General features: G+C 72.3%; 49 protein-coding genes, 1 pseudogene and 1 riboswitch (1 of these 51 only partly in view). Of the genes and pseudogenes, 22 read left to right on the top strand and 28 right to left on the bottom strand.

Annotation, left to right across the window (positions count from 1 at the left end; genetic code table 11):
- Window positions 1-64: riboswitch (cobalamin riboswitch) on the top strand; it begins 79 nt to the left of the window's first position.
- A gap of 99 nt (window positions 65-163) precedes the next feature.
- Genes AB0G52_RS32220 through cobI form a run of 7 tightly spaced genes read left to right on the top strand, consistent with a single transcriptional unit; the run spans window position 164 to window position 10981 of the window.
- Complete coding sequence (locus AB0G52_RS32220) at window positions 164-1123, top strand: cobalamin biosynthesis protein (protein WP_132886029.1); 960 nt, start codon at window positions 164-166, stop codon at window positions 1121-1123.
- Window positions 1120-2631 carry a cobyric acid synthase gene (locus tag AB0G52_RS32215; RefSeq protein ID WP_361341211.1) on the top strand — a complete coding sequence of 504 codons (1512 nt, stop codon included), beginning with the start codon at window positions 1120-1122 and terminating at the stop codon, window positions 2629-2631. Before AB0G52_RS32220 ends, AB0G52_RS32215 begins: the two co-directional genes overlap by 4 nt.
- The gene (gene cobN, locus AB0G52_RS32210; protein ID WP_361341208.1) at window positions 2628-6290 is read left to right on the top strand and encodes a cobaltochelatase subunit CobN; all 3663 of its coding nucleotides are present in this window, start codon (window positions 2628-2630) and stop codon (window positions 6288-6290) included. Before AB0G52_RS32215 ends, cobN begins: the two co-directional genes overlap by 4 nt.
- A complete protein-coding gene (locus tag AB0G52_RS32205) occupies window positions 6287-8287 on the top strand; it encodes a putative cobaltochelatase (protein WP_361341205.1) in 2001 nt (666 codons plus the stop codon). Before cobN ends, AB0G52_RS32205 begins: the two co-directional genes overlap by 4 nt.
- A complete protein-coding gene (gene cobO / locus AB0G52_RS32200; RefSeq protein WP_361341202.1) occupies window positions 8287-8886 on the top strand; it encodes a cob(I)yrinic acid a,c-diamide adenosyltransferase in 600 nt (199 codons plus the stop codon). Before AB0G52_RS32205 ends, cobO begins: the two co-directional genes overlap by 1 nt.
- Window positions 8886-10253, top strand: coding sequence for a cobyrinate a,c-diamide synthase (locus AB0G52_RS32195; protein WP_361341199.1), 1368 nt, complete (start codon window positions 8886-8888; stop codon window positions 10251-10253). Before cobO ends, AB0G52_RS32195 begins: the two co-directional genes overlap by 1 nt.
- Window positions 10250-10981 carry a precorrin-2 C(20)-methyltransferase gene (gene cobI / locus AB0G52_RS32190; RefSeq protein ID WP_361341196.1) on the top strand — a complete coding sequence of 244 codons (732 nt, stop codon included), beginning with the start codon at window positions 10250-10252 and terminating at the stop codon, window positions 10979-10981. The genes AB0G52_RS32195 and cobI overlap by 4 nt, the downstream gene beginning before the upstream one ends.
- Window positions 10982-10992: 11 nt before the next feature.
- Here cobI and AB0G52_RS32185 read toward each other — a convergent pair whose 3' ends face one another.
- Window positions 10993-11724: a ZIP family metal transporter gene (locus AB0G52_RS32185; RefSeq protein ID WP_132886035.1), complete on the bottom strand. Its 732-nt coding sequence runs from the start codon at window positions 11722-11724 to the stop codon at window positions 10993-10995.
- Window positions 11725-11808: 84 nt separating this feature from the next.
- Between AB0G52_RS32185 and cobM the strand changes: the two genes are divergently transcribed.
- From cobM to cobC, 6 genes are read left to right on the top strand one after another with little or no spacing between them, the layout of a single operon-like run.
- On the top strand, window positions 11809-12645 hold the full coding sequence (gene cobM, locus AB0G52_RS32180) for a precorrin-4 C(11)-methyltransferase (RefSeq protein ID WP_132886036.1): 837 nt from the start codon (window positions 11809-11811) through the stop codon (window positions 12643-12645).
- Window positions 12642-14117, top strand: coding sequence for a precorrin-6y C5,15-methyltransferase (decarboxylating) subunit CbiE (gene cbiE / locus AB0G52_RS32175; RefSeq protein WP_361341192.1), 1476 nt, complete (start codon window positions 12642-12644; stop codon window positions 14115-14117). The genes cobM and cbiE overlap by 4 nt, the downstream gene beginning before the upstream one ends.
- On the top strand, window positions 14114-15817 hold the full coding sequence (gene cobJ, locus AB0G52_RS32170) for a precorrin-3B C(17)-methyltransferase (protein ID WP_361341189.1): 1704 nt from the start codon (window positions 14114-14116) through the stop codon (window positions 15815-15817). The genes cbiE and cobJ overlap by 4 nt, the downstream gene beginning before the upstream one ends.
- On the top strand, window positions 15814-16398 hold the full coding sequence (locus AB0G52_RS32165; protein WP_132886039.1) for a precorrin-8X methylmutase: 585 nt from the start codon (window positions 15814-15816) through the stop codon (window positions 16396-16398). Before cobJ ends, AB0G52_RS32165 begins: the two co-directional genes overlap by 4 nt.
- Window positions 16395-17321, top strand: a complete 927-nt coding sequence (locus AB0G52_RS32160) for a sirohydrochlorin chelatase (protein ID WP_132886040.1) — start codon at window positions 16395-16397, stop codon at window positions 17319-17321. Before AB0G52_RS32165 ends, AB0G52_RS32160 begins: the two co-directional genes overlap by 4 nt.
- On the top strand, window positions 17311-18387 hold the full coding sequence (gene cobC, locus AB0G52_RS32155) for an Rv2231c family pyridoxal phosphate-dependent protein CobC (RefSeq protein WP_132886981.1): 1077 nt from the start codon (window positions 17311-17313) through the stop codon (window positions 18385-18387). The genes AB0G52_RS32160 and cobC overlap by 11 nt, the downstream gene beginning before the upstream one ends.
- Window positions 18388-18447: 60 nt before the next feature.
- On the opposite strand, the gene AB0G52_RS32150 is transcribed toward cobC, so the two are convergent.
- From AB0G52_RS32150 to AB0G52_RS32130, 5 genes are all read right to left on the bottom strand, one after another.
- Window positions 18448-19362, bottom strand: a complete 915-nt coding sequence (locus AB0G52_RS32150) for an SCO1860 family LAETG-anchored protein (RefSeq protein WP_361341185.1) — start codon at window positions 19360-19362, stop codon at window positions 18448-18450.
- A gap of 142 nt (window positions 19363-19504) precedes the next feature.
- A complete protein-coding gene (locus tag AB0G52_RS32145) occupies window positions 19505-20596 on the bottom strand; it encodes an amidohydrolase family protein (RefSeq protein WP_361341182.1) in 1092 nt (363 codons plus the stop codon).
- Between the two features lie 10 nt (window positions 20597-20606).
- Entirely contained in the window at window positions 20607-21392 is a 786-nt protein-coding gene (locus AB0G52_RS32140; RefSeq protein ID WP_132886042.1) for an amino acid ABC transporter ATP-binding protein, read from the bottom strand.
- Window positions 21389-22222: an amino acid ABC transporter permease gene (locus AB0G52_RS32135; protein WP_361341178.1), complete on the bottom strand. Its 834-nt coding sequence runs from the start codon at window positions 22220-22222 to the stop codon at window positions 21389-21391. Before AB0G52_RS32135 ends, AB0G52_RS32140 begins: the two co-directional genes overlap by 4 nt.
- Window positions 22219-23073, bottom strand: a complete 855-nt coding sequence (locus AB0G52_RS32130) for an ABC transporter substrate-binding protein (protein WP_361341175.1) — start codon at window positions 23071-23073, stop codon at window positions 22219-22221. Before AB0G52_RS32130 ends, AB0G52_RS32135 begins: the two co-directional genes overlap by 4 nt.
- 217 nt (window positions 23074-23290) lie before the next feature.
- Between AB0G52_RS32130 and AB0G52_RS32125 the strand changes: the two genes are divergently transcribed.
- From AB0G52_RS32125 to thpD, 5 genes are all read left to right on the top strand, one after another.
- Window positions 23291-24400 carry an aminotransferase class V-fold PLP-dependent enzyme gene (locus AB0G52_RS32125; RefSeq protein WP_361341289.1) on the top strand — a complete coding sequence of 370 codons (1110 nt, stop codon included), beginning with the start codon at window positions 23291-23293 and terminating at the stop codon, window positions 24398-24400.
- A 239-nt stretch (window positions 24401-24639) separates the two neighbouring features.
- Window positions 24640-25155: a diaminobutyrate acetyltransferase gene (gene ectA / locus AB0G52_RS32120; RefSeq protein WP_361341172.1), complete on the top strand. Its 516-nt coding sequence runs from the start codon at window positions 24640-24642 to the stop codon at window positions 25153-25155.
- Between the two features lie 11 nt (window positions 25156-25166).
- On the top strand, window positions 25167-26438 hold the full coding sequence (gene ectB, locus AB0G52_RS32115; protein ID WP_132886046.1) for a diaminobutyrate--2-oxoglutarate transaminase: 1272 nt from the start codon (window positions 25167-25169) through the stop codon (window positions 26436-26438).
- 31 nt (window positions 26439-26469) lie between these two features.
- A complete protein-coding gene (locus AB0G52_RS32110) occupies window positions 26470-26868 on the top strand; it encodes an ectoine synthase (protein WP_361341169.1) in 399 nt (132 codons plus the stop codon).
- Between the two features lie 2 nt (window positions 26869-26870).
- Window positions 26871-27770, top strand: a complete 900-nt coding sequence (gene thpD, locus AB0G52_RS32105) for an ectoine hydroxylase (RefSeq protein ID WP_132886048.1) — start codon at window positions 26871-26873, stop codon at window positions 27768-27770.
- A 171-nt stretch (window positions 27771-27941) separates the two neighbouring features.
- Here the strand turns inward: thpD and AB0G52_RS32100 are convergent, their stop codons facing one another.
- The 5 genes from AB0G52_RS32100 to AB0G52_RS32080 form a co-directional block, all read right to left on the bottom strand.
- Window positions 27942-29003, bottom strand: a complete 1062-nt coding sequence (locus AB0G52_RS32100) for an aminotransferase class V-fold PLP-dependent enzyme (RefSeq protein ID WP_361341165.1) — start codon at window positions 29001-29003, stop codon at window positions 27942-27944.
- Window positions 29004-29100: 97 nt separating this feature from the next.
- Window positions 29101-29817, bottom strand: coding sequence for a DsbA family oxidoreductase (locus AB0G52_RS32095; RefSeq protein ID WP_132886050.1), 717 nt, complete (start codon window positions 29815-29817; stop codon window positions 29101-29103).
- 59 nt (window positions 29818-29876) lie between these two features.
- Window positions 29877-30380, bottom strand: a complete 504-nt coding sequence (locus AB0G52_RS32090) for a GNAT family N-acetyltransferase (RefSeq protein WP_361341161.1) — start codon at window positions 30378-30380, stop codon at window positions 29877-29879.
- A gap of 42 nt (window positions 30381-30422) precedes the next feature.
- Window positions 30423-31031 carry a DUF1349 domain-containing protein gene (locus AB0G52_RS32085; protein WP_132886052.1) on the bottom strand — a complete coding sequence of 203 codons (609 nt, stop codon included), beginning with the start codon at window positions 31029-31031 and terminating at the stop codon, window positions 30423-30425.
- A gap of 69 nt (window positions 31032-31100) precedes the next feature.
- Entirely contained in the window at window positions 31101-32630 is a 1530-nt protein-coding gene (locus AB0G52_RS32080) for an aldehyde dehydrogenase (NADP(+)) (protein WP_132886053.1), read from the bottom strand.
- A 146-nt stretch (window positions 32631-32776) separates the two neighbouring features.
- On the opposite strand from AB0G52_RS32080, the gene AB0G52_RS32075 reads away from it, so the two are divergent.
- Together AB0G52_RS32075 and AB0G52_RS32070 are read left to right on the top strand one after the other, a co-directional pair.
- Window positions 32777-33550: an IclR family transcriptional regulator gene (locus AB0G52_RS32075; RefSeq protein ID WP_132886054.1), complete on the top strand. Its 774-nt coding sequence runs from the start codon at window positions 32777-32779 to the stop codon at window positions 33548-33550.
- Window positions 33551-33631: 81 nt separating this feature from the next.
- Window positions 33632-35086 (top strand): penicillin-binding transpeptidase domain-containing protein, encoded by a 1455-nt coding sequence (locus AB0G52_RS32070; RefSeq protein WP_132886055.1) that lies wholly within the window; start codon window positions 33632-33634, stop codon window positions 35084-35086.
- Between the two features lie 81 nt (window positions 35087-35167).
- Here the strand turns inward: AB0G52_RS32070 and AB0G52_RS32065 are convergent, their stop codons facing one another.
- The 15 genes and pseudogenes from AB0G52_RS32065 to AB0G52_RS31995 form a co-directional block, all read right to left on the bottom strand.
- A complete protein-coding gene (locus AB0G52_RS32065; protein ID WP_361341156.1) occupies window positions 35168-36619 on the bottom strand; it encodes an NCS2 family permease in 1452 nt (483 codons plus the stop codon).
- 247 nt (window positions 36620-36866) lie between these two features.
- Complete coding sequence (locus AB0G52_RS32060; protein WP_132886057.1) at window positions 36867-37664, bottom strand: HAD family acid phosphatase; 798 nt, start codon at window positions 37662-37664, stop codon at window positions 36867-36869.
- 99 nt (window positions 37665-37763) lie between these two features.
- Window positions 37764-38876, bottom strand: a complete 1113-nt coding sequence (locus AB0G52_RS32055; RefSeq protein ID WP_361341153.1) for a pectate lyase — start codon at window positions 38874-38876, stop codon at window positions 37764-37766.
- A gap of 22 nt (window positions 38877-38898) precedes the next feature.
- Window positions 38899-39930, bottom strand: coding sequence for a pectinesterase family protein (locus AB0G52_RS32050; RefSeq protein WP_361341150.1), 1032 nt, complete (start codon window positions 39928-39930; stop codon window positions 38899-38901).
- 1 nt (window position 39931) lies between these two features.
- Window positions 39932-41050 carry a pectinesterase family protein gene (locus AB0G52_RS32045; RefSeq protein WP_361341147.1) on the bottom strand — a complete coding sequence of 373 codons (1119 nt, stop codon included), beginning with the start codon at window positions 41048-41050 and terminating at the stop codon, window positions 39932-39934.
- Between the two features lie 112 nt (window positions 41051-41162).
- Window positions 41163-42443: a polysaccharide lyase family 1 protein gene (locus AB0G52_RS32040; RefSeq protein ID WP_361341144.1), complete on the bottom strand. Its 1281-nt coding sequence runs from the start codon at window positions 42441-42443 to the stop codon at window positions 41163-41165.
- A 53-nt stretch (window positions 42444-42496) separates the two neighbouring features.
- A complete protein-coding gene (locus AB0G52_RS32035; protein WP_361341141.1) occupies window positions 42497-43267 on the bottom strand; it encodes a rhamnogalacturonan acetylesterase in 771 nt (256 codons plus the stop codon).
- A gap of 81 nt (window positions 43268-43348) precedes the next feature.
- The gene (locus AB0G52_RS32030) at window positions 43349-44686 is read right to left on the bottom strand and encodes a sugar ABC transporter substrate-binding protein (RefSeq protein ID WP_132886063.1); all 1338 of its coding nucleotides are present in this window, start codon (window positions 44684-44686) and stop codon (window positions 43349-43351) included.
- Window positions 44687-44815: 129 nt separating this feature from the next.
- Window positions 44816-45034: pseudogene (locus AB0G52_RS32025) on the bottom strand (glycoside hydrolase); the annotation flags it as partial.
- 256 nt (window positions 45035-45290) lie between these two features.
- Window positions 45291-46430, bottom strand: a complete 1140-nt coding sequence (locus AB0G52_RS32020) for a Gfo/Idh/MocA family oxidoreductase (protein ID WP_361341137.1) — start codon at window positions 46428-46430, stop codon at window positions 45291-45293.
- A 70-nt stretch (window positions 46431-46500) separates the two neighbouring features.
- Window positions 46501-47385 carry a carbohydrate ABC transporter permease gene (locus AB0G52_RS32015; protein WP_132886065.1) on the bottom strand — a complete coding sequence of 295 codons (885 nt, stop codon included), beginning with the start codon at window positions 47383-47385 and terminating at the stop codon, window positions 46501-46503.
- The gene (locus AB0G52_RS32010; protein WP_361341134.1) at window positions 47382-48317 is read right to left on the bottom strand and encodes a sugar ABC transporter permease; all 936 of its coding nucleotides are present in this window, start codon (window positions 48315-48317) and stop codon (window positions 47382-47384) included. The genes AB0G52_RS32015 and AB0G52_RS32010 overlap by 4 nt, the downstream gene beginning before the upstream one ends.
- A gap of 108 nt (window positions 48318-48425) precedes the next feature.
- Window positions 48426-50156, bottom strand: coding sequence for an L-arabinonate dehydratase (araD, locus tag AB0G52_RS32005; protein WP_132886067.1), 1731 nt, complete (start codon window positions 50154-50156; stop codon window positions 48426-48428).
- Window positions 50144-51055, bottom strand: coding sequence for a dihydrodipicolinate synthase family protein (locus AB0G52_RS32000; protein ID WP_132886068.1), 912 nt, complete (start codon window positions 51053-51055; stop codon window positions 50144-50146). The genes araD and AB0G52_RS32000 overlap by 13 nt, the downstream gene beginning before the upstream one ends.
- Complete coding sequence (locus AB0G52_RS31995) at window positions 51052-51708, bottom strand: GntR family transcriptional regulator (RefSeq protein ID WP_132886069.1); 657 nt, start codon at window positions 51706-51708, stop codon at window positions 51052-51054. The genes AB0G52_RS32000 and AB0G52_RS31995 overlap by 4 nt, the downstream gene beginning before the upstream one ends.
- Before the next feature lie 231 nt (window positions 51709-51939).
- Here AB0G52_RS31995 and AB0G52_RS31990 point away from each other — a divergent pair, with 231 nt between their 5' ends.
- Window positions 51940-53172, top strand: a complete 1233-nt coding sequence (locus AB0G52_RS31990) for an MFS transporter (protein ID WP_361341129.1) — start codon at window positions 51940-51942, stop codon at window positions 53170-53172.
- Here AB0G52_RS31990 and AB0G52_RS31985 read toward each other — a convergent pair.
- Window positions 53115-54272, bottom strand: a complete 1158-nt coding sequence (locus AB0G52_RS31985) for a hypothetical protein (protein ID WP_361341287.1) — start codon at window positions 54270-54272, stop codon at window positions 53115-53117. The two genes, AB0G52_RS31990 and AB0G52_RS31985, sit on opposite strands and share 58 nt — an antisense overlap.
- Before the next feature lie 47 nt (window positions 54273-54319).
- Entirely contained in the window at window positions 54320-55261 is a 942-nt protein-coding gene (locus AB0G52_RS31980; protein ID WP_361341126.1) for a 5-dehydro-4-deoxyglucarate dehydratase, read from the bottom strand.
- A 247-nt stretch (window positions 55262-55508) separates the two neighbouring features.
- Here AB0G52_RS31980 and AB0G52_RS31975 point away from each other — a divergent pair, with 247 nt between their 5' ends.
- Window positions 55509-56318, top strand: a complete 810-nt coding sequence (locus tag AB0G52_RS31975; protein WP_132886072.1) for an NAD(P)-dependent oxidoreductase — start codon at window positions 55509-55511, stop codon at window positions 56316-56318.
- The last annotated feature ends 91 nt before the right edge of the window (window positions 56319-56409 follow it).

Here is a 56409-nt window from a genome sequence, read left to right as displayed (position 1 = left end):
CGCCACTGTCACCGGGGTAGCCATCCCCGGGAGCCAGGAACTCTCACCGCCGGTCTCGTCGAACCAGGGCGTGGACACCCTGAGTGAGGACATATCGCCATGCGCGGCTGCCGACCGAGGTGCAGTAACCGGCCCGTCCCCGACCCCGCGGCGGGCTGAGCCGATGGGTGCCGATCGCGTCTTCGCGTACGGCGCCGCCGCCGGCCTTCTCGGTGATCTGCTGCTCGGCGATCCGCGCCGGGGGCATCCGGTCGCCGCGTTCGGGCGGGCGGCCGGGGCCGTGGAGCGGGTGCTGTGGCGGGACCACCGCGGCTGGGGCGCGCTGCACACCGCCGTGTGCGCGGGCGGCGCCGTGACGCTGGGTGCCGTGGCCCAGCGGGTGGCACGGCCGTCCACCGCCGCGTCCGTCGCGCTCACCGCCGCCGCCACCTGGGCCGTCGTCGGCGGCACTTCCCTCTCCCGTGAGGCACGGGAGATCGGACGGGCCCTCGCGGCCGGGGACGTCGAGGCCGCCCGGGCCCGGCTGCCACATCTGTGCGGCCGGGATCCGCAGGCCCTGGACGCCGACGGGATCGCGCGGGCGGTCGTGGAGTCCGTCGCCGAGAACACCAGCGACGCGGTGGTCGGCGCGCTGGTGTGGGGGGCGTTGGGCGGAGTGCCGGGGCTGCTCGGGTTCCGGGCCGTCAACACCCTGGACGCGATGGTCGGTCACAAGTCGGCCCGCCACCTGCGCTACGGGTGGGCCTCGGCACGCCTGGACGACGTGGCCGGATGGCCGGGGGCGCGGCTCACCGCCGCACTCGCCGCCGTGGCCGGGAGTGACCCCAGAGGCGCGCTGCGGGCCTGGCGGGCCGACGCGGCGAAGCACCCCAGTCCCAACGCGGGGCCCGTGGAGGCGTCGTTCGCGGGGGCGTTGGGGCTGCGGCTCGGGGGGACGTTGTCGTACGGGGGGCGCATCGAGCACCGGCCGGTGCTGAACGGGGAGGGGCGGAGCGTGGAGACCGGGGACATCGAGCGGGCCGTGCGGCTGTCACGGCGCGTGGGGTGGCTGGCGCTGGGGGCGAGCGCGGCTGCGGCCCTGCTGCGGGGACGGGTCGCGCGGCGCGCGGGGGGTTCCTCGTGAACGGCGGCGGGCTGCTGGTGGCCGGAACCACCTCCGACGCCGGCAAGAGTGTCGTGACCGCCGGTGTCTGCCGGTGGCTCGTACGACAGGGCGTCAAGGTCGCGCCGTTCAAGGCGCAGAACATGTCCCTGAACTCCTTCGTCACCCGCGAGGGCGCCGAGATCGGGCGGGCGCAGGCCATGCAGGCGCAGGCCTGCCGGATCGAGCCGACCGCGCTGATGAACCCCGTGCTGCTCAAGCCCGGCGGTGAGCGGAGCAGTCAGGTGGTGCTGCTCGGGAAGCCGGTCGGTGAGCTGAGCGCGCGGGGGTATCACGGCGGGCGGCAGCAGAAGCTGCTCGGGACCGTGCTCGACTGTCTTGCCGAGTTGCGGGGCACGTATGACGCGGTGATCTGTGAGGGGGCGGGCAGTCCGGCGGAGATCAACCTGCGCCGGACCGACATCGTGAACATGGGGATCGCGCGCAACGCGCGGCTGCCCGTGCTGGTGGTCGGCGACATCGACCGCGGGGGTGTCTTCGCCTCCTTCTTCGGGACCGTCGCGCTGCTCTCGCCCGAGGACCAGGAACTCGTCGCGGGCTTCCTCGTCAACAAGTTCCGGGGCGACGTCTCCCTGCTGGAGCCCGGCCTCGACATGCTGCACGGGCTGACCGGGCGGCGGACGTACGGCGTCCTGCCGTTCCGGCACGGCCTCGGCATCGACGAGGAGGACGGGCTCCGGGTCTCCCTGCGGGGGACCGTCCGCGAGTCGAACACCGCCCCGCCCGTCGGCGAGGACGTGCTCCGGGTCGCCGTCTGCGCGATCCCCCTCATGTCCAACTTCACGGACGTGGACGCGCTGGCCGCCGAACCGGGCGTCCTGGTGCGGTTCGTGGACCGGCCCGAGGAACTGGCCGACGCCGATCTCGTCGTGATCCCGGGGACGCGGGGGACGGTCCGGGCCCTGGAGTGGCTGCGGGAGCGGGGCCTCGCGGACGCGCTGCTGCGCCGGGCCGCCGAGCAACGGCCGGTCCTCGGCATCTGCGGCGGTTTCCAGGTCCTCGGTGAGCACATCGAGGACGAGGTCGAGAGCCGGCGGGGGCACGTGGACGGCCTGGGGATTTTGCCCGTCCGGGTGCGGTTCGCCCGGGAGAAGACCCTGACCCGGCCCGTCGGCGAGGCCCTCGGCGAACCCGTCGAGGGGTACGAGATCCATCACGGCGTCGCCGAAGTGACCGGGGGAACCCCCTTCCTGGACGGCTGCCGGGTCGGGCAGACCTGGGGCACCCACTGGCACGGCTCCCTGGAGTCGGACGGCTTCCGGCGGGCCTTCCTGCGCGAGGTGGCCGCCGCCGCGGGCCGCCGGTTCGTGCCGGCCCCCGACACCTCGTTCGCCGGGCTGCGCGAGGAGCAGCTCGACCGGCTCGGCGACCTGATCGAACAGCACGCGGACACGGACGCGCTCTGGCGGCTCATCGAGTCGGGCGCGCCGCAAGGACTGCCTTTCATCCCACCGGGAGCGCCCGCATGAGCACAGTGTTGTTGTTGTCGACCGCCGACACCGATCTGCTGGCGGCCCGGGCCGCCACCGGTGCGGACTACCGGATCGGCAATCCGACGCGCCTCGACGTCGCGGAGGAGCTGCCCGCGCTGGTCGAGGGCGCGGACATCGCCGTCGTACGGCTGCTCGGCGGGAAGCGGGCCTGGGAGGACGGGCTGGCCGCGCTCAGGGCCGCCGGGATCCCGACCGTGCTGCTGGGCGGCGAGGCGGTGCCGGACGCCGAGCTGATGGCCGAGTCGTCGGTGCCGGCCGGGGTGGTGGCCGAGGCCCTCAGGTACCTGGTCGAGGGCGGCCCCGCCAACCTCACCGAGCTGGCCCGGTTCCTGTCCGACACCGTGCTGCTGACCGGCGAGGGGTTCGTCGAGCCGCAGCGGATGCCCGCGTTCGGCGTGCACGGCGAACGTCCCTTCACCGAGGGCCGGCCGACCGTCGGCGTGCTCTTCTACCGGGCCCATGAACTGAGCGGCAACACCGCCTTCGTGGACACCCTGTGCGACGCGATCGAGGCGCACGGCGCCAACGCCCTCCCGGTGTACTGCGGTTCGCTGCGCGGGGCGGACGCCGGACTGTACGAGCTGCTGGGCCGGGCCGACGCGCTGGTGGCCACCGTCCTCGCCGCGGGCGGCACGCACGCCTCGCAGGCCTCGGCCGGCGGTGACGAGGAGGCCTGGGACGTCGGCGCGCTCGCCGAGCTGGACGTGCCGGTGCTGCAGGGCCTGTGCCTCACCTCCTCGCGCGCCGCCTGGGACGAGTCGGACGCCGCGCTCTCCCCGATGGACGCGGCGATGCAGGTCGCCATCCCGGAGTTCGACGGCCGTCTGATCACCGTGCCGTTCTCCTTCAAGGAGCGGGTCGACGACGGAGCCGACGTCCCGGTCTACGTCGCCGACCCGGAGCGGGCCGGGCGCGTCGCCGGGATCGCCGTCCGGCACGCACGCCTGCGGCACAAGCCGAACGCCGAGAAGAAGGTGGCGCTGGTCTTCACCGCGTACCCGACCAAGCACTCGCGGGTCGGCAACGCGGTCGGCCTGGACACGCCCGCGTCGGCGGTGCGGGTGCTGGACGCGCTCCGGGACGCCGGGTACGGGGTCGACGAACACCCCTCCGAGGGCGACGAGCTGATCCACCGGCTGATCGCGGCCGGCGGCCACGACGTGGAGTGGCTGACCGAGGAGCAGCTGGCCGCCGCGCCCGCACGGGTGCCGCTGGCGGACTACCGGGCGTGGTTCGAGAAGCTCGACCCGCGGCTGCGGGACGCGATGACCGAGGCGTGGGGCGAGCCGCCGGGCAGCCTGTACGTCGACGGCGACGACATCGTGCTCGCGTCCCTGCGGTTCGGGAACGTGGTCGTGATGATCCAGCCGCCGCGCGGCTTCGGGGAGAACCCGATCGCGATCTACCACGACCCGGACATGCCGCCGTCGCACCACTACATGGCGGCCTACCGGTGGCTGGAGAACAGTTTCGGCGCCGACGCGATCGTGCACATGGGCAAGCACGGCACGATGGAGTGGCTGCCCGGCAAGGGCCTCGGGCTGAGCGCCGGCTGCGCGCCGGACGCGGTCCTCGGCGACCTGCCGCTGATCTACCCCTTCATCGTCAACGACCCCGGCGAGGGCACCCAGGCCAAGCGGCGCGGGCACGCCACCGTCGTCGACCACCTGGTGCCGCCGATGGCCCGCGCCGACACCTACGGCGACCTGGCCAAGCTGGAGCAGCTGCTCGACGAGTACGCGCTGGTCAGCGACCTGGACCCGGCCAAGGCACCGGCCGTGCGGGCGCAGATCTGGACGCTGGTGAAGGCGGCCGAGCTCCACCACGACCTGCACGTGGACGAGCAGCCGGACGACGGCGACTTCGACGAGTTCGTCATGCACATCGACGGCTACCTCTGCGAGATCAAGGACGTGCAGATCAGGGACGGTCTGCACATCCTCGGCGGCGGTCCGGTCGGCGAGCCGCGGGTGAACCTGGTGCTGGCCGTGCTGCGGGCCTCGCAGGTGTGGGGCGGTCAGGCCAACGCGCTGCCGGGGCTCAGGGCCTCGTTCGCGGCCCACTTCGGGCTCGTCGAGAAGGAGTTGCTGGCCGAGCCGGGGGCGCCGGTGAAGGTGCCGGTGGAGCTGACGGACCTGGTCGAGGGTCCCTCGCGCACCGCGGCCGACGCGATCGACCTGCTGGAGCAGCTGTGCCGCCGGGTCGCGGAGGGCATGGAGCAGCGGGACTGGGCCCTCGACCGGTGCCGTCCGCTGGTACGGGAGGTGCTGGGCACCGAACTGCCCGACGCGGTCGCGGTGCTGGAGTTCGCGTGCACCGAGGTCGTGCCGAGGCTGGCGCGGACGACGGACGAGATCGGGCACATCCTGCGCGCCCTGGACGGCGGTTACGTCCCGGCGGGCCCGTCCGGCTCCCCCACCCGGGGCCTGGTCAACGTGCTGCCCACCGGCCGGAACTTCTACTCGGTCGACCCCAAGGCCATTCCGTCCCGGCTGAGCTGGGAGGTCGGCCAGTCGCTGGCGGACTCGCTCGTGCAGCGGTACCTGAGCGACACCGGTGCGTACCCGAAGTCGGTCGGCCTGACGGTGTGGGGCACCTCCGCGATGCGCACCCAGGGCGACGACATCGCGGAGATCCTGGCGCTGCTCGGCTGCCGTCCGGTGTGGGACGAGGCGTCGCGGCGGGTGACCGGCTTCGAGGTGATCCCGCTCGGCGAGCTGGGCCGGCCGCGCATCGACGTCACGGTCCGCATCTCGGGCTTCTTCCGGGACGCGTTCCCGCACGTGGTCGGGCTGATCGACGACGCGGTGCGGGCGGTGGCCGAGCTGGACGAGCCCGCCGGGTCCAACTACGTGAAGGCGCACGCCGACGAGGACACCGCCGGGCACGGGGACCGGCGGCGCGCGACCGCCCGGGTCTTCGGCTCCAAGCCGGGCGCGTACGGCGCCGGGCTGCTGCCGCTGATCGACGCCCGCAACTGGCGCTCCGACGCGGACCTCGCCGAGGTCTACGCGGTCTGGGGCGGCTACGCGTACGGGCGCGGGCTCGACGGGCGGGCGGCGCGCGGGGACATGGAGACCGCGTTCCGGCGGATCGCGGTCGCCGCGAAGAACGTCGACACCCGCGAGCACGACCTCGTGGACGCCGACGACTACTTCCAGTACCACGGCGGCATGGTCGCGATGGTCCGCCACCTGACCGGCGCCAGCCCCGAGGCGTACGTCGGTGATTCGGCCACACCGGACCAGGTGCGGACCCGCACGCTGGGCGAGGAGACGCACCGCGTGTTCCGGGCCCGGGTGGTCAACCCCCGCTGGATGGCGGCCATGCGCCGGCACGGTTACAAGGGCGCCTTCGAGATGGCGGCGACCGTCGACTACCTGTTCGGCTACGACGCCACGGCGGGCGTGGTCGACGACTGGATGTACGAGAAGCTCAGCGCGGAGTACGTCTTCGACGCGGAGAACCGGGACTTCATGAAGAAGTCCAACCCGTGGGCGCTGCGCGGGATCACCGAACGGCTCCTGGAGGCCGCCGACCGAGGCCTGTGGGCCGAGCCGGACGCGGACACCCTGGAGCGGCTGCGCGCCACCTATCTGGAGCTGGAAGGCGACTTGGAGGGCGACGAGAAGTGAGTACCCCGTTCCCGTTCACGGCCGTCGTCGGCCAGGACGACCTGCGGCTCGCGCTGCTGCTGAACGCCGTGTCCCCGGCGGTCGGCGGGGTGCTGGTGCGCGGCGAGAAGGGCACCGCCAAGTCGACGGCGGTCCGCGCCCTGTCGGCGCTGCTGCCGCCCGTGGACGTCGTCGCCGGCTGCCGGTTCTCCTGCGACCCGGCCGCGCCCGACCCGTCCTGCCCGGACGGCCCGCACCACCCGCCCGGTGCCTTCGAGTCCCGCCCGGCGCGCATGGTCGAGCTGCCGGTGGGCGCCTCCGAGGACCGGCTGGTGGGCGCACTGGACATCGAGCGGGCGCTGGCCGAGGGCGTGAAGGCCTTCGAGCCGGGCCTGCTGGCCGACGCGCACCGCGGGATCCTCTACGTCGACGAGGTGAACCTCCTCCACGACCACCTGGTCGACCTGCTGCTGGACGCGGCGGCGATGGGGGCGTCGTACGTGGAGCGCGAAGGTGTCTCGGTGCGGCACGCGGCCAGGTTCCTGCTGGTCGGCACCATGAACCCCGAAGAGGGCGAGCTGCGTCCGCAGTTGCTCGACCGGTTCGGGCTCACGGTGGAGGTGGCCGCCTCCCGCGAGCCCGACCTGCGGGTGGAGGTGGTCCGGCGGCGGCTCGCCTACGACGACGACCCGGCCGGTTTCGCGGCGCGCTGGGCCGACGAGGAGGCGGCCGTCAGGCACCGGATCGTGGCGGCACGTGAGTTGCTGCCGTCGGTGCGGCTCGGCGACGGTGCGCTCCGGCAGATCGCGGCGACCTGTGCGGCCTTCGAGGTGGACGGGATGCGCGCCGACATCGTGATGGCGCGGACCGCCACCGCGCTCGCCGCGTGGGCCGGCCGGACCGTGGTGCTGGCCGAGGACGTACGGCAGGCCGCGCTGCTGGCACTGCCGCACCGCAGGCGGCGCAACCCCTTCGACGCGCCGGGCCTCGACGAGGACAGGCTGGACGAGACGCTGGCGGAGTTCTCCGGGCAGGACGAGGACGAGCGCGACGACGACCCGGATCCGGACGGCCCCGGCGGCGGTGGCGGCCGGCCGGCCCCCGAGGACGGCGGCCCGCGGGGCGGCGACACCGGGGCCCGGCCCGAGGCGGGCGAGGACGGCGAGCCGCAGGCCGCGGGGGCGGGTGAGCAGTCCCCCGTCCGGGCCGCCGAGCCCTTTCGCACCAAGGTGCTGAGCGTGCCGGGGATCGGCGAGGGGGCCGCCGGGCGGCGGTCCCGGGCCCGGACCGAGCACGGGCGGACCACGGGTGCCCGCCGGCCGCGGGGCGCCCTGACCAAGCTGCACCTGACGGCGACCGTGCGGGCCGCCGCCCCGCACCAGCGGGCCCGCGGCCGCTCGGGGCCCGGGCTCGTGGTGCGGCGGGACGATCTGCGGCAGGCGGCCAGGGAGGGCCGTGAGGGCAACCTCGTGCTCTTCGTGGTCGACGCGTCCGGGTCGATGGCGGCCCGGCAGCGGATGAGCGCGGTCAAGGGTGCCGTGCTCTCGCTGCTCCTCGACGCCTACCAGCGCCGGGACAAGGTGGGGCTGGTGACCTTCCGGGGCTCGGCGGCCGATGTCGCGCTGCCGCCCACCTCGTCCGTGGACGCGGCGGCGGCCCGGCTGGAGTCGCTGCCCACGGGGGGCCGTACGCCGCTCGCTGCCGGGCTGCTCAAGGCGCACGACGTGCTGCGGGTGGAGCGGTTGCGGGATCCGGCGCGGCGGGCGCTGGTGGTCGTGGTGACCGACGGACGCGCCACCGGCGGGCCCGAGCCGGTCGCGCTCGCGGGGCGGGCGGCCCGGCTGTTCGCGGCCGACGGGATCGCCTCGGTGGTCGTGGACTGCGAGTCGGGGCCGGTGCGGCTGGGGCTCGCCGGGCAGCTCGCCGGTGAACTGGGCGGCACGGCCGTGACGCTCGACGAGTTGCGGGCGGACTCGATCGCCGGACTGGTGAAGGACGTGCAGAGGAGGGCCGCGTAATGCCGCAGGGACAGCCGAGTGTCGTACCGGACGACGGACTGACGACCCGTCAGCGCCGGAACCGGCCGCTGGTGCTCGTGCACACGGGCGTCGGGAAGGGCAAGTCCACCGCCGCCTTCGGGCTCGCGCTGCGGGCCTGGAACCAGGGGTGGCCGATCGGGGTGTTCCAGTTCGTCAAGTCGGCGAAGTGGAAGGTCGGCGAGGAGCGGGCGCTGCGGGTCCTCGGGGACTCCGGGGAGGGCGGGACCGTCGCCTGGCACAAGATGGGCGAGGGCTGGTCCTGGGTCCAGCGCGACGCGCAGATGGACAACGAGGAGAAGGCCCGGGAGGGCTGGGAGCAGGTCAAGCGGGACCTCGCCGCCGAGACGTACCAGCTGTACGTGCTGGACGAGTTCGCGTACCCGATGCACTGGGGGTGGGTGGACACCGACGAGGTGGTCGAGGTGCTGCGGAACCGGCCGGGGACCCAGCATGTCGTGATCACCGGGCGCAACGCCCCGGAGAAGCTGGTCGCCGTCGCCGACCTCGTCACGGACATGTCCAAGGTCAAGCACCCGATGGACGTGGGGCAGAAGGGGCAGAGGGGCATCGAGTGGTGATGTCTTCCGTCCCTCGGCTGGTCGTCGCCGCGCCGTCGTCCGGCAGCGGCAAGACCACCGTCGCCACGGGGCTGATGGCCGCGTTCGCCGCGCGGGGGCTCGCCGTGTCCCCGCACAAGGTCGGGCCGGACTACATCGACCCCGGGTACCACGCGCTCGCGACCGGGCGGGTGGGGCGGAACCTCGACGCGTACCTGTGCGGGCCGGAGCTGGTCGGTCCGCTGTTCGCGCACGGTGCGCGCGGCTGTGATCTGGCCGTCGTCGAGGGCGTGATGGGGCTGTACGACGGGGCGGCGGGGGAAGGGGAGCTGGCGTCCACCGCCCAGGTGGCGAAGCTGCTGCGGGCGCCGGTGGTGCTGGTCGTGGACGCGTCCTCGCAGTCCCGGTCCGTGGCGGCGCTGGTGCACGGGTTCGCGTCGTGGGATCCGCAGGTGCGGGTCGGGGGCGTGATCCTGAACAAGGTGGCGTCGGACCGGCACGAGGAGTTGCTGCGGGAGGCGCTGGAGGCTTCCGGGGTGCCGGTGTTCGGGGCGCTGCGGCGGGTGGCCCAGGTGGAGACGCCGTCGCGGCACCTGGGGCTGGTGCCGGTGGCGGAGCGCCGGGGGGACGCCGTCGCGGCGGTGGCGGCGATGGCCGCGCAGGTCGCCGACGGATGCGACCTGGAGGCGCTGCTGGAGCTGGCGAGGAGTGCGGGAGCGTTGCCGGGTGCGGCCTGGGACGCGGCCGAGGCGCTGGCTTCCTCGCAGCCGGACACCGTGCGCTCGAAGGTGCGCGTCGCCGTCGCCGGCGGGGCCGCGTTCACCTTCTCCTACGCCGAGCACACCGAACTGCTCGCCGCCGCCGGTGCCGACGTCGTGCCGTTCGACCCGCTGCGCGACGAGCGACTCCCCGACGGGACGCGCGGGCTGGTCGTCGGAGGCGGGTTTCCCGAGGTGTACGGAGGTGAGCTGTCCGCCAACGAGCCGCTCAGGAAGGACATCGCCGCCCTCGCCGAGCGCGGCGCTCCGGTCGCCGCCGAGTGCGCCGGGCTGCTCTACCTGTGCCGGGAGCTCGACGGACTGCCGATGTGCGGCGTGCTGGACGCGCGTGCGCGGATGTCGGAGCGGCTCACGCTCGGGTACCGGGACGCCGTCGCCGTGGGCGACAGCGCCCTGGCCGTGGCCGGGACGCGGATGCGGGGTCACGAGTTCCACCGGACCGTGGTCGAGCCGGGGGCCGGTGCGGCGCCCGCGTGGGGGGTGCGCACCCCGCGGCCGCGGGTCGAGGGTTTCGTACAGCAGGGTGTGCACGCGAGTTATCTGCACACGCACTGGGCGTCCACGCCCGGTGTGGCCCGTAGGTTCGTGGAGAGGTGCCGGACGTCATGAGCAGCAGGTTGGTCGGAGTCGGGGTGGGTCCCGGTGATCCCGAACTGGTGACCGTCAAGGGGGTCAACGCCCTGCGTGCGGCCGAGGTCGTCGTCGTACCCGTGATGGACAGCGGGGAGCGGGGGCGCGCCGAGGCGACCGTGCTGCACTACGTCGGCGCGGCGAAGGTCGTCCGGGTCGTCTTCGCGCTGAACGAGCGCAGCGACCGGGGGCGGCGGGAGGCCGCCTGGGACGCGGCCGGCGCGAAGGTCGCCGAGCTGCTGCGCGCGCACGGCTCCGTCGCGTTCGCCACCATCGGGGACCCGAACGTCTATTCGACGTTCACGTATCTCGGGCAGACCGTCGCCGCCCTGGTGCCGGGCGTGGTCGTGGAGACCGTGCCCGGGATCACCGCCATGCAGGATCTCGCCGCGCGGTCCGGCGCCGTTCTCACCGAGGGGACCGAGCCGCTGACGCTCGTCCCGGTGACGGCGGGCGCCGAGGTGCTGAAGGACGCGCTGGGCGGGCCGGGGACGGTCGTGGCGTACAAGTTCGGGCGGCAGGCCGGTGCGGTCCTGGCGGCGCTGCGGGAGACCGGGCGGGTCGACGACGCCGTGTGGGGGTCGGCGCTGGGCCTGGACGAGGAGTCCATCCGGCCGGCCGCCGAGCTCGACGGTGCCCCGCTGCCGTACCTCTCCACGCTGATCGCCCCGCCGCGCCGGGACACCGGGAGAGGCGGGAAGCTGTGAGCGCCGTGGCGTCAGCCGGAGATGCCCACCACCAGCCAGATGAACGCCGCGCCCGCCACCGTGCACAGCAGCGTCGAGCGGGCCGGGTGTTCGTGGTGGGCCTCGGGAAGGATCTCGGCGGCGGCCAGGTAGAGCAGCACGCCGCCGAAGAGGCCGAGATAGCCGCCGAGCACGGCCTCCGGGATGTGGAAGAAGATCGTGGACAGCGCGCCGACGACCGGTGCGCAGGCGTCCGCGATCAGCATGCCTATCGCCCGGCGGCGCGCGTTGCCGTACAGGCTCGTGATGGTGAACGTGTTGAAGCCGTCCGCGAAGTCGTGCGCGATCACGGCCATCGCCACCGCCGCGCCCATGCCGCCGCCCACCTGGAAGGCCGCGCCGATCGCCACGCCGTCCATGGCGCTGTGCCCGACCATCGCGCCGGCCGCCGTCAGGCCCACCTCGGGCGCCCGGTGGTGGTCGTGCTCGTCGCCGCCGTGCGCGGCCTGGCGGGCCGCGAGGGTGCGCTCCACCAGATGGGCCAGGAGGAAACCGGCCACGAACAGGAGCAGGGCGGCCGGCACCCCGAAGATCTCGCGGCCGGCCGCGCGCAGCGCCTCCGGCAGCAGGTCGAGGCCGACCACCCCGAGCATCAGACCGCCGGCCAGGCCCAGGACCAGGTGACGACGGTCGGTCACACGCTGTGCCGTCCAGCCGCCGGCCAGCGTCATCAGGAACGCGCCGAGCGCGACGAAGACCGCCATGTGCCCTTGCTATCCGATCAACCCGCTCCAGCGCACATCCAGCAGCACCAGTAACACCTTTTGTCCAGAGAGGACCGATTTCCCATGGCCGATGCCGCCGCCTCCGGCGACGCTCCCACCGGCAAGGTGACCTTCGTCGGTGCCGGCCCCGGCGCCGCCGATCTGCTGACGTTCCGGGCCGCGCGCGCGATCGCCGACGCCGACGTCGTGATCTGGGCCGCCAGCCTGGTCCAGGCGGAGGTCCTCCAGCACGCGCGCGAGGACGCGGAGATCCTCGACTCCGCGACGATGTCCCTGGAGGACGTCGTCGCCGTCTACGAGCGGGCCCGTGCCGAGGGGCTGCGGGTCGCCCGGATCCACTCCGGGGACCCGGCCCTGTGGGGCGGCACCCAGGAGCAGGTCGACCGGTGTGCCGCGATCGGCGTCGAGGTCGAGATCGTGCCGGGCGTCTCCTCCTTCTCGGCGGTGGCCGCACTCGCCCAGCGCGAGCTGACCATTCCCGAGGTCGCGCAGTCCGTCGTGCTCACCCGGCTCGGCGGCGGCAAGACCCCGATGCCGCCGGGCGAGGAGGTGCGCGAGTTCGCCCGCCACGGCACCACCATGGCGGTCTTCCTGTCCGCCGCGCGCAGCGGGCAGCTGGTGCGGGAGCTGCTGGAGGGCGGCTACCCGACGTCGACGCCGGTCGTCGTCGCCTATCAGGCGACCTGGCCGGAGGAGCTGATCGTGCGGTGCACGATCGAGACGCTGGAGGAGACGGTCAAGGAGCACAAGCTCTGGAAGCACACCCTCTTCCTGGTGGGCCCGGCCCTGGCCGCCCACGGCACCCGCTCGCACCTCTACCACCCCGGCCACTTCCACGGCTTCCGCAAGGCCGACCCCGAGGCCCGGCGGGCGCTGCGCGAACGCGGGGCGAGTACGTGATCACGGTCGTCGGTACGGGGACGGGGGCGCCGCTCCCCGCGGACGTGGCGGCCGGTGCCGGGCTGGTCGTCGGCGGGCGCCGGCATCTGGACGCGGTACGGCTGCCGGAGGGGGCCGAGCGGATCGTGCTCGGCCCGCTGGCGCCGGCCCTCGACGCCGTCGGGCGGCACCTGGACAAGGGCAGCCGGGTGCTCGTGCTGGCCTCCGGCGACCCTGGGTTCTTCGGGGTCGTGCGGGTGCTGGCGGAACGTTTCGGGGCGGAGCGGCTACAGGTGCGGGCCGGGGTGTCGTCCGTGGCCGCCGCCTTCGCACGGGTGGGGCTGCCCTGGGACGACGCGGTGGTGGTGAGCGCCCACGGGCGGGAGTCCCGCACGGCGGTGAACGTCTGCCGGGCACACCCGAAGGTGGCGGTGCTGACCGGACCGGGAGCGGGCCCGGCGGAGCTGGCCGCAGCACTGCTGGGCACCTCCGGCAGGGCATCGGCGCCCGCCCCGGCGTCGGAATCGGCGACGACGCCCGCCCGGGCGGCAGCGTCCGCATCCGCGTCGACGCCCGCCCAGGCGCCGGCGTCGGCCACGGCGCCCGCCCCCGCGTCGGCAGCGGCCCACGTCCAGGCGCCGGCCTCGGACTTCGGATCGACGCCCGACCCGGCAGCAGCACGCCCCTGCGCATCGGCGCGCGCCCGGGCGTCGGGGTCCGCCGAGCGGGTCCTCGTTGTCGCGTCGGCGCTCGGATCCGTGCGGGAGCGGGTGGAGTGGGTCACGCCGGCCGAGGCCGCCGCCCGGGAGTGGGGCAGCGACGTCAGCGTGGTGCTGTGCCTCGACCGGACGCGGGCGCTCGGCGGTGTCCGTACGGTGGCCGGGGCGGCCGCCGGGCCCGCCGGGTGGGCCCTGGCGGAGGACGAGTTCGCGCACCGCGACTCGATGATCACCAAGTTCGAGGTGCGTGCGCTGGCCCTGGCCCGGCTCGGGCCCCGGCTCGGTGACCTGGTCTGGGACGTCGGCGCGGGCTCCGGGTCCGTGGCCGTGGAGTGCGCGCGTCTGGGCGCCGCCGCCGTCGCCGTGGAGAAGGCGGCCGACGGGGTGGCGCGGATCGCCGCGAACGCCCTGAGTCACGGCGTGTACGTGGACGTGCGGCACGGCTCGGCGCCCGAGGTGCTGGACGAACTTCCCGACCCCGACGCCGTGTTCGTCGGCGGGGGCGGGGCCGAGCTGCCCGCCGTCGTCACCGCGTGCGCGCTGCGGGCCCGGCGGACGGTGGTGGTCGCGATGGCCGCCCTGGACCGGGTACCGGCGGCGCGCGAGGCACTGACCGGCGCCGGGTTCTCCTGCGACGGGGTGCTGCTGCAGTCGTCGCGGCTCGCGCCGCTGCCCGGTGACGTGACCCGGCTGGCGGCCACCAACCCCGTGTTCCTGCTGTGGGGGACCCGAACCCCCGTCCTGGAAGAATCCGACGAAGGAGTTGCTCAGTGATCGGCCTCATTTCCGCCACCGCGGCGGGGGCGGCGGCACGCGACCGGCTGGCCGCGGCATGGCCGGACCGCACGCGGGTGTACGAGGGTCCCGTAGGGGACGCCGTCCGGTCGGCGTTCGCGGAGTGCGAGCAGCTGGTGTGTTTCCTGGCCACGGGCGCGGTGGTGCGGCTGATCGCCCCGCTGCTGGGCGGGAAGGCCACCGACCCGGGAGTGGTGTGCGTCGACGAGGGCGGCCGGTTCGCCGTGTCGCTGGTCGGCGGCCACGGCGGCGGGGCGAACGAACTCGCCGACGAGGTGGGCGAGTTGCTCGCCGCGCAGCCGGTGGTGACGACGGCCACAGACTCCGTCGGACTGGCCGGCCTGGACACCCTCGGCTTCCCGGTGGAGGGCTCGGTGGCGACCGTGTCGCGGGCCCTGCTCGACGGTGAACCGGTGGCGCTGCGCGCCGAGTCGGCGTGGCCGCTGCCCCCGCTGCCGCTGGCGGCGGAGGGTGCGTACACCGTCCGGCTGACCGACCGTGCCGTGGAACCCGGCGAGCGCGAGGTGCTGTTGCGCCCGCCGTCCCTCGTCGTCGGCGTGGGCGCCTCCGGCGGGGCCCCGGCCGACGAGGTGTTCGCACTGATCGAGGGCGCCCTGCGGGACGCGGGGCTGTCCGCGCGGAGCGTCGCCGAGGTCGCCACCGTCGACGCCAAGGCCGGGGAGCCGGGGATCGTCACGGCGGCCGAGCGGCTCGGCGTGCCCCTGGTGACGTACTCCGCCGAGGAATTGGCGCGGGTGGCGGTGCCCAACCCCTCCGACGCGCCGCTCGCCGCCGTCGGCACCCCGTCCGTCGCCGAGGCCGCTGCGCTGCTGCGCGGGGGCGAACTCCTCGTGCCCAAGCGGAAGTCGGTCCGTGCCGACGGCAGGCCCGCGATGGCGACCTGTGCCGTCGTACGGCGTCCCGCACGCGGGCGGCTCGCGGTGGTCGGGCTCGGGCCCGGTGCCCGGGATCTGCTCACCCCGCGGGCCAGGGCCGAACTGCGGCGCGCCGCCGTGCTGGTGGGCCTCGACCAGTACGTCGACCAGATCCGCGACCTGCTGCGGCCCGGTACCCGGATCCTGGAGTCGGGGCTCGGGGCCGAGGAGGAGCGGGCGCGCACGGCGGTCGCCGAGGCGCGGGCCGGGCACGCCGTGGCGCTGATCGGCAGCGGGGACGCGGGCGTGTACGCCATGGCCTCGCCCGCGCTCGCCGAGGCCTCCGACGACATCGACGTGATCGGGGTGCCGGGGGTCACCGCGGCGCTCGCGGCCGGGGCGGTCCTGGGTGCGCCGCTGGGCCACGACCACGTCTCGATCAGCCTGTCCGACCTGCACACCCCGTGGGAGGTCATCGAACGGCGGGTACGCGCGGCGGCCGAGGCGGACCTCGTGGTGACGTTCTACAACCCGCGCTCCCGGGGCCGTGACTGGCAGCTGCCCAAGGCGCTGGCGATCCTCGCCGGGCACCGGGCCCCGACGACGCCGGTCGGTGTCGTGCGCAACGCCTCGCGCCCCGACGAGTCGAGCCGGCTGACCACCCTGGGCGCCGTCGACCCGGCGTGGGTCGACATGATGACCGTCGTGACCGTGGGCAACACGGCGACCAGGAACATCGCCGGGCGCATGGTCACCCCGCGCGGCTACCGCTGGCAGGAAGGCTCCCCGGAGGAGGCCCCGTGAACCGAGTCGTCCACCCCATCGAGCAGGAGTCCTACCGGCGGCTGCGGGCCCGCCTGGACACCTCGCACTTCCCGCCGCTGACCCGGGCGGTGGTGGAGCGGGTCGTCCACTCCGCCGCCGACCTGGAGTACGCGACCGACCTGGTGACCGACGAGGACGACCTGGTGCGGGCGCATGCGGCGCTGCACGCCGGGGCGCCGGTCGTCGTGGACGTGGAGATGGTCGCCGCCGGCATCACCCGCCGCAAGACCGTGTGCCGGCTGCGCGACGCCGAGTCCGGTCCCGGGCTGACCCGTTCGGCGCACGCGATCCGGCTCGCCTACGAACAGGTCGGGCCCGGCGCCCTGTGGGTGATCGGCAACGCGCCGACCGCCCTGGAGGAGCTGCTGACGCTGGACGCCTCCCCCGCGCTCGTCATCGGGCTGCCCGTCGGTTTCGTCGGCGCGACCGAGTCCAAGGCGGCGCTGCGCGCCAGCGGACTGCCCGCCGTCAGCAACGTGTCCGAGAAGGGCGGCTCGGCGGTCGCCGCCGCCGCACTCAACGCCCTGCTGTACCACCCCACTTCCGAGGAGACCCTGTGACCACCCCGCCCGCCCTGCTCATCGCCGGCCATGGCACCCGGGACGACGCCGGCGCCGAGGCGTTCCGTGACTTCGTCCGGGAGCTGGGCCGCCGCCACCCCGAACTGCCCGTCGCCGGCGGCTTCATCGAGCTGTCGCCGCCGCCGCTCGGCGACGCCGTCACCGAGTTGGTGGAGCAGGGGGTACGACGGTTCGCCGCCGTACCGCTGATGCTGGTCTCCGCCGGCCACGCCAAGGGGGACATCCCGGCCGCGCTGGCCCGGGAGAAGGAGCGGCACCCGGGGATCTCCTACACGTACGGGCGTCCGCTGGGCCCGCACCCCTCGCTGCTGGCCGTGCTGGAGCGGCGCCTGGACGAGGCGCTGGGCGGTGCCGCGCGGGCCGCCGAGGACCGCGCCGACGTGACCGTGCTGCTGGTGGGCCGGGGTTCCACCGACCCCGACGCCAACGCCGAGGTGCACAAGGCGGCCAGGCTGCTGTGGGAGGGGCGCGGCTACGCCGGTGTCGAGACCGCGTTCGTGTCGCTGGCCGCGCCGGACGTGCCCAGCGGGCTCGACCGGTGTCTGAAACTGGGGGCGCGCCGGATCGTGGTGCTGCCGTACTTTCTGTTCACCGGGATCCTGCCGGACCGGGTGCGGCAGCAGACCGAGGGGTGGGCGGACGCGCACCCGCAGGTCGAGGTGCGTTCGGCGGACGTCATCGGGCCCGAGCCGGAGCTGCTCGACCTGGTGATGGAGCGGTACCGGGAGGCGGTCGAGGGTGATCTGCGGATGAACTGCGACTCGTGCGTGTACCGGATCGCGCTGCCCGGTTTCGAGGACAAGGTGGGCCTGCCGCAGCAGCCGCACTTCCACCCGGACGACGAGGGCCACCCGCACGGCCACGGGCACCACCACCATGGCGGACATGCCCATGCACACTGACGACGGTTCCGGGGGCGGCCACGACCTGCGGCACCACGGCGACGTGGAGGTCCGTGACGACGGTTCCGCCCTCGTCGACCTCGCCGTCAACGTGCGCAGCGGCACTCCCCCGGTCTGGCTGCGGGAGCGGATCGCCGGGTCGCTGGGCGGGCTCGCCGCGTATCCCGACGGGCGGCGGGCGCGGGCGGCGGTGGCGGGGCGGCACGGGCTGCCGGTGGAGCGGGTGCTGCTGACGGCGGGTGCGGCGGAGGCGTTCGTGCTGCTCGCGCGGGCGCTGAAGGTGCGGCGGCCGGTGGTGGTCCATCCGCAGTTCACCGAGCCGGAGGCGGCGCTGCGGGACGCCGGGCACACCGTGGACCGGGTGCTGCTGCGGGAGGCGGACGGCTTCCGGCTGGATCCGGCGGCGGTGCCCGAGGACGCCGACCTGGTGCTGATCGGCAACCCGACCAACCCCACGTCGGTGCTGCATCCGGCCGAGGCGATCGTCCGTCTCGCCCGGCCCGGACGGACGCTGGTGGTCGACGAGGCGTTCCTGGACGCGGTGCCCGGTGAGCGGGAGGCGCTGGCCGGGCGGACCGACGTGCCGGGTCTGGTGGTGCTGCGGAGTCTGACGAAGACCTGGGGGCTGGCCGGGCTGCGGATCGGCTACGTGCTGGCCGCGCCGGAGATCATCGACGAGTTGGCGCGGGTCCAGCCGCTGTGGCCGGTGTCGACGCCCGCGCTGGCGGCGGCCGAGGCGTGTGTGGCGCCGCGGGCGCTGGCGGAGGCGGCGCACGCGGCGCACCGGATCGCGGCGGACCGGGCCCATCTGGTGGCCGGGCTCGCGGAGTTCGCGCCGGAGGGGGTACGGGTGGTGGAGCCCGCCGAGGGGCCGTTCGTGCTGGTGCGGATGCCGGGCGCGGCCGCCGTGCGGCGGCACCTGCGGGCGCTCGGTTACGCGGTACGACGGGGGGACACGTTTCCGGGGCTGGGCGAGGAGTGGGTGCGGATCGCTGTACGGGACCGGGGAGTGGTGAACCGGTTCCTGCAGGCGTTCGATCAGGCGCTGGTGCTGATACGCGCCTGAGGTGGCGCCCGCGGTGCGGCAGCCGTACGTCGGCTGCCGCACCGCACCCCTGAAAGGGCGCTACCGGCGTCGGCGGTGCAACGTCACCGCTCCGCCTCCGGCCACGAGGAGCACCAGCGCTCCTGCCGCCACGTACGGTGTCACCGAACTGCCGCCCGTCTCCGCCAGCTTCGTCCGCGGCGCCGGGGCGCTCTGGGGCCTGATGTCGGTCACGGGGCTCGGCGGGTCGGCGGCGTCGGCGGGGTCGGCCGGGGGTTGCGGCGTCTCGCAGGTCACCTTCGCCAGGGTCAGGGTGCCCTTCACGTCGGCCACGTTGAGCCGCAACGGGTTGACGGAGACCGTCAGTTCGAGGGCGCTCGCCGCCGCCCGGCCCGAGGCCGTCACGGCCCTGGCGAAGTCCAGGCGGACCTCGCCGACGCCGGGGACCTTGACGTCGGTGGGGCCGGTCGCGCTCACTGTCACGCGCCTGCCGAGGACGGTGACCGCACCGAGCACGTTCGACGTGGCCTGCGGGCGCCTGCCGCTCTCGCAGGTCGCCCTGGACGTCACGGCGTCCAGTTCCACGAGGGACAGCAGGGGCAGGCCCGGCAGGTGCAGCCGGGCGTGGGTGAGGTGGACGGAGGCCTCGGCGCGACCGCCGGAGACCGTCGCCCGCGCGGAGGCGACGTCGGCGCCGAGGACGTCGAACGGCTTGCCGCCGTCCACTCCGTCGAGCGTGGCGCTCAGCGCGGTCCGGTCGGCGCTCCGCGGTGCCTGGACCTCGTTCAGGGCGACCGCGAGCGGGACGTCCGCCGACTTGCCGAGGAGGGAGACGTCGAGGCCGGTGCGCAGGACGGCCGCGCTCGCGTGGCCTCGGCCGGTGGTGGCGTGTGCGGCGCCCGCACCGGCCAGGGCCGTGGGACCGGCGGCCAGGACGGTGGCCGCCGCGACGGTCGCCAGACGGCGTGCGGGCATACGGAAGCTGTCGCTGTTCAAGGTGGTGGGACCCCCAGAGGAAACGTGCTCGGGACCCGCCAAGAATTACGCACTACGGGTGAACGGGCGGCATTCCCGCGTCACTTCACTCAATAGTGGACTTTCCGTGCATTTATTCGAGCCCGCGGGTACAGCCGTTCCTTTACTCGACTACCTGCCCGTTCAGCACCACCCGCCGGGGGGATGCCAGGACGCGTACGTCGGCGCGCGGGTCGCTCTCGTACACCACCAGGTCCGCCGGCGCGCCCTCCTCCAGACCGGGCCTGCCGAGCCAGGCGCGGGCCGCCCAGCTGGTGGCGGCGAGCGCGTCGAACGGCGGGATGCCGGCGGTGACCAGTTCGGCGACCTCGGCGGCGACCAGGCCGTGGGCGAGGCTGCCGCCGGCGTCCGTGCCGACGTACACGGGGATGCCGGCGTCGTAGGCGCCGCGCACGGTGTCGTAGCGGCGCTCGTGGAGCCGGCGCATGTGGGCCGACCAGCGCGGGAACTTCTCGTCGCCGCCGGCCGCGAGCCGCGGGAAGGTCGCGATGTTGACGAGGGTCGGGACGATCGCGACGCCCCGTGCGGCGAACAGGGGGATGAGGTCCTCCGTCAGACCCGTCGCGTGCTCGACGCAGTCGATGCCGGCCTCGACCAGGTCCTGGAGGGAGTCCTCGGCGAAGCAGTGCGCGGTGACCCGGGCGCCGAGCCGGTGGGCCTCGGCGATGGCCGCCTCGACCGCGTCGCGCGGCCAGCTGGGGGCGAGGTCGCCGAGGTCGCGGTCGATCCAGTCGCCGACCAGCTTGACCCAGCCGTCGCCGCGGCGGGCCTCCTGGGCGACGTACGCGACCAGGTCGGCCGGTTCGATCTCGTGGGCGAAGTTCCTTATGTAGCGGCGGGTGCGCGCGATGTGCCGGCCGGCCCGGATGATCTTCGGGAGGTCGTCGCGGTCGTCGACCCAGCGGGTGTCGGAGGGCGACCCGGCGTCCCGGATGAGGAGGGTGCCGGCCTCGCGGTCGGTGAGAGCCTGCTTCTCGGCGGTCGCCGCGTCGACCGGGCCGTGCGGTCCGAGGCCGACATGGCAGTGGGCGTCGACCAGGCCGGGGAGCGCCCAGCCCGTGACGGTCCTGATGTCACGGGCGCCGGCGGGGCGGTCGTAGGAGACCCGGCCGCCCACCACCCACAGCTCGTCGCGGACGTCCTCGGGCCCCGCGAGGACCCGGCCCTTCACGTGCAGCACCGCCTGATCGCTCATGGGGGTCAGCCTAGGACGACGGGCTGTCCGGGGTCTCCTCCTCCACCTGGGCCATGGCCGGGTCGAGCAGCCGGGACAGGAAGTGGCGGGTGCGGGCGTGGGCCGGGTCGCCGATGACCCGGTCGGGGGTGCCGTCCTCGACGATCACCCCGCCGTCCATGAAGACGACCCGGTCGGCGACCTCGCGGGCGAAGGTCATCTCGTGGGTGACGACCATCATCGTCATGCCCTCGTCCGCGAGCATCCGCATCACCGCGAGGACGTCGCCAACCAGCTCCGGGTCGAGTGCCGAGGTGGGTTCGTCGAAGAGCATCACCTCCGGGCCCATCGACAGCGAGCGGGCGATGGCCACGCGCTGCTGCTGGCCGCCGGAGAGGGAGGCCGGGTAGGCGTCGGCCTTCTCGGACAGGCCGACCCGTGCGAGGTTCTCGGCGGCGACGCGCGCGGCCTGCGCCTTGTCGCGGCGGAGCACCCTGCGCTGCGGGAGCGTGAGGTTCTCGGTGACGGTGAGGTGCGGGAACAGGTTGAACTGCTGGAAGACCATGCCGATCCGGCGGCGCACGGCGTCGATGTCGACGTCGGGGTCGGTCAGTTCGGTGCCGCCGACGAACACCTGGCCCCGGGTGGGCTCTTCGAGGAGGTTGACGCACCGGAGCAGGGTCGACTTGCCGGAGCCGGACGGGCCGATCACGCAGACGACCTCGCCGCGGCCGATCTCCAGGTCGATGCCGCGCAGCACCTCGTTGTCGCCGAAGGACTTGTGCAGGCCCTTCACCTCGATCTCGGGTCGGCTCATCGCACGGCCTCCTGGGCCTTGGCCTCCATGCGGCGCACGACGAAGCCGAGCGGGATCGTGACCAGCAGGTAGCACAGGCCGGCCACGAGGATGGGCGTGGAGTTGGCGGTCGTGCTGGCCAGGTCGCGGCCGTACTTGGACAGTTCGCGCTCCTCCAGGGTGACGCCCAGGAAGAGGACCAGGGAGGAGTCCTTGAAGAGCAGCACCAGTTCGTTGGTCAGGGGCGGCAGGATGATCCGGAACGCCTGCGGGATGACGATCGAGACCATGGCGCGGGCCGGTGAGAAGCCGAGCGAACGCGCCGCTTCCAGCTGGCCCTTGGGAACCGCCTGGATGCCCGCGCGGATGGTCTCGGCCATGTAGGCGGCGGCGACCAGGCCGAGGGCGAGGGCCACCTTGCCGTAGGTGCCGCCGATGATCTCCGTGCCGGGGAAGGCGAGCGGGACGGCGACGCCGATGAAGATGAAGATCAGCAGGGCGGGCAGGCCGCGGAAGATCTCGATGTAGAGGCCGGCCAGCCAGCGGTAGGGCCCCACCGACGACAGCCGCATCAGCGCGATCACCATGCCGAGGGCAAGTCCGACGACGAAGCCGGACACCGTGTAGAGCACGGTGTTCTTCAGCGCGAGCGTGATGACGTCGGGGAACATCTGCCGGGCGATGTCCCACTGGGCGAACTGGTTCTGCAGCCGGCCCCAGTCGGCGCCGACCGCGAAGGCGACCACGGCGGCCACGAAGACGACGTACTGCGCCCCGCGCGACAGCCTGCGCTTCTGCCGTCGGCTCAGGCCCTTGCGGCGCGGCTGGAGTTCGGTGTCGGCGGCGGTCATGAGGCGGCGGGTGACGCGGCCTTCGCGTCGTACGGGCCGATCCACTTCTCGTACAGCTTCTTGTACGTGCCGTCGGCCTTGGCGTCGGAGATCGCCTTGTTGACGGCCGCGAGCAGCTTGGTGTTGCCCTTCTTCACCGTGAAGCCGTACTGCTCGCCGGTGTTGATGTTGCCCGCGAGCCGGAAGGCGTCCGCGTTGGCCTTGTCCTTGAGCCAGCCCTGGACCACCGGGTAGTCGATGATGACGGCCTTGACCTGGCCGGTGCGCAGTCCGTTGAGGACCGCGTCGGAGGACTCGAAGGAGACCGGGTCGAAGCCCTGCTTCCTGGCGTAGTCCTCACCGGTGGTCTGTGCCTGGGCGCCCAGCCTGGCCCCCTTGGCCTTGGCGTCGGCGAGCGAGGTGATACCGCTGTTCTTGTCGACGAGGAGGGCCTGGGTGGCGTCGAAGTAGGGGTCGGAGAAGTCGACGTTCTTCTTGCGCTCGGCGGTGATGGTCATACCGGCCGCGGCCAGGTCGCACTCGCCGGAGTTGAGGAAGGCGCCGGTCTTGAAGTTCTCGAACGGGGTGTCGAGGATCTGCTGCTTCACACCGAGGTCCTTGGCGACCAGGTCGACCATCGAGACGTCGAAGCCCTGCACCTTGCCGTTGATCTCCGACTGGAACGGCGGGTAGGGCAGGTGGGTGCAGGTGGTGAGCTGACCGGCCTTGACGAGTTCGACGCCGCCCGCGGCGGTCCTGGAGGCGCTGGAGCCGTTGCCGCTCGACGTGCAGCCGGCCACGAGGGCCAGCCCGGCCGCGGCGGTGGCGGCGGCCAGGGCGCGAGCCCGGCGGCGCCCGAGGAGCGTGGTCACGGGACCTCCTGTGAGTCTGTGGCGGAGTTGTGAGTCTGTGGGGGAGCTGTGCATTCCGGTTCTACGACTTCCGATTATAAGGAGATGTTTGGTTCCCTCAAACCAATCCCATGGCCACGACCCCGTTCGGCCTGAGAAGTCGCCGGTCAAAGGGGGTCGACGGCTGCCCGTTACGCTCGTGGTGATCTGTCCCTCCGTGAGCGAAGAGAGCACCGCCGTGACCCACCCCTTCCTCGACCTGCCCCCGCTGAGCGCCGCGCACTTCGCCGCGATCGAGGACCGGGTTGCCCGGCTGATGGATACCCGCCAGGACGTCGTGATCATGCAGGGCGAGGCCCTGCTGCCGCTGGAGGGCGCGATCAGGGCGACGGCCGGTCCGGGCACCACCGCGCTGAACGTGATCACCGGCCCCTACGGGCAGACCTTCGGGAACTGGCTGCGGGACTGCGGCGCGACCGTGATCGACCTGGCCGTGCCGTTCCACACGGCGGTGACGGCCGAGGAGATCCGGTCGGCGTTCGCCGCGCACCCGGAGATCGACTTCGTCTCCCTGGTGCACGCGGAGGCGGCGACCGGCAACACCAACCCGGTCGCCGAGATCGGCGAGGCGGTACGGGAGCAGGGCGCCCTCTTCTACCTGGACGCGGTGGCCTCGGTCGGGGCCGAGCCGGTGCTGCCGGACGCCTGGGGCGTGGACCTGTGTGTGATCGGCGCACAGAAGGCGATGGGCGGCCCGGCCGGCGTGTCGGCGGTGTCGGTGAGCGAGCGGGCCTGGGCCCGGATGGCGGCGAACCCGCGGGCCCCGCGCCGCTCCTACCTCTCGCTCCTCGACTGGAAGGAGCGCTGGATCGACGGCGGCCGCAGGGTGCTGCCGCACGCTCCGGCGCAGCTGGAGATGCTGGCGCTGGAGGCGTGCCTGGAGCGGATCGAGGCGGACGGCCCGGAGACCGTGATGGCCCGGCACCGCACGGCGGCGCTGGCGACACGGGCCGGGGCGGTGGCGCTCGGCGGCGGCCTGGAGCCGTACGTGTACGAGGAGGCCGACGCGGCGCCGGTGGCGACGACCCTGCGGGTGCCGCCGGGCGTGGTGGCCTCGGAACTGGTCGCGGGAGCCCTGGCGGGCGACGGCACGCTGCCGCTGGCAGCGGGCGGGGGCGCACTGGCCGGGGAGATGATCCGGGTCAACCACTACGGGACGGACGCGACGGTGGGTGCCGTCCAGTCGAGCCTGGCGGCGATCGGGGCGGGCCTGGCGAAGCAGGGGCTGTCGGTGGACCTGGAGGCGGCCCGGCAGTCGGTGGAGTCCGTCTGGGTTACCGGATCCTGAATTCAAGGTAATTCCGAATTACTTTTCCATGGATGGCTTACCCGAGTTCTTCTGCCCGCTTTTTGCGGAGCTAAACGAGGGAAATTTCGTCCAGGTTTCAACCCTGTGACACACTCCACAAAGCAGGGTGATATGCCCGTTTTGCAGTGGGACATATCTGGACATCGAGGCACGGCAAGGCGGGGCGATCAGCCCCCCTGCCGTGCATTTTTGCATTTGCCTCGCTAAATTCAATCCGCATGACTGCCCCACAAGCAGACCTGATCGTCGACCGTCCTTCGGTCACCGACGGTGCCGCTCTATGGCGTATCGCCAAGGATTCCGGAAACCTCGATCTGAACTCCTCGTACAGCTATCTGCTGTGGTGCCGGGACTTCGCCGACACCTCCGCGGTGGCCCGCGGCGCGGACGGCGAGCCCGTCGGGTTCGTGACCGGATACCGCCGTCCGGACCGGCCGGACACCCTGCTCGTCTGGCAGGTGGCCGTGGACGCCGCGCAGCGCGGGCGCGGGATCGCGGCACGGCTGCTGGACGGCCTCACGGCGCAGGTGGCCGCGGAGCGCCCGCTCAGCGCCGTGGAGACCACGATCACCCCCGGCAACACGGCCTCCGAGCGGCTGTTCACCTCGTACGCCGCCCGGCACGGCGCCACCGTCGAGCGCACCGTGCTGTTCGAGGCCGGCGAGTTCCCCGACGGTCCGCACGATCCCGAAGTCCTGTACCGCATAGGCCCCTTGACCCCCACATCGCACTGAGGAGCCCCGTCGTGACCATCACCCAGCCTGATCTCAGCGTCTTCGAGACCCTGGAGTCCGAGGTCCGCAGCTACTGCCGAAGCTGGCCGACCGTGTTCGACCGGGCCCGGGGCAGCCGCATGTACGACGAGGACGGACGCGAGTACCTCGACTTCTTCGCCGGCGCCGGTTCACTCAACTACGGCCACAACAACCCCGTGCTGAAACGGGCGCTGCTCGACTACCTGGAACGGGACGGGGTCACCCACGGCCTCGACATGTCGACCACGGCCAAGCGGTCGTTCCTGAAGGCCTTCCAGGACCTGGTGCTGCGCCCGCGGGACCTGCCGTACAAGGTCATGTTCCCCGGGCCGACGGGCACCAACGCCGTGGAGTCGGCGCTGAAACTCGCCCGCAAGGTGAAGGGGCGCGAGGCGATCGTGTCGTTCACCAACGCCTTCCACGGGATGTCCCTCGGGTCGCTCGCCGTCACCGGCAACGCCTTCAAGCGGGCCGGGGCGGGCGTTCCGCTGGTGCACGGCACGCCGATGCCGTTCGACAACTACTTCGACGGGACCGTGCCGGACTTCCTGTGGTTCGAGCGGCTCCTGGAGGACCAGGGGTCCGGGCTCAACAAGCCCGCCGCGGTGATCGTGGAGACCGTGCAGGGCGAGGGCGGCATCAACGTGGCCCGGCCCGAGTGGCTGCGCGCCCTCAAGGAGCTGTGCGAGCGGCAGGACATGCTGCTGATCGTCGACGACATCCAGATGGGCTGCGGCCGCACCGGCGCCTTCTTCTCCTTCGAGGAGGCCGGCATCGTCCCCGACATCGTCACCGTCTCGAAGTCGATCAGCGGGTACGGACTGCCCATGTCGCTGTGCCTGTTCAAGCCCGAGCTGGACGTGTGGGAGCCCGGCGAGCACAACGGCACCTTCCGCGGCAACAACCCCGCCTTCGTCACCGCGACCGCCACCCTGGAGTCCTACTGGACCGACGGTCCGGCGATGGAGAAGCAGACCCGGACCAAGGGCGAGCAGGTCGAGCAGGGACTCATCGCCATCGTCGAGGAGAACCTCGCCGACGTGCGGGAGTACCGGGGCCGGGGGCTGGTGTGGGGCCTGGAGTTCCACGACAAGGAACGCGCCGGGCGGGTCGCCGAACGTGCCTTCGAACTCGGGCTGCTCATCGAGACGTCGGGGCCGCAGAGCGAGGTCGTCAAGCTGCTGCCCGCCCTGACCATCACACCGGAGGAACTGGACGAGGGGCTCAGCATCCTCGCCCGGGCCGTCCGGGAAACCGTCTGACCAGGATCAAGCAAGGAGGCTGTACAGCACCGTGATCGTCCGATCGTTCAGGGAAATCGAAGGCACCGACCGCCACGTGAGGTCCGCGTCGGGGACCTGGGAGAGCAAACGCATCGTCCTCGCCAAGGAGCGGGTCGGCTTCTCGCTGCACGAGACGATCCTGTACGCGGGCACGGAGACGTCGATGTGGTACGCCAACCACATCGAGGCCGTGGTCTGCGTCGAGGGCGAGGCCGAGCTGACCGACCGCGAGACCGGGACGTCGTACACGATCACGCCCGGCACCATGTACCTCCTCGACGGGCACGAGCGGCACACGCTGCGCGTCAAGGAGGACTTCCGCTGCATCTGCGTGTTCAACCCGCCGGTCACCGGCCGGGAGGACCACGACGAGAACGGCGTCTATCCCCTGCTGACGGAGGAGGGCTGACCATGACCACGACCACGACCGCGATCACCGACCTGTACCCGACCCGTGGCCCGGTCGAGGTCGCCGTGCCCCGCAAGGACCCCGTCGTCTGGTCGGCGCCCGGTGCGGCCGGGCCGTTCGCCACCGGCGACCTGGAGGCCTTCGAACGGGACGGCTTCCTCGCCGTGGACCAGCTGCTCGCGGACGACGAGGTCGCCGGGTACCGGCGGGAGCTGGAGCGGCTCGTCACCGATCCGGCGATCCGGGAGGACGAACGCTCCATCGTGGAGCCGAAGTCCAAGGAGATCCGCTCCGTCTTCGAGGTGCACCGGATCAGCGAGGTCTTCGCCAACCTGGTGCACGACGAGCGGGTGGTCGGCCGGGCCCGGCAGATCCTCGGCTCGGACGTGTACGTCCACCAGTCGCGGATCAACGTCAAGCCGGGGTTCGGGGCCAGCGGCTTCTACTGGCACTCGGACTTCGAGACCTGGCACGCCGAGGACGGCCTGCCGAACATGCGCACGGTGTCCGTCTCGATCGCCCTGACCGAGAACTACGACACCAACGGCGGCCTGATGATCATGCCGGGCTCGCACCGCACGTTCCTGGGCTGTGCCGGCGCCACGCCCAAGGACAACTACAAGAAGTCCCTCCAGATGCAGGACGCGGGCACGCCCTCGGACGAGGCGCTGACGGAGATGGCCTCGCAGTACGGCATCAAGCTGTTCACCGGCCGGGCCGGTTCGGCGACCTGGTTCGACTGCAACTGCATGCACGGCTCCGGCGACAACATCACGCCGTTCCCGCGCAGCAACGTGTTCATCGTGTTCAACAGCGTGGAGAACGCGGCGGTGGAACCGTTCGCGGCTCCGGTACGCAGGCCGGAGTTCATCGGGGCGCGGGACTTCACCCCCATCCGCTGAGCACGGACGACCGAACAACCCACCGGCCGGCCCGCCGCGCAGCGGCAGTCGGACACAGCATCGGGGCGCGGGACTTCACGCCCATCCGCTGAGCGTGTTCTTGCTCGGCGCTCGGCCCGGGGGCCGTCACGTTCGTCGTGGCGGCCCCCGGGCCGTGCCGTGGCGTGCCGGTCAGTCTCCGAGGACGTCCAGCAGGCGGTCCACGTCGGCGGGGGTGTTGTAGACGTGGAAGGCCGCCCGCAGGTTGCCGGCGCGGTCGGAGACCTCGATGCCGGCCCGGCTCAGCTCCGGCTGGCGGCCGCCGAGCCCGGGGACGGAGACGATCGCCGAACCCGGCGCGGGCACCGGTTCGTGCCCGAGGGCCGCGAGCCCGGCCCGGAAGCGGTCGGCGAGGGCCACGTCGTGGGTGTGCACGGCGGCCTCGCCGAGTTCCTCGACCAGATCGAGCGAGCGGCGCAGGCCCGCGCAGGTGAACAGGGCGTGGGTCAGGTCGAACCGGCGGGCGGAGTGGGCGAGTTCGGCGACCGGGCCGTAACAGCTGTCCCACGGCACCTCGGCCGCGACCCAGCCCGCGAGCACCGGGGTCAGCCCACCGAAGTCCTCGGGGACCACCAGGAAGGCCGCGCCGTGCGGGCCCAGCAGCCACTTGAAGCTCACGGACGCGGTGAAGTCGTAGGCGTCGGCGTCCATCGGGAGCCAGCCCGCGGCCTGGGAGAAGTCCACGTACGTGCGGGCACCGTGGCTGCGGGCGGCCTCGCGCAGTGCGGGCAGGTCGGCGATCCGACCGTCCGCCGACTGGGCGGCGCTGACCGCGACCAGGGCGGTACCGGGGCGGACGGACTCCGCGACCCGCTCCAGCGGCACCGAACGGACCTTGAGGTCGCCGCGGACGTGGAACGGGTTCATCACGGAGGTGAAGTCGTCCTCGGCGGTGAGCACTTCCGCGCCGGCCGGCAGCGAGGCGGCGATCACGCCGGTGTGCGCGGCGACCGAGGCGCCCACGGCCACCCTGGTCGCCGGGACACCGGCGAGCCGGGCGTAGGCGGCCCGGCACGCCTCCACGTCCTCGTACAGCGAGGTGATCGGACGTCCTTCGGCCCGCAGCAGCGCCGCCTCGTGCAGGGCGGTCACCGTGCGGGCGGGCAGCAGGCCGTTGCTGGCGGTGTTGAGGTAGATGCTCTTGGGGGCGAACTCGGCGCGGACGAGGCTCTCGAACGTCTCCGTGGTCTCCATGGGTCCACTCTGCGGCCCGGGGCACCCCCCGTCCATCGCGAAGTTCTTGCAGGACCCGCCAAGCAACGCTTATGCGTACCGCCTGACCTGCGTCTTCTCAGTTCTGCGGGACCGCGCACCCGTCCGGCCCGCAGGCCTCGGCACCACCGTCGTCGATCAGCTTGAGCGGGGAGCGCGCGCCCCAGGCCTGGCTGAGCGCCTGGGTGAACACCTCGGCCGGCTGGGCGCCCGAGACACCGTACTTCCGGTCGAGGACGAAGAACGGCACCCCGTTCGCCCCGAGCTCGGCGGCCTCGCGCTCGTCGGCGCGGACCTCGTCGGCGTAGGCGGCGGGGTCGGCGAGCACCGCACGCACGGCCGCCTCGTCCAGCCCGGCCTCCACCGCGAGCTCCACGAGCCGGTCGGTGCCCTCGGTGAAGAGGGACCGCTCCTCGGCGAAGTTCGCCCGGTACAGGATCTGGATGAGCTGGTCCTGCCGACCGTGCTCCTTGGCGAAGTGCAGCAGCCGGTGCATGTCGAAGGTGTTGCCGTGGTCACGGCCCCGGGTGCGGTAGTCGAGGCCCTCGGCGGCGGCCTGCGCGCCCAGGTTGTCCTCGCCCGCCTGGGCCTGGGCCTCGCTCATCCCGTACTTCTTGGTGAGCATGGCGAGCACCGGCTGGACGTCGCCCTTGGCGCGGCCGGGGTCCAGCTCGAAGGAGCGGTGCACCACCTCGACCTCGTCACGGTGCGGGAAGGCGGCGAGCGCCTTCTCGAAGCGGGCCTTGCCCACGTAGCACCACGGGCAGGCGATGTCGCTCCAGATCTCGACGCGCATGTCTTCGGCTCTCCAGGTAGTAAAGGTCGTCCAGTACCTGAACCTTCAACCAGTCCACTTCATTCCCCGCCGACCGCGAAGCGCAGGTACAGATGGTGGTCGCCCTCGGCGGCCGGGTGGTCCGGGTCCGGCACCCAGCCGAGGCGGGCGTAGAAGGCCTGGGCCCGCCGGTTGCCGGCATGCACGTCCAGGACGGCCGTCCGTCTCCCGTCGGCCTGCCACTGCTCCACGCAGGCGGCGTGCAGAGCGCGGCCGATCCCGGCCCCCCAGTGGCCGGGATCGACGTGGAACTGGAACAGCTTGACCGTCCCGGCGGGGCCGTCCTCGAGGGCGCGGAAGGAAGCGATGCCGACGATCTCGCCCGCCTCGACCGCGCACAGCACCTGGCCGTCGCGGCGGGCCACGGCACCACGCCAGGCCGCCGTCCAGTCGGTCCCGTCGTCCGGCAGGCCGTCCGGGTAGTACGTCGACCGGGCCCGGCGGTGCAGCGCGGCGATGTTCTCCACCTCGGCGGGCAGCGCGGTCCGGATGACGCGAGGGGCGTGCACGTGGTCACTGGTCATGCGACGGATGACGGGCCCGCGGGCGCCCCCGGTTCCTCCCCGTCAGCTTCCGTCGCGCAGGTCGTTCGGCCAGCCCGGCCTGAACTCGATGTGGTCGTACGTCACCACGCAGCCCTCGCCGAGCGGCGACTGGGTCATGAAGCCGACCAGTGCCGCGTCCGTCTCCTTCTCACCGCCGAGCGTGAAGAGGCGGACGAAGGTCCACTTCCGGCCATCGCGGGAGGCGTGGAAGGCCAGTGCCCGGCCGGTGCGGCTGATCCGCAGCCAGACCGAACTGCCGTCCACCGTGAAGGCGTTGGAGTCGTCGGAGTGACCCCGGGTGACCACCGTGCAGACAGTGGGCACGTCCGGGGAGTTCTCCAGGCAGAGCTTGGCCCAGGCCCGGTCGCCGACGTGGACGTACAGCACACCGGCGTCGAAGGCGGCACCGAACCCGACGGTGACCCGGGCGATCAGCTGGAAGTCCCCTTCGGGCGCCCCCAGCAGCCGGGGCGCGTCCGAGGCGGGTTCGAGCGCCTCCCCGGTGGGCGGCACGAACCGGTCCTGGCGCGCCCCGGCCCACCCGGTGAGCACACCGTCCTCATAGAACCAGTGTCCGTCGGGCCCGTAGGTGCGGAGGGAGAAAGGGAGTTCGGGAAGTTCCAGGTCCATGGTCGGATTGTGTCAGGAGCATGCACCCCGAAGGGGTCGCCGGGGGTCCCCCCGGGCCCCGCCCCGCCGTTACCGCTCCAGCACCCCGTTGAACCGCCGCGGAAGCCCCAGCGGGTTCTCGTCCCGGAGCTCCGCGGGCAACAGAGCCGCCGGCGCCCCCTGGTACGCCACCGGCCGCAGCCACCGCTCGATGGCCGTACCGCCCACGGACGTGGACGTGGACGTCGTCGCCGGGTAGGGACCCCCGTGGTGCTGGGCCGGAGCCACGGCGACCCCCGTCGGCCATCCGTTGACCAGCACGCGCCCGGCCAGCGGCGTCAGTTCCGCGAGGACCTCCGCACCGAGCCCCTCCCCCGCGGCCTCCTCGGCGGACAGGTGGACCGTCGCCGTGAGGTTCCCCGGCAGCCGCGACAGCACCGCCGTCGCCTCGTCACGGTCCTCGTAACGCACCACCACGGTCACCGGCCCGAAGCACTCCTCCAGGAGCAGGTCGTACGCGCCCGCCCGGGCCAGTCGGTCCGCCGCGACCGAGAGGAACCCCGCGCTGACGGTGTGCTCGCCCCCCGCCCCGGGCGTCACCGGGCTCTCCACGTCGGGGAGTTCGGCGCGCTCGGCGACCCCGGCGAGGAAGTTGTCCCGCATCCGGTGGTCGAGGAGCACGCCCGCGTCGGTGTCGCTGACCGCGTCCGTGAGGGACTTGACCAGCCCGTCCCCCGCGGCGCCCGACGGCACCAGCACCAGGCCGGGCTTCACGCAGAACTGTCCGACGCCCAGCGTCATCGAACCGGCGAGCCCGGCGCCGATCTCGCCACCGCGCTCGGCGGCCGCGGCCTCGGTGACGAGGACCGGGTTCAGGGAGCCCAGTTCGCCGTGGAAGGGGATCGGGACCGGACGCGCGGCGGCGGCGTCGAACAGCGCCCGCCCGCCGCGGACCGAACCGGTGAAGCCGGCCGCGGCGATCAGCGGGTGCCTGATCAGTTCGAGACCGGCCTCGAAGCCGTGCACGAGACCGACCACGGCCTCCGGCACGCCGTGCTCGGCGGCGGCCCGGCGCAGCACCTTCGCGACCAGCTCGGACAGCGCCGGGTGGTCGGGGTGGGCCTTGACGACCACCGGGTTGCCGGCGGCCAGCGCGCTCGCGGTGTCACCCCCGGCGACCGAGAAGGCGAACGGGAAGTTGGAGGCCGAGTAGACGGCGACGACACCCAGCGGGACCTTGTAGCGGCGCAGGTCCGGGATGGGCGGGGTGGCGGTGGGGTCGGGGTGGTTGATGACGACGTCGAGGAAGGCGCCCTCGTCCACGATGTCCGCGAAGGCCCGCAGCTGGTAGGCGGTGCGGGCGAGTTCGCCGGTGAGCCGGACCGGGCCGAGCGCGGTCTCCGCGTCGGCGGCCTCGACCAGGCGGTCCTTGGCCGCTTCGAGTCCGGCGGCGGCCGAGCGCAGGAAGGCGGCGCGGACGGTGCGGTCGGCGAGGGAGCCGCGTGCCGCGTGCGCGGCCGTGACGACGGCGTCCACCTCCTCGGCTGTGGCCTCCACCGCAACCTGTTCGCGCTGCTTCCCGGTGCGCGGGTCGACACTCCAGACTGGTGCTGCTGCCACCGCGGGTCCCTCCATGAGTTGCGTTCTGCCGCAGTATCCGGGTCATTCACCAGGGACGTTCGATATACTGAACGCTGTCTCTGATGATGAATATGCTGTCGGAGACTATATCTTCGGTTTCCCGTCCAACGAAGGGGTCAAGGGCGATGGCGGCAGGCGAGACAGGCGGCGGGGCGCAGGTCAAGTCCGCGGTGCGGACCGTGGAATTGCTCGAGTACTTCGCCGGCCGCCCCGGTATGCACTCCCTCGCGGCGGTCCAGGAGGCCGTCGGATATCCCAAGTCCAGCCTCTACATGCTGCTGCGCACCCTGGTGGAGCTGGGCTGGGTGGAGACGGACGCGACCGGCACCCGGTACGGCATCGGGGTGCGGGCGCTGCTGGTCGGCACGTCCTACATCGACGGCGACGAGGTGGTCGCGGCGGCCCGCCCGACCCTGGACCGGCTCTCCGACGACACCACGGAGACCATCCACCTGGCGCGCCTGGACGGCACCAACGTGGTCTACCTGGCCACCCGCCAGTCCCAGCACTACCTGCGCCCCTTCACCCGGGTCGGCCGCCGTCTGCCCGCCCACTCCACCTCCCTCGGCAAGGCGCTGCTCGCCACCCACACCGACGAACAGGTCCGCAAGCTGCTGCCGGAGACGCTGCCCGCGCTCACCGAGCACACCCTCACCGACCGCGAGAAGCTCATCGAGGAGCTCCACCAGATCCGCGAGCAGGGCTTCTCGGTCGACCGCGAGGAGAACACGCTGGGCCTGCGCTGCTTCGGCGTGGCGATCCCCTACCGCACCCCGGCCCGCGACGCGATCAGCTGCTCGGTCCCGGTGGCCCGGCTGACCCCCGCCCACGAGCAGATGATCAAGGACGCCCTCTTCGACGCCCGGGACCGGCTGACCCTGGCGACGCGACGGCTCTGACCGGCGTCCGCATGAGCGGACGATGAGAATTCCACGGCGACGGGAACGCGCGCCCCGCTTTCGCTCGTCTGTCTGAGCGGGATGAACAAGACGATCAGGCGGGCGTCCGTCTTCACACTGCTGCTCGTGCTCGCCCTGCTGGGCAGGGCGACATGGGTGCAGTTCTACGACGGTCAGGCCCTCGCGGACGACAAGTACAACCGGCGGAACGCGATCCAGACGTATTCTCAGCCGCTCGGGAACATCATCGTGGCCGGTGACGCGATCACCGGCTCGGCACGGACGTCGGGCAGCGACCTCGCGTACAAGCGCACCTACACGGCCGGCAAGCTGTACGCGGCGGTGACGGGATATGCCTCGCAGAGCTATGCCCCGACCCAGTTGGAGGGCATCTACCAGGACCTGCTCAACGGCACCGACAACCGCCTGAAGACGGTGATGGACACGCTCACCGGACAGCGCGCCGACCCGGGCAACGTGATCACCACGATCGACCCGGACGTCCAGAAGGCGGCCTACCGGGCGCTCGGCGACAAGAAGGGCGGGGCCGTCGCGATCGACCCGAAGACCGGCAGGATCCTGGCGGTCGTGTCCACCCCGTCGTACGACCCCGACACGCTCACCGCCGCGAACACCGCCGGCGCGGCCTGGAAGTCGCTGAACGCCGACGCGGACAAACCGCTCACCAACCGGGCGCTGCGCCAGCCGCTGCCGCCGGGCTCGACGTTCAAGCTGGTCGTCGCGGCGGCCGCCCTGGAGGACGGGCTCTACAAGAACGTCGACGTCAAGACGGTCAGCCCGGTCCCGTACACCCTGCCGGGCACCACGACCCCGCTGAAGAACGAGAGCACCACCGCGCCCTGCCCGAACGCGTCGATCCGGGTGGCCCTGCAGTACTCCTGCAACAACGTCTTCGGCAAGATGGCCGTCGACCTCGGCCAGGACAAGGTGCGGGCGATGGCCGAGAAGTTCGGCTTCGACGACAGCAAGCTGGACATCCCCGTACGGGCCTACGCCAGCGTCTACCCCAAGGACATGGACAAGGCCCAGACCGGCCTCTCCGGCATCGGGCAGTTCGACGTCACCGCGACCCCGCTCCAGATGGCCATGGTGTCGGCCGCCATCGCCGACGACGGCAAGCTGGTCTCCCCGCACATGGTCTCCCAGATCACCGACAGCGGCGGCGACGTGCTCAAGAACTACGACGACGACACCAGCACCGAGCGGATCGTCAGCTCGTCCACGGCGGAGCAGCTCCAGTCCGCGATGCAGACGGTCATCGAGCAGGGCACGGGCACGAACGCGCGGATCGCCGGGGTCACGGTGGGCGGCAAGACGGGCACCGCCCAGCACGGTGAGAACAACAGCAAGACGCCGTACGCCTGGTTCACCTCGTACGGCAAGTCGAACAGTACCGGCAAGGAGGTCGCGGTGGCGGTGATGGTCGAACAGTCCGACGCGGCGAGGTCCGAGGTCAGCGGCAACGGCCTGGCGGCGCCCGTCGCCAAGGCGATGATGCGGGCGGCGTTGAAGTGACGCCCCGAGCAGGAGCGCCCTTCAGGGGCGCGGGGCGGTGGTCCCTGTGCGGCTACCGCCCCGCGGGCGCGACCGGCTTCCCTACTTCACCCCCAGCACCTGCTCCACCGGGTCGATGGCGAAGTACACCAGGAACAGCGCCGACACCACCCACAGCAGCCGGCTGACCTCCTTCGCCTTCCCCAGCACCGCCTTGATCACCACGTACGCCAGGAACCCGGCCCCGATGCCGTCCGTGATCGAGTAGGTGAACGGCATCGCGGCGATCGTCAGGAACGCCGGGATCGCGATCTCGTACTTGTCCCAGTCGATGTGCTTGACGTGGGTCATCATCAGGAAGCCGACGGCGATCAGCGCGGGCGCCGCCGCCTGGAGCGGCACGATGGTCAGCAGCGGGGTGAGGAAGAGGGCGAGTCCGAACAGCCCCCCGGTGACGAGGTTGGCGAACCCGGTGCGGGCGCCCTCCCCCACTCCGGCCGCCGACTCGATGTACGCCGTGTTGGAGGAGGCCGACCCGAGGCCGCCGGCCACCGCCGCCGCCCCGTCGATGAACAGCACCCGCCCGATGCCGGGCACCTGCCCCTTGTCGTCCAGCAGCCCGGCCTCGGCGCTGATGCCGACGATCGTGCCCATGGCGTCGAAGAAGTCGGACAGGATCAGGGTGAAGACCAGCAGGACGGCGGTGAGCACACCGGCCTTGGCGAAGCCGCCGAACAGGCTGAAGTGACCGACGAGCCCGAAGTCGGGCGGCGAGACGATCTTGTCGGGGACCTTCGGCGTGGTCAGGCCCCAGCTCTTGATGTCGGCGACCGAGTTGATGACGATCGCCACGACGGTCATGGTGACGATGCTGATCAGGATCGCGCCCTTCACCTTGCGGGCGACCAGCGCGATGGTCAGGAGCACGCCGGCGCAGAAGACGAGGACCGGCCATCCCGTGAGCCGGCCCACGGCGCCCAGCTGCACCGGCACGGTGGTGTCCGCGGCGTCCGGGATCCGGCTGACGAAGCCGGCGTCGACGAAGCCGATGAACGCGATGAACAGGCCGATGCCGACGCCGATCGCCTGTTTCATCTGCTGCGGGATGGCGTTCATGATCGCCTCGCGCAGTCCGGTCACCACGAGCACGCAGATCAGCAGGCCTTCCAGGACGACCAGGCCCATCGCGTCGGACCAGCTCATCAGGGGTGCCAACTGGAAGGCCACCACGGCGTTGAGGCCGAGCCCGGCCGCGATGGCGAGCGGGAGGTTGCCGCCGACGCCCATGATGATCGTCATCACGCAGGCCACCAGTGCGGTCGCGGTGACGAGTTGACCGGTGTCGAGGGTGTGGCCGAACTTGTCCTTGGCGCTGCCGAGGATGATGGGGTTCAGGACGAGGATGTAGGCCATCGTGAAGAACGTGGCGAAGCCGCCGCGTATCTCCCGGCCGAAGGTGGAGCCCCGTTCGGAGATCCTGAAGAACCGGTCGACGCCGTTCCCGGCAGGCGGCGCGGCGTCCCTCGGCCGGTCCACCTTCTGCGTCTCGGACATGGTCGTACTCCTGAGCGTCGATGTGCGGATGCTGGCTGGATTGTTCCCGCGTCGAACGCGTTTCAGGTTTTCCGCGTGTTACGGAATCGGGCGCACGCACGCCGCGCCTCGGGCAGAGCCCGTTTCCCGGCCCGGGTCGAGCGGGGCGCCGCCCTGCGGCCGGTGGCCGGCTAGATCCGGGGGGGTGGGCGCCACGGCCGCGGTCGCCTCGGCCGTGGAGCCCGCCCCCTGTTGCCGACGACCCCGGTTACGACACGAAGTACGTCGGGTTCGGCAGCTTGTACGTGCGGTCCGCGTAACCGCCGTCCAGGTCCGAGTACTGGTCGCCGAGGTTGGCGACGATGTCGTACCCGAGGTCCTCCTCGATGTGCTTGCGGGTGCCGGACTTGTACTGCACCGTGGTGCAGTTCCAGGTGCCCGGGGTGGCGCAGGCGCTCAGGTAGGACGGCGGGGCGGCCTTGTCCTTGAGGAACATGTGGGCGGCGTCGAGGTTGACGTCGGCGCCGATCTTCTTCAGGTTCTCGACGGCGGCGGTGCGCTGCGCCTCGCTGAGACCGGAGTTGTAGAAGACCTCGACGCCCTTGCTCTGCGCGTACCGGACCAGTTCGGCACTGCCGAAGACGCCGGGCCGGTCGGCCTTGTTGACGTAGTCGGCCCAGGTGGTGCCGTTGTACGTGTAGTTGTAGCGCTTCTCGTAGTCGAGGCTGAGCAGCAGCGTGTCGTCGATGTCGAAGACCACCGCGGGCTTCTCGCCGTGGTGGTGCGCCTTGCGCGCCGCCTTGTCGATCTGGCGCTCGACGGCCGCGTCGATGCGCGCCAGGTCCTTGGCGTACGGGCTGTCCGGGGACGCCTGGTACACGCCGTTGGCGTCGGCGGTGGTGCCGTAGTACGTGTCGATGTCCTTCACCAGGAGCCCGATGTTGTAGGGCTCGTGGGTGGAGTTCGCCGTGGACTGGCCGGCGGTGGCGGCACCGGCGCCGTAGAGGGCGCCTCCGGCGACGGCACAGGAGGCGACGACCGCCGCGATCCGAAGTGACTTATTCATGACAGGAGTTCTACGCGCGTCACCCGGGCGGGCGCGAGACCCGTTGCCCGATCGATACCTCATCGGCGGGCAAAAACCGGGTCAAGCGCCCTGGGCGGCTCAGTTCATCGTCGCGCCGATGGTCGTGCTGCCGGTGGTCAGGAAGGTCGTCGTGGGCAGCGAGCCGTCGGGCTTGCGGGCGTTGTACGCCGTCGAGGCGTCCGTCGACCTGAAGGCGGGGGTGCTGACGCCGCTGTCCCAGTTGTTGCCCGCGGAGACCACGGCGGAGCCCTTGGTGGCGGAGCCGCTGCCGTTGCTCACCGCGAGGTTCTTGCCGAGGCGGGCCGCGCCGGTGGCGAAGTAATAGCCCCACTTGGAGTTGGCGTAGGCGGTGGTGCGGTTGACGGCGATCGCACCGGTGTTGGAGTTCTCGGTGAACCCGTTGCCCGCGTTGCCCCAGGCGGCCGAGTTGTTGACGACGTGCGCGACGGTGACGCCGTTGCCGCCCAGCTTGAAACCGTTGCCGTTGCCCTCGAAGGCGGAGTCGCCCCAGCGGTTGACGCCGTTGCCGAAGGACCAGGTGTGTTCGATGGTGACCGGCGAGGAGAAGGACCAGAGGTCGATCCCGTCGTCCGAGTTGTTGTACAGCCGGGCGCCCGTGACGAGGTTGCCGGTGCCCGAGCCGAACTTGACGGCGACGCCGTCGGCGTTCTGGCCGTGCTCGGCGGCGTCGTAGTTGCCGTAGCTGTCCAGGTTCTTGACGGTGTTGTTCACGGTTCCGTCGCCGGTGAGCGTGAAGCCGGAGTCGCCGCCGTTGATGGTCTTGATGTTCGACCAGTTGGTGCCGGTGCAGGACTGGCAGACGACCGCGCTGTCCGGGGAGTTCTGGAAGGTGATGTCGGAGACGTTCCAGTAGTCCGCGGTCAGTTTGAAGATCCATGAGCCCGAGGGCAGCGACGAGCCGTCGATCTTCACCGTCTCCGAACCGTACGCGGTGAGCGTGACGGGTGCCGACGACGTGCCGTCGACCGTGGACTGGAGGGTGGCCGTCGGGTAGTAGGTGCCGCCGCGCACCTGGATGACCGTGCCGGCGGTGGCGTTCTTGATGGCGTTGGACAGGTCGGCGGAGGTGCCGACCACGACGGTCGCCGCGTGCGCCGGGGTGGCGATCACGGCGAGTCCGAGCGCCGCCGTGGTCGCGGCGAGTGCGGTGAGGGTGCTGAGTCGACGCATGACGTGCGGGTCCTTTCGTCGATCAGGTGGCGGGGGTGTGTCGGGGCGTCCAGTCGCCGAGATACCTCGCGGGGGTGTGCGACGCGGCCTCGGCGGCGGTGAGCTGGGGCCGGTTCCCGGGGACGGTGATCACCGCGCCGGGCCCGGAGTTGCGGTACTCCGCGAACCGCATGGACTGCCAGGGATGGGCGTCCCGCATGTTCGTGTAGGGCGCGACGGGGTCGATGCCGGGGCCGACGAGACTGTCCCGCACGACCAGCGAGGGCCAGGCGGTGGTCTCGTACGACGGCACCCACGGCCGCGCCAGCTTGTACGCGCCGTCCTCCGCGCCGGAGGTGAACCGGGAGCGCACGGCGAGGATGCCGTGCGGGTTGGCACGGGCGGTGGAGGGGGCGAAGACCATCCCCTCGGGGGTGAAGCCGACGTCCCGTGGCAGGGTGTGGAAGTGACAGCGGTCGAACACCGCGGTCGCCCGTCCGAAGACGAAGTCGACGTCGCCCTCGACGTAGCAGCGCCGGAAGCACTGCCGGTCGAAGGCGTCCAGCGTGGTCGTGTCGACGAACAGGGTGTCCTGGTGGGCCAGCAGCCGGACGTTCTCGAAGAGGGTACGGTCGCCGTAGGTGTACGCGGCCACCGCCTGGGTGCCGGTGATCTCGGGGTGGTCGGCGCGCAGCCAGTCGTTGGCCAGGGTCAGGTCCCGGACGGTGAGCCCGGACGCGGCCGAGGTGAAGGTGGCCGAGCCCGCGGTGCCGTAGGTGGTCCCGTCCGGCTTCTTCGTCCCGTTGGCGTGGTCGAAGACGATGACGGCGGCGCACGGATCGCGCAGGGCCCCGCGGATGGTCAACTCCGCGGCCTCCGGCGGCACGCTGACGACCTCGCGGTACGTCCCCGGGTGTATGACGATCGTCCGTCCGGGGCCGTCCACCCTGTCGACGGCCGCCTGGACCGACTCCCCGGGACGGACGTGCAGCACCCGGCGGCCGGACGCGGACGCGGGTCGGGCGGCGGTGAGCAGGGCGCCGGTGGCGCCCGCAAGGAGGGTGCGCCGGCGCATGTCAGCAGTCCTCCTTCCAGGGCTCCCAGTCACCGAGGTACGTCTCGCGCGTCGCCGCCCCGGCTTCGGCGGCGGTGAGCTGGGGCCGGTTCCCGGGGACGGAGATCACGGAGCCCGGCCCGGTGTTGCGGTACTCGGCGAACCGCTGGTTCTGCCATGGATGGGTGTCCGACATGTCGGTGTAGGGAGCCGCCGCGTCGATGCCGGGGCCGAGCCAGGTCTCGCGGACGGTGAGCATCGGACGGGCGGTGGTGTCGGAACCCGGCACCCACGGGCGGGCCAGCTTGTAGCAGGCGTCCGGCGCCGCACTGCTCACCCGGCTCCTGGTCACCAGGTAGCCGCGCGGGTTGGCGACCGCCGTGGAGGGCGCGAAGACGAAGCCGTACGGCGGGGCGGCCAGGTCGGTGCGGTCCAGGGTGCGGAAGTGGCACTGCTCGTACACCGCGGTCGCCCGCCCGAAGACGAAGTCGACGTCGCCCTCGACGTAGCAGCGCGCGAAGTACTGGCGGGCGAAGGTGCCGAGCGCCGTCGAGTCGGCGTACAGGGTGTCCTGGTGGCCGAGGAACCGGCAGTCGGTGAACGCGCTCCGGTCGCCCTGCACCTTGAGGGCGACCGCCTGGGTGCCGGTGATGTCCGGGTGGTCGGCGCGCAGCCAGTCGTTGGCGAAGGTGATCCAGCGGGCGGTGAACCCGTCGGCCTGCACGGTCGTGGTGGCGGAACCGGACGTGCCGTAGGTGCCGCCGCCGGGCTTGGGGGTGCCGTTGGCGCGGTCGAAGACGATCACCACGGCACGGGGGTCCTCGGCGGCACCGATCCAGGTGGCCTCGGTGCGGGCGGTGTCGAGGATCACCGTCTCCCGGTAGACGCCGGGGGCGACGACCAGCGTCCGGCCGCTGCCGGTGGCGGCGGTCACGGCGGCCTGGACGGTGGTGAAGTCGCCGCGCCCGTGCGGGTCGACGTACAGGGTCCCCGGGGTGCGGCGGCGCTCGGGCGACCCGTACCGCCCGAAGGGGCGGCCGGCGGCGTGCGCGGGCAGGGCGGCCAGGCCGAGCGCGGAGCCCGCCCCGGCGCTCGCGAGCAGGAAACCCCGTCTGGACAGGGGGAGGAGGGGCGAGGACATGCGGGTGCTCCTTGCGGACGGAGAGGGACTTGGGGGGTGGCGGTACGTCCTTCGCGGAGGGAGGGGCCGGAGGGGGCCGGGGCGCTGGTGCCCCGGCCCCCTGGCGGCCGGGTCAGCGCAGCCGGCCGGCGCCCGCGCCGCAGTCGACGAGGCGCGGCACGGCCCACGCGGGGTCGATCCCCGTGCGCAGGGTGGGGGTCCAGCCGGCCCCGGACTGCAGGATCTCGCCGGGGACCTGGGCGTTGTGGACGGCGATGAGGTCCGTCAGCTCGCCGTTGACGTAGTTGTCGTCGGCGGTGAGCGGTGCCTCCTTCCACTTCTTCAGGATCGTGCCGGCGCCGACGCCGTCCGGCAGGGTGAACGCGTTGTGCTCGGCGACGAGCTGGGACTCCATGCCGATGCCGTAGCTGTAGCCGTAGCCGTCCTTCGCGACGAAGTGGTTGTCGTAGGAGTCGACCTGCCCGAACCGCACCCGGGGGGCCCGCTCCACCAGGTTGGAGAACAGGTTGTGGTGGAAGGTGGCCCTGAGGTGGCCCCGGTCCACGGCGGCGGTGGCGGCGCTGTCGCTGTTGCCGATCAGGATCGTCTTGTCGTGGTCCTCGAAGACGTTCCAGGAGGCGGTGACGTAGTCGGCGCCCTTGACGATGTCCAGCTCGCCGTCGTGCTGTTCGTAGATCCGCCCGAAATAGGAAGGCAGGGTGCTGTCCGGGTGGTCGCCGTCGGTGAAGGTGTCGTGGTCCATCCAGACATGGGTCGACCCGTAGATCACCGCGCTGTCGTACTCGGAGTTCCAGTTGCCGTCGGCGGTGTCGGTCGGGTCCCACTGCGGGAAGCAGTCGAGGGGGCTCTCGAAGCCCAGGTTGCGGACGATCACGTTGTCGACGGCCTTGATCTGCAGGCTGGCGCCCTTGAAGCCGGCGTCCTTGCCGACGCCGACGATGGTGGTGTTGGCCGGGACGTAGGCCTTGACGTAGGCGTCCTGCCGGGCCTGCGAGGCGCGCCGCAGCCCCTCGGGGCTGTCGTCGGGCTCGTTGTCCAGGTTGGTGGAGCGGCCCCACGCCTCGGGTGAGTACTTCGCCAGGTAGGCGCCGAAGTCGTAGCCGGGCACGGCGAACGAGTCGCAGCTCGGCCCGTCGGCGTCGATCGTGCCCACCACTCTGACGATCTTCGGTGCGCTGCCGCCGTCGGCGAGGGCGGCCTTGAACTGGTCCCAGGTGGTGACGGTGTAGACGTGCGCGGCGTCGGCGGCGGATCCGCCGGTGGTTCCGGTCGTGGTCGAGCCCCAGCCGTCGTGCGCGGCCAGCACCTGCCGGTCGAGCGCGGTCCGGTGCGGGGCGGCGGCCTGGGCGGTCCCGGTCGCGGCCAGCACGAGAGCCGTGCAGCCGGCCAGCATACCTATGACGCGTCCATGACATATATGTGTACGCACTGTGCGGTTCTCCTCGGCTATGCGGGTGGCCAGGTGATCCAGGAAGTCGGGATGTCCTCGTGCAGCCGGACGACGTCGTGCCGGGCGAGCACCCGGGTGCGCAGCAGTTCCCGCGCCACGAGCCGGGCCACCGCGATGGCCCCCGGCGGGTTGAAGTGCGTGTTGTCCTGCTCGGTGCCGGTCCAGTTGAAGTACGTCTTGGTCGCCTCGACGCCCAGCGACTGCCACAGGGCCAGCGACAGCGCCTCGATGTCGAGCAGCGCCACGTGCTCCCGCGCGGCCAGCGCACGCATCGCCGCCGGATAGTCGCCGTGGGTCGGTACGGCGTTGCCGTCGGCGTCGAACCTCCTGCGCTCGACCGGGGTGGCGAGCACCGGCCGGGCGCCGCGCGCCCGTGCTCCCGCGACGTACGTCAGCAGGTACTCCTGGTACGTCGTCCACGGCTCGGTGTACCGGGTGGGATCGGCGCTCTTCTCGTCGTTGTGCGCGAACTGGACGAGCAGCAGATCGTGCGGCCGGAGCGTGGCGAGGATGGCGTCGAGCCGCCCCTCGTCGACGAAGCTCTTCGAACTCCGCCCGTTCACAGCCTGGTTGGAGACGGTGACGTCGTTCCGGAGGAAGAAGGGGAGCGCCGTCCCCCAGCCGGTCTCGGGAGCCTCATCGGCCTGCTTCCGGGCGGCGGTGGAATCACCGGCGACATAGAGGGTTCGAACCCTCTGGGAGGTACGACCCACGAGGGGGACTGCGGCAAGCGCGGCCGAGGTGACCTGTCTACGGGTGAGTGACAAGACCGTGCACCTTTCTGACCTCAGGGGCGCGGGGAACTGCGCGACCGGCCACAGCGGACCCGCAGCTCCCCGCAACCGCTCTCAGTGATGGGCCTTCCAGTCCGCCTGGGCCTTGTTCAGCTGATCGGCCAGCGTGTCCAGGAACTCCTTCGCCGTCATCTTCCCGAGCAGCACCTTCTGGAAGTTCGGCTCGTTGTCGGCCTTGGAGATGGTGTTCCAGTCCGGCAGGTAGTAAGGCAGCTGCACGATCTTCGTGCGGGCGCCGTTGAGCGCCTCGGCCGCCAGCTTGGTGGGCTCGGCCTTCTGGACCCACGCGTCGGACGCCGCCTGCGTGTTGGCCGGGATCTGCCCCGCCGACTCGTTGAACTTCGAGTTCTCCTCGTGCGACAGGGCGAACTCGACGAACTTCCAGGCGGCCGCCTTGTTCTTGCTGGACTTGAAGACACTCAGCCCGTCGACCGGGTTGGAGATCTGCACCCGCGTACCGTCGTCCCGGGTCGGGTTCGGCAGCCCCCGGAACCTGTCCGCGCCCAGTGCCTTCAGATGATCCTGGTACGACCCGAGGTTGTGGCTCAGCATCCCGATCGTGCCGCTGTCCCACTGCGCGACCATCTTGGTGAAGTCGTTGTTGACGTCGGCGGACGGCGTGTCCTTCTTGTACAGCGCGACGTACTTCTCCAGCGCTGCCACGTTCTTCGGGTCGTTGACCGTGGTCCTGTCGCCGTTCCAGAACGAGGTGATCCCGCTCTGGCCGTACGCGGCGTCGAGCGCCGGCGCGATCGACCCCTCACCGCCCCGGATCGTGAACCCGAACGCGTTCTTGGCCTTGTCGGTGAGCTTGTCGGCGGCCTGGTAGAACTTCGTCCACGTCGTCGGGGCGTCCAGGCCCGCCTTCTGGAACAGGTCGGTCCGGTACCACAGCACACCGTTGTTGGACGAGGTCGGGATCTGGTACAGCCGGTCGCCGCCGCCCGCGGCCCGGCTGTTGTCCAGCAGCTTCTGATTCAGCATGCCGTTGAGCGAGCTCTTCGCCAACCGGCTGTCCAGCGGCTCCAGCGCGCCCTGCACCGCGACCTCGGCGAGCATCGCGGTGCCGACCCCGCCGACGTCGGGCAGGCCGCCGCCCTGGATGGCGGTGTCGTACTTGGACTGGGCGCTCGCGGCGGGAATGCCGACGTACGTGACCTTGATGCCGGGGTTCTGCTTCTCGAAGTCGGCGATGATCTGCTTCCAGACGTCGGTGCGGACCCCGCCGTTGTTGTCCCAGAACGTGATCGTGCCCTTGCCGGAGCCCTCGTCGCCCTTGTCCCCCGCGCTGCCGCTGCCGTCGTCGCCGCAGGCGGTGGCGGTCAGCGCGAGCACGGAGCCCAGGGCGACGGCCACGGCGGCACGCCTGCTTCTGCGGATGCTGCTGTTCATCGGTCGGCTCTCTTCCTCGGGTCTCTTCTTCGGGATCCAGTGGAGATACACGCCGGTGGGGGCGGTGCCCCGGTTCGGCAAGCGCTTGCTAAGGAGATGCGTCATTGCGGCTCCCACCAAGGACGACGGTTACTGGGCGCTGATCCGGAACTGCGAGAAGGTGGCCGCCCCCGCGTGGCCCGGGCCTTCGGGGGCGGCGGCGAAGAGTCCGAGCAGGGTGCCGGCCCAGCGCCACGGGGTGGCCGCGAACACGGGCCCCGAGGGCACGAAGCCCGCCCCGGCGTTCCGCTCGGCGACGGCGTCGGCGAACCGGTGCACCAGCCGCAGCACGCCGTCCGCGCCACGACGTGGGGAGGTGAACCGCGCGGCGGGTTCCAGGCGTTCGAGGGCGCGGCCGACCAGGGTCGAGCCGACCAGGTCGCGGGAGTGCAGCAGCGGGAGTCCGGGGGCGCGGCCGAAGCCGGCGGCGCCGAGGACCGGGGGGCGGTGGGTCGTCGTCACCGGGTCACCGCCTGGCGCGGGGAGAGCGGGGCCGGGAGCCCGGGGTGGCTGACGTATTGGCCGGCCCGGCGGCCGGCGGCCTTCAGCAGCAGGGCGGCGTCCGTCATGTGCTCACCTCTTTCGGCGGGGCCCAGGGGGCGCTCAGCTCGGAGTAGAGGGCGAGGGTCTCGGCGCTGGCCGCGACCAGCCGGTCGATGCCGGTCACCACCCGGCGGTCCTCGTCGGGGAGACGGCGCCAGGCGCCGGCGGGCAGCGCGGCCGGGTCGTCGGCCAGCCGGATCGCCTCCACGACCTTCATGAAGGCGCCCGTCGCGTCCGGCTCCACCAGCAGATCGGCGCCCGTGGTGAGGTGGTCGACGAGGTTCTCCAGCAGGTCCGTGGTGCCGTACTCGATCTCCTCCGGACCGTGGCCGGCCCGCTGGACGAGCACCCGGTCCAGCTTGTACCAGAAGGTGATCCGGCCGCGGTCGCCGTGCACCAGGACGTACGGGTCCCCGGGTTCCTCGGCGCAGAGCGTGGCGGCGACGGTGACCGGGCCGCGCGGGGTGGAGATCCGCACGCACGAGGTGTCGTCGGACTCGATGTCGTTGGCGCGCAGCAGTTCGGTCTCGATGCCGGTGACGTCCTCGGCGCGGGTGGTGCCGAGCAGCGCGAGTCCGGTGGCGACGGCGTGCGCGAGGGGGTTGGTGAGGACCCCGTCGACCACGTCCACGCCGTTCAGCCGCCGCTTGCCGGACCAGGCCGCGCGCCGGTAGTAGGACTCGGCGCGGGCCCAGGCACCCGCCCCGCCCACCCCCGTCACCGTGCCGATCGCACCTTCCTCGATCAGCCGGCGGATCGCGGGCACGGCGCCCGAGCCCAGCGACTGGAAGCCGATCTGGCAGGCCACGCCCGCCTTGGCGACGCCGTCGGCCATCCGCCGGAACTCGGCGTACGACGGTGCCGGCGGCTTCTCCAGGAGCACGTGCACGCCCCGCTCGGCCGCGGTCAGGGCCAGGTCGGTGTGGGTGGGGATGGGGGTGCAGAGCACGGCGACGCGGGCGCCGGTCTCGTCCAGCAGCGCGCCGAAGTCACCGGACTGCACCGGCTGCCCGAGTCCCTCCGGCAGCTCGTCGGCGCCCAGCGGGGTCAGCTCGCAGATGCCCACGAGCCGGACGACCCCCTTCTCCTGGAGCCGGCGGATGTTCTCCAGGTGCCAGCGGCCGTGGCCGCGCGCGCCCGCCAGGACGATGTCGACGGTCATGGGGTCCTCCCTGCGTTGTCGATCTTTGCGAGCAGGGTAAGCGTTTGTCCCGAGCGGTCCGAAAGGCGTCTCATCCCTTCACCGCCCCGGCGCTGAAGCCGGTGATCAGCCACTTCTGGATGAAGGCGAACACGATCACGACCGGTACGGCCGCGATGATCCCGCCCGCCGCCAGCGCCCCCAGGTCCACGCTGTCCGCGCTCATCAGGGTGTTCAGGCCGACCGGGATGGTCTGCTTGCTCTGGTCCGAGAGGAACATCAGGGCGAACAGGAAGTGGTTCCAGGCGTGCACGAAGGCGAACGAGCCGACCGCGACCAGCCCCGGCCGCAGCAGCGGCAGGACGACGATGCGGAAGGCGGTGAGCCGGTTGCAGCCGTCGACCCAGGCGGCCTCCTCCAGGGAGGACGGCACGTTCCTGATGAAGCCGCTGATCAGGATCATCGACAGCGGCAGCTGGAAGACGGTCTCCGCGATGACGACACTGCCGAGCGAGTTGATCATCCGCAGGTTGGCGAAGATCTGGAAGAGCGGCACCAGGAGCAGCGCGCCGGGCACGAACTGGGAACAGAGCAGGGCGAGCATGAAGCCGCGCTTGAGCCGGAAGTCGAAGCGGGCCAGCGCGTAGCCGCCGGCCAGCGCCACGACCGTGGTCAGCACCAGGGTCGCGACGCCGACGTAGACGCTGTTGGTGAAGTACGTGCCGAAGCTGCGCTCGGTCCACACCTTCTGGAAGTGGTCGAAGGTGACCGGCCAGGGGACCAGTGAGGTGGATCCGGCGGGGCGGACGGCGAAGAGCAGGATCCAGTAGAACGGGACCAGGGTGAACAGGAGGTAGATCCCGAGGGGGAGGTAGATCTGCCAGCGCGGGACCTCGTCCCAGGCGCGGCGCCGCTTCCCGGGGCGGGCGGGTTCGGTCGCCACGGGCTGTGCGGCCGGTGCGATCTCGGTGATCACTTCGTCTCGCCTCCGAACTTGCTGAGCCGCAGGTAGACGACCGAGCAGAAGAGCAGGATCACGAACGCCACCGTGGTCAGCGCCGAGGCGTAGCCGAAGTTGTGGGCGTCGACGCTGGTGTTGGCGATGTACAGCGGAAGGGTCGTCGTCTCGCCCGCCGGGCCGCCGCCCGTCAGGGTGTAGAGCAGGTCGACGTTGTTGAACTCCCACACCGCGCGCAGCAGCGTGGACAGGACGATGGCGTCCTTGAGGTGCGGCAGCGTGATGTGCCGGAACTGCTTGAGCCGGCTCGCCCCGTCGACCTCGGCGGCCTCGTACAGGTCCTTCGACACGGACTGGAGGTCGGCGAGGATGAGGATCGCGAAGAAGGGGACGCCGCGCCAGAGGTCGGCGACCACGGCCGCCGGGAAGACGGTCGAGGTGTCCGAGAGCCAGCTGGTGCCGTACGACCCGATGCCCGCGTCGGCGAGGTAACGCGTGATGCCGGTCTGGGAGTTGTAGAGCAGCACCCAGATGGCGGAGGTCAGGACGCCGGAGACGGCCCACGGCGAGAAGACCAGTGCCCGGCCCAGCGCCCGGCCCACGAAGGTCTGGTTGACGATCAGTGCCAGCGCCAGTCCGAACAGCAGTTGCAGCCCGACCTCCACCACGACCCACTGGGCGCTGAAGGTCAGCGTGTCCCAGAACTGCGGGTCGTGGGCGAAGGCCTGCGCGAAGTTGCCGAAGCCCGCGAAGCCGTTCCGCCAGGGCTTGGTCGGGTTGTAGTTCTGGAGGCTGTAGTAGAAGACGCTGAGCACCGGGTAGGCGATGAAGCCCAGCATCAGCAGGGCCGCCGGGGCGATCAGCAGGTACGGGAGCCTGCGCGGCGTCGCGGAGGCACGGCGCCGCCGGGGTGGCGCGGGCGGGTTCGCCACGGCTGCGGCTTGGGCCACGACTGTTCTCCGTTCGCATGGGTGACAGCGGGTGCAGGAAGCGCTTGCTGGACGGCGCTGCGTGAAGCGCTTCGACGGTGCTTCGGCGGTCGTCGGCGTGAGGGGCGGCTAGCCCGCGTACGGGTCCGGGACTTCTCCCGGCCGGGCCAGGAACTCGAAGTCGCAGCCGGTGTCGGCCTGGGTGATCTGCTGGTCGTAGAGCGCCCCGTAACCGCGCCCGTAGCGCACCGGCGGCGGCGTCCACGCGGCCCGGCGCCCGGCCAGCTCCGCGTCGTCCACGTGGAGGTGCAGGGTGCGCGCCTCGACGTCGAGGGTGATGGAGTCCCCGCTGCGTACGAGCGCGAGGGGGCCGCCGACGTACGACTCGGGCGCGACGTGCAGCACGCAGGCGCCGTAACTGGTGCCGCTCATCCGGGCGTCGGAGATCCGGACCATGTCCCGCACGCCCTGCCTGAGGAGGTGGTCGGGGATGGGCAGCATGCCGTACTCGGGCATGCCGGGACCGCCCCTGGGCCCCGCGTTGCGCAGGACGAGCACGCTGTCGGCGGTGATGCCGAGCTGCGGGTCGTTGATGGTGCGCTGCATGGTCCGGTAGTCGTCGAAGACCACGGCCGGCCCGGTGTGCTTGAGCAGGTGCGGTTCGGCGGCGATGTGCTTGATGACCGCGCCGTCCGGGCAGAGGTTGCCGCGCAGCACCGCGACCCCGCCCTCGGTGGCCACCGGGTTGTCCCGGGGCCGGATGACGTCGTCGTCGTGCACCCGGGCGCCGGCGAGCTGCTCGCGGTAGGTGTCGTACGACACCGTCGGCCGGTCGAGGTGGAGCAGGTCGGGGATGCGGGACAGGAAGCCGGGCAGGCCGCCCGCGAAGTGGAAGTCCTCCATCAGGTACGTCCGTCCGCCGGGCCGTACGTTGGCGAGGACGGGCACCGTACGGGCGATGCGGTCGAAGTCGTCGAGGGTGAGCCGGACCCCGGCCCGGCCGGCCATGGCGATGAGGTGGATGACGGCGTTGGTGGAGCCGCCGAGGCCGAGCACGGTGGTGACGGCGTCCTCGAAGGCCTCCGGAGTCAGGAGCCGGGAGAGCCTGCGGTCCTCGTGGACGAGTCCGACGATCCGCATCCCCGCACGGGCGGCCATCCGGTCGTGCCCGGAGTCGACGGCCGGGATGCTGGACGCCCCCGGCACGGTCACCCCGAGCGCCTCGGCGGCCGCGGTGAGCGTGGAGGCCGTGCCCATCGTCATGCAGTGACCGGGGGAACGGGCCAGTCCGCTCTCCAGCTCGGCCATCTCGCAGTCGCCGATCAGGCCGGCGCGCTTGTCGTCCCAGTACTTCCACATGTCGGTGCCGGAGCCGAGGACCTCGCCGCGCCAGTGGCCGGGGAGCATGGGCCCGGCGGGCACGAAGACGGTGGGCAGGTCGACGGAGGCGGCGCCCATGAGGAGGGCCGGGGTGGACTTGTCGCAGCCGCCCATGAGGACGGCGCCGTCCACCGGGTACGACCGCAGCAGCTCCTCGGTCTCCATGGCCAGGAGGTTGCGGTAGAGCATCGGGGTGGGCTTCTGGAAGGTCTCGGAGAGGGTGGCGACCGGGAACTCCAGCGGGAAGCCGCCGGCCTGCCACACGCCCCGCTTGACGGCCCCCGCCCGGTCACGGAGGTGCACATGACAGGGATTGATGTCCGACCAGGTGTTGAGGATCGCGATGACCGGCTTGCCGAGGTGCTCCTCGGGGAGGTAGCCGAGCTGGCGGGTGCGGGCACGGTGGCTGAAGGAGCGGAGGCCTTCGGTGCCGTACCACTGGTGGCTTCTGAGTTCCTCGGGCTTCTTCATGCGGACCATCCGGCGGCGATCGCGGCGACCTCGGCGCGTTCTTCCTCGGGCAGGTGCCTGCTGGGCGGGCGGACGTCGCGGCGGCACAGGCCGAGGGAGGCGAGCGCCTCCTTGACGACGGTGACGTTGTTGGCGGAGCCGCCCGCGGCACGGAGTTCCTCGAAGCGGCGGATCTGCTCCCAGACCTTCATGGCGGCCGGGTAGTCGCCGGATCGAAGCGCTTCGATCATGTTCAGCGAGACGGCCGGGGCGACGTTCACGAGACCGGAGGTGAACCCGGTGGCACCGGCCGAGAAGTAGGAGGGGGCGTACGGCTCCGCGAGCCCCGCCACCCACACGAACCGGTCGAGGCCGGCGTCCCTGGCGAAGGCGGCGAACTTCGCGGCGTCCGGGACGGCGTACTTGACGCCGATCACGTTCGGGCAGGCGTCGGCGAGTTCGGCGAGCCGGGCGCCGGTCAGCTGGGCGTTGCGGACGTACGGTACGACGCCGAGCCCGGGCACGGACCGCGCGATCTCGCGGTGGTAGTCGACCCAGCCGGCCTGCGAGACGTAGGGGTGGACGGGCTGGTGGACCATCACCATCTGCGCGCCGTGCTCCCGGGCGTGCCGGGCGGAGGCGACGGCGGTGGGGACGTCGTGGCCGACACCGGCCAGGACCACGGCCCGGTCCCCGGCCTCGTCGAGCGTCAACTCGGTGACGAGCCGCCGCTCTTCGGGGGCCAGGGCGTAGAACTCGCCGGTGTTGCCGTTCGGGGTGAGGGTGCGGATCCCGCCGTCGAGGAGCCGGCGCAGCAGGGCCCGGTGGGCGTCCTGGTCGATGCCGCCGTCCTCGGCGAAGGGGGTCACCGGGATGGCCACGACGTCGGCCAGGGCCGCCCGTTGGGTCTCGAACGCCACGCTGCTCATTGCCGGCCTTCCTGGTCGGCCGCCCGGGGGAACGCCCGGTCGACGAAGGACGCGATGTGGGAGTGCAGGGCTCGGGCGGCGCCGTCGGCGTCGCCCGCCAGCGCCAGCCGGAGGATCTCGTGGTGCTCACCGGCCTCCTGCTCCCAGGAGGGGGAGGCCGCCCAGGCGACCGCGGAGACGAGGGCGGCCTGGTCGCGGACCTCGTCCAGCATCCGGCCGAGCAGCGGGTTGCCGCACGGAAGGTAGAGGGCGCGGTGGAAGTCACGGTTGGCGAGGGAGCGTTCGGCGGTGTCGGTGGCGTCGGCGGCGCGGCTGAGGGCGTCGCGGGCGGCGTCCAGGGAGGCGCCCCGGCGGACGGCGCGCCTCAGTGCCTCCGGTTCGAGGAGCAGCCGTACGTCGTAGACCTCGCGCGCCATGTCCGCGTCCACCATGCGCACCGTGACGCCCTTGTACTGGCTCATCACGACAAGACCGGTCCCCGCGAGGGTCTTGAGCGCCTCCCGCACCGGCGTCTTGGACACCCCGAACTGCGCGGCGAGCTCGGTCTCCACCAGGGCCTGGCCGGGCGTCAGCTGCCCGGTGAGGATGCGGTGTTTGATCGCGTCCAGCACGTACTGCGTGCGGGACGGGATCGGCATGGGCACAGAGGTCATGCGCGCCTCTCGGGGTCACGTACCGAGCCGTCACGGCCCGGTCTGACGTATCTGATCTCGCGTATCGCGTCTCATATATGACGTACGAAGTACGATGCGGACGAAGGTAGGGAGGGCACCCCTGCTTCGTCAATGCTTCTGTCAAAGATCGTGCGGGTGAAGCCCGCGGGCCACGACCTAGGGCATCTTCCCGATCCCTGCGGCCGCGCCTTAGACGCACGATGAGCAGGCATGACGACCCCCAGCTCATGGGCCGTGTCACGGCTGCTCCGGGACCGCGACGCGGCCCTCTTCCTCACCGGCGTCGTGGTGTCCGGCTTCGGCACCTCCGCGCTCTGGCTGGTGGCCGGTGTCTGGGTCAAGGACCTCACCGGCTCCGACGGCCTCGCCGCCCTGTGCACCGCCGCCCTGTGGGCCCCCACCCTCCTCGGCCCCGTCCTCGGCGCCCTCGCCGACCGCGTCCGCCGCAAACCCCTGGTGATCGGCACGAACCTCGCGCTCGCCGCCCTCCTGCCGGCCCTCTGCACGGTCCGCTCCCCCGGCTCCGTCCCGTTGCTGTTCGCCGTCCTCCTCCTCTACGGAGCGGCGGGCGTCGTCGAGGACGCGGCCGGCTCCGCCCTGGTCGTCTCCGCCGTCGACCCCGCCCTGCTCGGCGACTTCAACGGGCTGCGGACGACCGCCCGCGAGGGCATGAAGCTGGTCGCCCCGCTGACCGGCGCCGCCCTGTACACGGCGTACGGCGGGCCGGGCGTCGTCCTGCTGGACGCCCTGACCTTCGTGCTGGCGGCGGGGCTGTACGCCCTGTTGCGGGTCCGGGAGCAACGTCCCGAGCGCCCCGCCGGGAGCCGGCGCCGACGGACCGCCGAGGGGATCCGGTCGCTGTGGGCACACCCGGTGCTGCGGCCGCTGGTGTGCGCGGGCGCGGTCACGATGGGCCTGGTCTCGCTCGGCAGCAGCCTGAACTACGCGGTGGTGGACGCCCTCGGCCACTCCCCCGCCTACGTCGGGGTGCTGTACGCCGCCCAGGGGGTGGGCTCGGTCGCGGTCGGGCTGGTCTCCGGGCCCGCGCTACGACGGCTCGGCGAGCGGTGGTTCGCGGCGGCCGGGATCGCGCTGACCGGGCTGGCGACGGCCGGGCGGGCGGTGCCGTACGACCCGGTGCTGCTGGTGTGCGGCCTCGCGGGCGGACTGGGCCTGCCCTGTGTGCTGATCGCCGCCCACACCGCCGTACAGCGCGAGATCCCGGCCGCCGCGCTGGGGCGGGCGACCGCGACCGCCGACACGGTGATGTTCACACCGAACGTGCTCGGGCTCGCGGCCGGGTCCGCCCTCGTCGAACTCGTCGACCACCGGCCGCTGCTGGTGGTCCTCGGCGGCGCGCTGCTCGGCACCGCCTGCCTGCCGGCTCAGCGCAGCGCCTCCCGTACCGCCGCCAGGTCGCCGTCCGATGCCAACCCCGCGTGATAGAGCCGCAGTTCGGTCGCGCCCTGGTCGCGGGCCCGGGCCGCGTCGGCGGCCAGGGTGCCGGGGCCGCCGCCCATTCCGGCGACCACGGTGAAGTTGGCGGCGAGGACCGTGCCCGGCCGGGCGTGCTCGGCGAAGGGCGCCAGCAGGGCCGTACCGCCCGTGCAGGGGACCACGACACCGTCGGCGACCGACAGCACGTGCGCGGGGTCCACGCCCGCGTTGGCTCCGCAGTGGTAGGTCACCGGGTCGGCGTGCAGCAGCACCTGGAAGCCCTCGGGGGCGGCCGCGCGGACCGCGGCGACGGCCGCCTCCTGGAGGGTGCGGGCCCTGTCGTCCCGCCAGGCACGGGTGGCCGCCGCCACCGGCTCGCCGAGCAGCTTCTCGACCGTCGGCCAGCCGGCGTCGTCCGCCGCGCCCCGCCACAGCGGCTCCAGCGCGTCCCGGACGGCTGCGGCCAACTCGTCGGCTTCCAGGCCCTGTTCGCCGTACCCGGCCCGGCACGCCGGGCAGAAGCACAGCGCCATCAGGTACTGCCCGGCGTCCCCGAGGCCGACCCCGGCGGTCTTGTCGTGGGCGTGCAGGTGCTGCAGGCCGTACCAGCCGAGGGACTCCAGTTCGGTGCCTGCCGCGCCGGGCCGGACCGCGGCCTCGGCGGCGAGGTCGGTGAGGTACTCACGGGTGGCGGGCTGGGCGATGCAGGGGGCCCAGGGGTAGCGGTCGCCGTAGGCGTTGACCACCGAGGTGTCCGGATGCTCGGCGCCCAGGCGGGAGTTGTGGGCGAGGACCACCCAGGTGTGGACGTCGAGTCCGGCGTCGCGCAGGGCCTCGGCCGCCTCCCCGAAGGCGTCGCCGGGGGCCCAGTCACCGGCCGGGTACGGGCGGAGCCGGCGGCCCGCCCAGCGGTCGTCCGTCGGGTAGTAGACGGCCGCGTGCTCGGCGGTGACGATACGGCGGCGCGGGTGGCGCGGGGTCAGCGCGCGGGTGGAGTGGTAGGCGGAGGCGAGGGTCACCTGGTCCACGCCGAGTGCGGCGAAGCGGTGCGGGGCACCGGGGTCGCCGTTGACGTCCCAGGGGTAGACGAACGTCGACGTCCGCAGCCGCGCCGCGCCGTCCGGCGACTTCTCCCGTCCTGCTTCGGACACCGTCACGCGTTCCCCTCCAGCAGTGCGTGGCCGCGCTCGACCAGCCGGACGAGCTGCTTCACATGATCCTCGTGCGGTTCGTGCAGTGGTGGCCGGACCTCGCCGACGTCCAGACCGCGCAGCCGTACCCCGGCCTTGACGAGGGAGACGGCGTATCCCCGGCCCTGGGCGCGGAGTTCGACGAACGGGCGGTAGAAGCCGTCGAGCAGACGGGCCACCGTCGTCCGGTCCTCTTCGCGCAGGGCGGCGTGGAAGGCGAGGGCGATCTCGGGGACGAAGCAGAAGACGGCCGAGGAGTAGAGCTCGATGCCGATGGCCCGGTAGGCGAGCTGGGTCTGCTCGGCGGTGGGCAGGCCGTTGAAGTAGAGGAAGTCGCCGGGGACCTCGGTGCGGACGGCGCTGACGACGCGCTGCATCAGATCCAGGTCGCCGAGGCCGTCCTTGAAGCCGATGACGCCCGCGGTGCGGGCGAGTTCGACGGCCGTGGCCGGGGTGAACACCGCGTTGTCGCGCTGGTAGACGATCACGGGGAGGGCGGTCGCCGCGGCCACCTCCCGGTAGTGCCGCAGCAGGCCCTCCTGGCCGGCGGCCACCAGGTAGGGCGGCATGGCGAGCAGGCCGTCCGCGCCCGCGGCCTCGGCGAGCCGGGCGTAGCGGACGGCGAGCGCGGTGCCGTAGCCGGCGCCCGCGACCACCGGCACCCGCCCGTCGGCCGCCGTCACCGCCGCGGCGACACAGGCCTCGAACTCCTCCGGCAGCAGCGCGTGGAACTCCCCGGTGCCGCAGCAGGCGAACACGGCGGCGGCCCCTGCCTCGACGCCCTGCCGGACGTGCTCACGGTAGACGTCGAGGGCGAGAGAGCCGTCGGGGCCGTAGGCCGTGACGGGGAAGAAGAGGGGCCCGCGCGGGTCACGGAGCCGGGCGGCGAGCGGGGCTGGCGTCACGGGCGCTCCCTGTCGATGCATGGTGTCGATGCATGTTTCTGATCGACGTCCATATTCATGAATGCGACCACGTTACGAGTCCCCCTCAGGGCCGGTCAAGGAGACGATCGACCAACACGCGAGCGGATTTCCGCACGCCACGGCAGACTTGACGGGGCGCGCCCCGGCTCCCTAGCGTGTCCATGAATGTGAATATGATGCACGTACGCGACCGGCGTCGAGTCAAGTCGAGTCAAGGAGACCGTGGATGCCCACTCCCCGCACGCTACTGCTCACCGGCGCCGCAGGCGGGCTCGGCACCCTGATGCGCTCCCTGCTCCCGGAGTACGGCTACGCCCTGCGCCTGCTGGACGTGCGGCCCGTCGAGGGCGAACCGGACGCGATCACCGCCGACCTCGCCGACCAGGACGCGCTGCGCGAGGCGGTACGGGGCGTGGACGCGGTCCTGCACCTCGCCGGGATCTCCCTGGAGGCGCCCTTCGAGAAGATCCTGCGGTCGAACATCGAGGGCACGTACAACCTCTACGAGGCCGCCCGCGAGGCCGGCGTACCGCGGATCGTCTTCGCCTCCTCCAACCACGCCGTCGGCTACACCCGGGCCCCGCGCGCGGGCGAGCCACTGATCCCGGTCGACACCCCGCGCCGCCCCGACACCTTCTACGGCCTGTCCAAGTCGTTCGGCGAGGACCTCGCCCAGCTGTACTGGGACCGGCACGGCCTGGAGACCGTCTCCGTCCGGATCGGCTCCTGCTTCCCGGAGCCGGCCGACGTGCGCATGCTCTCGGTGTGGATGAGCCCGGCCGACGGCGCCCGCCTCTTCCACGCGGCGCTGACCGCCGACAAGGTCGGCCACACCGTCGTCTACGGCTCCTCCGCCAACACCCGGCTGTGGTGGGACCTGAGCAGCGCACGGGCGCTCGGCTACGAACCGCAGGACGACTCGGAGCGGTTCGCCGGGAAACTGATCGCCGAACTCGGCGAACTCGACCCGCGGAACCCGGCCCACACCCACCTGGGCGGCCGCTTCGTGAACGACCCGCCGATCTGGCCGTACTAGGGCGTGTTGCGAAAGTCCCGCCTGCCGCGCGACGCCATGCACGCACTCTCGCCGCACCGGGCCCTGACCCAAGTACGTCCAGTACGTGGAT

Source organism: Streptomyces sp. NPDC021562, assembly GCF_040640875.1.
Taxonomy (GTDB): Bacteria; Actinomycetota; Actinomycetes; order Streptomycetales; family Streptomycetaceae; genus Streptomyces.
This window is presented reverse-complemented; position numbering and strand designations above follow the sequence as displayed.

What these genes read in the sequence shown, in the direction of transcription:
- AB0G52_RS32040 (WP_361341144.1), bottom strand. Translation starts at nt 42,443, where the DNA reads ATGCTGGCCGGCTGCACGGCTCTCGTGCTGGCCGCGACCGGGACCGCC.
- AB0G52_RS32140 (WP_132886042.1), bottom strand. Translation starts at nt 21,392, where the DNA reads ATGAGCCGACCCGAGATCGAGGTGAAGGGCCTGCACAAGTCCTTCGGC.
- AB0G52_RS32055 (WP_361341153.1), bottom strand. Translation starts at nt 38,876, where the DNA reads ATGCGTCGACTCAGCACCCTCACCGCACTCGCCGCGACCACGGCGGCG.
- AB0G52_RS32050 (WP_361341150.1), bottom strand. Translation starts at nt 39,930, where the DNA reads ATGCGCCGGCGCACCCTCCTTGCGGGCGCCACCGGCGCCCTGCTCACC.
- AB0G52_RS32185 (WP_132886035.1), bottom strand. Translation starts at nt 11,724, where the DNA reads ATGGCGGTCTTCGTCGCGCTCGGCGCGTTCCTGATGACGCTGGCCGGC.
- ectA (WP_361341172.1), top strand. Translation starts at nt 24,640, where the DNA reads ATGACTGCCCCACAAGCAGACCTGATCGTCGACCGTCCTTCGGTCACC.
- AB0G52_RS32135 (WP_361341178.1), bottom strand. Translation starts at nt 22,222, where the DNA reads ATGACCGCCGCCGACACCGAACTCCAGCCGCGCCGCAAGGGCCTGAGC.
- AB0G52_RS32195 (WP_361341199.1), top strand. Translation starts at nt 8,886, where the DNA reads ATGTCTTCCGTCCCTCGGCTGGTCGTCGCCGCGCCGTCGTCCGGCAGC.
- cobO (WP_361341202.1), top strand. Translation starts at nt 8,287, where the DNA reads ATGCCGCAGGGACAGCCGAGTGTCGTACCGGACGACGGACTGACGACC.
- AB0G52_RS32065 (WP_361341156.1), bottom strand. Translation starts at nt 36,619, where the DNA reads ATGTCCGAGACGCAGAAGGTGGACCGGCCGAGGGACGCCGCGCCGCCT.
- AB0G52_RS32000 (WP_132886068.1), bottom strand. Translation starts at nt 51,055, where the DNA reads ATGAGCAGCGTGGCGTTCGAGACCCAACGGGCGGCCCTGGCCGACGTC.
- AB0G52_RS32060 (WP_132886057.1), bottom strand. Translation starts at nt 37,664, where the DNA reads ATGAATAAGTCACTTCGGATCGCGGCGGTCGTCGCCTCCTGTGCCGTC.
- AB0G52_RS32030 (WP_132886063.1), bottom strand. Translation starts at nt 44,686, where the DNA reads ATGAACAGCAGCATCCGCAGAAGCAGGCGTGCCGCCGTGGCCGTCGCC.
- araD (WP_132886067.1), bottom strand. Translation starts at nt 50,156, where the DNA reads ATGGTCCGCATGAAGAAGCCCGAGGAACTCAGAAGCCACCAGTGGTAC.
- AB0G52_RS32090 (WP_361341161.1), bottom strand. Translation starts at nt 30,380, where the DNA reads ATGACCAGTGACCACGTGCACGCCCCTCGCGTCATCCGGACCGCGCTG.
- cobI (WP_361341196.1), top strand. Translation starts at nt 10,250, where the DNA reads ATGAGCAGCAGGTTGGTCGGAGTCGGGGTGGGTCCCGGTGATCCCGAA.
- AB0G52_RS32020 (WP_361341137.1), bottom strand. Translation starts at nt 46,430, where the DNA reads ATGACCGTCGACATCGTCCTGGCGGGCGCGCGCGGCCACGGCCGCTGG.
- AB0G52_RS32075 (WP_132886054.1), top strand. Translation starts at nt 32,777, where the DNA reads ATGGCGGCAGGCGAGACAGGCGGCGGGGCGCAGGTCAAGTCCGCGGTG.
- AB0G52_RS32100 (WP_361341165.1), bottom strand. Translation starts at nt 29,003, where the DNA reads ATGGAGACCACGGAGACGTTCGAGAGCCTCGTCCGCGCCGAGTTCGCC.
- AB0G52_RS31995 (WP_132886069.1), bottom strand. Translation starts at nt 51,708, where the DNA reads ATGACCTCTGTGCCCATGCCGATCCCGTCCCGCACGCAGTACGTGCTG.
- AB0G52_RS32145 (WP_361341182.1), bottom strand. Translation starts at nt 20,596, where the DNA reads ATGAGCGATCAGGCGGTGCTGCACGTGAAGGGCCGGGTCCTCGCGGGG.
- cobC (WP_132886981.1), top strand. Translation starts at nt 17,311, where the DNA reads ATGCACACTGACGACGGTTCCGGGGGCGGCCACGACCTGCGGCACCAC.
- cobM (WP_132886036.1), top strand. Translation starts at nt 11,809, where the DNA reads ATGGCCGATGCCGCCGCCTCCGGCGACGCTCCCACCGGCAAGGTGACC.
- AB0G52_RS32085 (WP_132886052.1), bottom strand. Translation starts at nt 31,031, where the DNA reads ATGGACCTGGAACTTCCCGAACTCCCTTTCTCCCTCCGCACCTACGGG.
- AB0G52_RS32095 (WP_132886050.1), bottom strand. Translation starts at nt 29,817, where the DNA reads ATGCGCGTCGAGATCTGGAGCGACATCGCCTGCCCGTGGTGCTACGTG.
- AB0G52_RS31975 (WP_132886072.1), top strand. Translation starts at nt 55,509, where the DNA reads ATGCCCACTCCCCGCACGCTACTGCTCACCGGCGCCGCAGGCGGGCTC.
- cobN (WP_361341208.1), top strand. Translation starts at nt 2,628, where the DNA reads ATGAGCACAGTGTTGTTGTTGTCGACCGCCGACACCGATCTGCTGGCG.
- AB0G52_RS32045 (WP_361341147.1), bottom strand. Translation starts at nt 41,050, where the DNA reads ATGTCCTCGCCCCTCCTCCCCCTGTCCAGACGGGGTTTCCTGCTCGCG.
- AB0G52_RS32070 (WP_132886055.1), top strand. Translation starts at nt 33,632, where the DNA reads ATGAACAAGACGATCAGGCGGGCGTCCGTCTTCACACTGCTGCTCGTG.
- AB0G52_RS32220 (WP_132886029.1), top strand. Translation starts at nt 164, where the DNA reads ATGGGTGCCGATCGCGTCTTCGCGTACGGCGCCGCCGCCGGCCTTCTC.
- thpD (WP_132886048.1), top strand. Translation starts at nt 26,871, where the DNA reads ATGACCACGACCACGACCGCGATCACCGACCTGTACCCGACCCGTGGC.
- AB0G52_RS31990 (WP_361341129.1), top strand. Translation starts at nt 51,940, where the DNA reads ATGACGACCCCCAGCTCATGGGCCGTGTCACGGCTGCTCCGGGACCGC.